Origin of the sequence: Nocardia yamanashiensis NBRC 100130, from assembly GCF_001613325.1 — a bacterium.
Taxonomy (GTDB): Bacteria; Actinomycetota; Actinomycetes; order Mycobacteriales; family Mycobacteriaceae; genus Nocardia; species Nocardia yamanashiensis.
This window is the reverse complement of the sequence record NZ_BDCD01000021.1, coordinates 1-57,671: the sequence shown is the minus strand read 5'-3', so window position 1 is coordinate 57,671 and position 57,671 is coordinate 1. Positions and strand designations below refer to the sequence as shown.

Below are 57,671 nucleotides of genomic sequence, written 5' to 3'. Positions count from 1 at the left end.
TCGCGCGATTCCGGCACCAGCAGCGGAGCCGCCAGCACCAGCACGGCCATGACCGGCAGGTTCACCAAAAATACGGAGCCCCACCAGAAGTGCTCCAGCATCCAGCCGCCGAGCAGCGGACCGAACGCCGCACCCGAGGCCGCCATGGCGCCCCACACCGAGATGGCGAGGGTGCGCTGGCGCGCGTTCTGGAACATCGACCGAATCAGGCCGAGGGTGGCGGGCATGAGCGTCGCACCCGCGACACCCTGCAGCACGCGGGCCGCGATGAGCATGGCCGGGCTGATCGCCCAGGCGGCCAGCGCCGAGGCCACCGCGAACCCGATCGCACCGATCAGCAACAGCTTCCGCCGCCCGATGCGATCGCCGAGCGTGCCCATGGTGACCAGCAGACCGGCCAGCACGAACGAGTACACGTCGATGATCCACAGCAGCTGCGGCGTGGTGGGCGCGAGATCGGCGGTGATGGACGGGACCGCCAGATCGAGCACGGTGGCGTCCACAGAAATAAGGAGAAGCGCGAGGGCGAGCACGCCGAGTCCGGCCCAATCCCGCGGCCGCGCCTTGGGTGCGGCGGCCGTTCCGAGGTGGAGGTGCTGGGCGGTGGGTGCGTGGGTGTCCGCCGGGGTCGTGGTTCCGGACCGGGCGGTGGGTTGGGTGGTCATCGACTTTCTCTCTCAGAGTTGAACCGTCCAGACGGTACAGTAACACAATTAACCGTCCGGACGGTACAGCTCACCGCTGGCGGTACAGTTCCGAGATGTGACGACGACCCGGGAGAAGATCCTCGACGCGCTCGAGAACCTGCTGCTCGACAAAGGCATGTCCCAGGTGACGCTGGAGAACGTGGCCGCCAAGGCCGGGGTGTCGAAGGGCGGCCTGCTCTATCACTTCAAGAGCAAGGACGCGCTGCTGGCGGGACTGCTGCGCCGGGTCGGCGAACGCGCCGACGATCAGGTGAAAACCGCCCAGGAACAAGGGCGTTCGGTGGCCGAGTGGTATCTCCAGGCCCCGCATCCGGACGACAATGCCGACGCCGTCGAACTCGCGCTGTATCGCTCGATGCTCGCGGCCATGCGCACCATCGACGGCTCGCAGGACACCGGGCATGCGGAAACCGATCGCGCCTTCACCGAAATCCTGGCGTCCTGGCGCGCGCCGCTGGACCGCGAGATCCCGGACCCGGTCCAGGCCGAGATCGTGCAATTGGTCGGCGACGGCGTCTACCTGCGCGCCCTGATCGGCCTGCCGCCCATCGACCCGGAGTTGTACAAGCAGGTCGTCGCGCGCCTGCTCGCCCGCGACTCCTGACGCCCCCGGAAAACAACGAGCGCCTGAACGGGCTGGTCAAGCTAAACTCGGCGGCGTGTTGCCAGCCGCCGCCGACTCTGTCGGTCCGCCGACCGGCTCGGTGGGGGAACCGATCGCAGATCCCGCGCCGGTGCCGTTCCGTCCATTGCAGTTCCGCGAACTGCTGGACCTGCCGTTCGGGTTGATCCAGACGCGGCTCAAGACGCTGCTGGCCTTGGCCGGTGTCGCCGCCACGGTGGCCGCGTTGCTCACCATCGGCGTGGCCGTGCTGGTCGCCGCCGCCACCGATGAGTCCGATGCCGGAACCTTCTGGGGCGCGCTGCTCGGCGGGCTGTTGTGCGCCTGGGCCATGCGGATGTTCGTGCGCGGCGTGACGGTGCCGGTCGTGCTGGCCGCGGTGCACGGTCAACCGCCGCTCACCTGGCGCGCGGCGCTGAATCGGCTTGCCGCGCAGGCGGGTCCGCTGTTCGCCTATTCGATCGTGTTCACCCTGGTCGCCCTCGGCGTGCTCGCACTCGGCACCCCGCTGATCGTCACCTTCCCGATGGCCGTCATCTGGCTGGCCTGGTTGCGCGGACGGCGCTTCACCACCGTGGTCGTCATCTTCGAGGAATCGGCCGCCTACCGTCCGGCCGCCGCCCGCGCGAAACTGCTTGCCGCCGGGTCGGAATGGCAGACCGTCGGCATCTGGCTCTATCACCGCTTCCTGCTCGCGCTGGTGATCGCGCTCCCGATCTTCACGCTGTGGGGTTTCCTGTCCGGCATCTTCGGCACCCATCGCTGGTCGGTCACCGTCGTATTGATCTGCCTGGCCATGTGCGTGCTCGCGTTCGGCGAAGTGGTCGAGTCGGCGACCCGGGTGGTCAGCTATGTCGACCGCCGCTGCCGCCGCGAGGGCTGGGATATCGCCGTACCGGTGGAGGGCGCCCGGTGACCGAACCGACCACTCCCCCCGGCCAGTTCGCCGCCCCGACGCCCCCGCCGCCCACGCTCGGCCCCGCCGCCGCGCATCTGGCCGCCGCCGAGGCCGCCGCCCAGCGCGCCGAATTCGGTGTCGCGCTGCGGGAACGCTATCGGGCCGTCTCGCGCGGACTCGAGCAGCGCGGCGTACTCGAGGTGGAGCCGGGCCGGACGGCGCAGGAGACCGCCCGCGCCGCGACCACCGCCATGCCCGCCGAGGCGGTCGAATTGCCGCCGGTGGCACACAGTTTCGACGAGATCGTCTACGGCGGCCGCCCCGCCACCGAGGCCGAGTACCGGCGCTTGGAGCACGCCGACCGGTTCTCGATCGCGCCGCCGCCGAAGTCCGAACCGGTCGAGGTCGGCGCGGAGAAACGCAAAGCCCGCAAGCGCCGCCCAGCCCGCAAGGGCAAAGGCGACCGCGAGCCTGTCGAATGGCCCGCGCTGCTGCGGGATTGGCGTTTCTGGGCCGCCATCCTCGGCGCGCTGCTGCTGTTCCTGTTCATCTACGCGCTCATGCATGTGAGCGCCCCGGACGTCCCCGACAAGCCGACAACGCCGCCGCCCAAACCGGAGACCCCGGACCAGCCCGATATCAACCCGGATTTCGGCGAGGGCGACGACTCCATCTTCGAAAGCCTGCCCGGCTGGCTGGCTTTCGGCGGCACCCAGTGGCTGCTGGTCTGGGTGATCGTCATCTGCTGGCGCGGCCGGCGGCGCGGCGCGGTGGTCGGCGAACCCCGTCCGGTGGAGGCGCCCGCCAACGAACTGCTGACCGGGCAGGCCGGGCTGTATCGCAAATCCCGCGATCACGATCATGTGGCGGCGAAACTGCGGGCGGCCGCGCTGCGCCGCCTGCGGCCCGCGCTGCACGTGACCGCGGACGCCCCACCGGAACTGGTGGTCGCCGCCATCGCCGGTCGCACCGGCGCGGACCCCGGTTCGGTCCGCGCCGCCCTCTACGACCCGGTCGCCGACCGGGCCACGCTGGAACTCGTGGCCGCACAACTCGAATGGATCGAAGCGGAGGTCTTGTGACCCAGTCTCAGCCCCTGGACAAGCTGAACACCGAAAAGCTGGACACCAACCACTCCCCCACCACCCAGCAGGCGCAACAGGCGCTGCTGGCGTTGCGCGGCGAGATCGGCAAGGCGGTCGTCGGCAACGACCACGCCGTCATGTACCTGGTGCTGGCGCTGCTGTGCCGCGGGCATGTGCTGCTGGAAGGCGTTCCGGGCGTGGCCAAGACGCTGCTGGTGCGCGCGCTGGCCGAGGCCCTGGATCTGGAGCACGCGCGCATCCAGTTCACCCCGGACCTGATGCCCGGCGATGTGACCGGTTCGCAGATCTACGATCCGCATTCGGCCGAGTTCACCTTCCGGCGCGGCCCGGTGTTCACCAATCTGCTGCTGGCCGACGAGATCAACCGCACGCCCCCGAAGACCCAGTCCTCGCTGCTGGAATCCATGGAGGAGCGGCAGGTTTCGGTGGACGGCGTGCCGCAGCCGCTGCCGGATCCGTTCGTGGTGATCGCCACCCAGAATCCGATCGAGCAGGAGGGCACCTATCCGCTGCCGGAGGCGCAGCTGGACCGGTTCCTGTTCAAGGTCGATATCCAATTGCCCGGCCGCGACGACGAATTCCGCATTCTGCAACGCCATGCCGCCGGTTTCGATCCGCGCGATCTGGCCGGGGCCGGCCTGCGCCCGGTGGCGAACGCCGCGCATCTGGCCGTCGCCCGTGCCGCCGTCGCCCAGGTGACGCTGAGCCCGGAAGTGCTGGCCTACATCGTGGATCTGTGCCGCGCCACCCGCACCTCCCCCGCCGTCGCGCACGGCGCGTCCACCCGCGGCGCGACCGCGCTGATGGCCGCCGCGCGCGCCTTCGCCTGGTTGAACGGGCGCGGCTACGTCACCCCCGACGATGTGAAAGCCGTTGCGACGGCGGTGCTCCGGCATCGGCTGCACCTCAAGCCCGAGCACGAGGTGGAGGGCGTGACCGCCGAGGGCGTGATGGCGTCGCTGCTGCTGTCCGTCCCCGTTCCGGTCTAGACCGTGGTCGTCACCGGCCGGCTGGCGCTCACCGCCGCCGTCGTGGCCCTGCTCGTCACCCTGGTGCTGCCGTCCTGGATCGGGGTGGCGGCGGGGACGGCCCTGCTGGCGCTGCTGGTACTGGTCGATCTGGCGGCGATGGGATCGCCCGCCGCCCTGGAGTTCTCGCGCGAACCGATCACCACCGTGCGTTCGGGCCGCAGCATCGAAGTGGAACTGGTCGCGGTCAATACCGGCACGCGGGGCCTGCGCGGGCGGCTGTGGGATGACTGGCCCGCCAGCGCGCACGCCGATCGACGCGCCCATCGGCTGCGGCTGCCGCCCAACAGCAAGATCCGGCTGCACACCGAGCTCACCCCCGCCTATCGCGGCGACCGGGTGGCGGGACCGGTGACGGTGCGGCTGTTCGGCCCGCTGGGCATGGCGGGCCGTCAGGTGCGCCGGGACGTTCCCGCCCGGCTGCGCGCGCTGCCGCCGTTCCGCAGCGAGAAACTGCTGGCATCCAAGGTCAAGCAGTTGCAGCATCTGGAGGGCCGCAACACCACCATCCTGCGCGGGCAGGGCACCGAATTCGATTCCTTCCGTGAGTATGTGGCCGGGGACGATGTCCGCACCATCGACTGGCGGGCCACCGCGCGCGCCAAGGACGTGCTGGTGCGCACCTGGCGGCCGGAACGCAATCGGCACGTGGTCATGCTGATGGATACCGGCCGGGTGAGCGCGGGCCGGGTCGGCGACGGCACCCGCCTGGACGCCACCATCGAAGCGGCGCTGCTGCTCGGCGGGCTGGCGGCGGCGGGCGGCGATTCGGTGGATCTGCTGGCCTACGACCGCCGGGTCCGCACCGAGGTGCGCGGTATCGGCGGAAAACGCCTGCAGCTCAAGCTCATGCACGCGCTGGCCGGGATCACCCCGGAACTGGTGGACACCGACTATCGCGGCCTGCTGCGCGCCACCTTGCAACGCGCCCGCCGCCGCAGCCTGGTGGTCTGGTTCACGCACCTGGATGCCGCGATCGTGACCGAAGGTCTGATGCCGGTCCTCCCGGTGCTCACCGACCGGCACCGCGTGCTGGTCGTCTCGGTCACCGATCCGGAGGTGGCGGCCGCCGCCTCCCGGCGCTCCGGGCTCGACGACCTCTACAACGCCGCCGCGGCGGAGAACATCATCGCCGAGCACGCGGTGGCCCGGGAAACCTTGCGCCGCATCGGCGTCCGCGTGATCGCGGCCGCTCCGGACCAGCTGCCGGGCGCACTCGCCGACGAGTACCTGGAGCTCAAGCAAACCGGGGCGCTCTGAGCCAGCGCTCGCCTTCGGGTCCGAGAATCAGGCCACGCGCTGGGGGAATTGAATAGGTGGGGCCGGGAGGTATTGCGGGACCGGGAGGGCCCGGCGCTGCCGTTCGGCGAGCACCGCGCCCAGGATGTGCAGGGGCGGATAGCCGTTCGGCGGCGGTACCCGCAGGCGCGCGCAGACGGTGAGGACCAGGGTGCGGCCCAGGTGGTCCTGGGCTGCGGGGGTCAGGGTGGGAAAGCGAATCAGGTAGCGGCGCACGGCGAGTGCGAGATCGTCGGGCAGGCCGGAGAGATCCAGCGAGCGCGCCCAGCCCGCCAGCCACGGCGGCGGCGCGGCGAGCGCGGCGAACGGAATGCGGCTGCGCTCGTGCACGACGACCGTGCCCGCGAGCGCGTCACCCACGCGGCGGGCGTTCGGGGAGCACAGCGAGGTGACGATGGCGACCAGTCCGGTGCCCAGCAGCCAGAAGTCGACGAGCCCGGACAGCGCGCGGGTGATGGCATGCCGGAAATCCACCGGCCCGCCGTCCGAGCGCACCACGCGCAGGCCGAACGCCATCTTGCCGAGCGACCTTCCGCTGGACAGGGTTTCGAAGATGGCCGGATATCCGATCAGCGCGAAAGCCACGCACACCACCCCGGCCGCGCTCCGCCAGGCATCGTCCGCGCCCCACCATTCCAGTAGTCCCTGGGTGAGCAGCACCAGCAGGAACCCGCCGATCAACTGCGTCAGCGCGTCGAGCAGGAACGCCGCGCCCCGGGTCGGGATGCGCGCGATCGGCAGCTCGACGGCGACGGCCTCGCCGGTGGTGAAAAGCGCCATGCTGGTTCGTCCCGTGAACTTGTCGGATTACCTGGCTAGCATTCTTTCAGCTGTAGCGCAGGAGGGCACCCTATGGATCTGGACGCGTACACGTTCGTGCACAAACCGGCCTGGGACCGACTCCAGCTGCTGGCGACCCGGCGTAAGCGCCTGTCCGGCGCGGAGGCCGACGAACTGGTGCGGCTGTATCGCCTCGCCTCGCAACAGCTGGCCGGTTTGCAGGCACGGTCGGCGGATCCGGATCTGATCGCGGGACTGTCGGTGGTGCTGACCCGGGCGCGCGGCCGGGTACTGGGCGCGCGGGTGGACACGGCCGCCGAGATCGGCCGGTTCTTCACCGTGCGGTTCCCGGCGGCGCTGTATCGCTCGTGGCCGTGGTGGGTGTCGGTGGCGGCGGTGTTCCTGCTCACATCGACGGCGATGGGCTGGTGGGTGGCCGTATCCGAGTCGGCGCGCAGGAAGCTGGGCATCGATGCCGACAACACCGCGCTGACCCGGCCCGGCGGCGAGTTCGAGAACTACTACTCCGAACATCCGCACGACGCGTTCGCCGCCAAGGTGTGGACCAACAATGCCGGGGTGGCCGCGGCCGCCCTCTTCACCGGCGTGCTCATCCTGCCCGCGCTCTACGTGCTGTTCATGAACGCGGTGAGCGTGGGCGTCAGCGGCGGGCTGATGGCCGAGGCCGGACGCCTGGACGCCTTCTTCGGTTTCATCCTGCCGCACGGAATGCTGGAGCTGACCGCCATTTTCGTGGCCGGCGGCGCGGGCCTGAAGCTGGGCTGGACGCTGATCGATCCGGGCCGCGAATCCCGGCCGCAGGCCATGGCCCGGCAGGGACGGGCGACCGCGGTGATCGCATTGGGCCTGGTGCTGGTGCTGCTGGTGTCGGGTTTCATCGAGGGCTTCGTGACGCCCAGCGGATTGCCGACGGCGGTGCGGATCGGGATCGGCGCGCTCGCCGAGATCGCTTTCCTGGCCTATGTGTTCGGTCACGGCCGGCGCGTGGTGCTGGATCAGGAGGCCGAGGCGGCCGGGGAAGCGGTGGAGCACATGCCGAGTTACTCGGCGCAGGGACACCCGGAAGTGGTTGCGGTAGGGGCGACTTCGTAGTCACCGGCAACCCGGGATTTGATTTCCACTGGCCGCAGCGAGTCCGGCTCAGCTGCGGCCAGCGTTGCCGACGACTCTACACAATCGTTATGGCTACGCAACCTCCGACTTGCCACCCGGGCGTATAACGCGACCAGGCGAAACACGCCGTCCCCGTGGGCAACACGCCACGATCGCTAATTGTCGGCATCCGCTTTGCGGGCGGTCTGCGGAAGCTCCGAAAACCTTCCGCCCGGCAGTATTCGAGCGCCCGTTTCGACCCCTTGCACGGAACTCGTCCAGACCCCTGCCGGACGGTTTGCCGAAAACTCGCGAGATTGCCGTCCATGATCGGTTCAACCCGCGTTCAACTGGCGTTTCACCCCAGCTGGCGACCTTTGCCTAGCGGTCGCCGACAGTCAAACAAACTCGAAGTTTGTTTAACCTAGATTTGCCTAAACTCGCATCAGGCATAACTGGATGAAAATCGGGCGCATACCCCACCCGATACCTTCCGGCAATCAATTTTCACCCCGCCGAGACCACTTCCGGGACCTTCGGCAACCGCCTTCCCGGCAGGTTCGGCAGCGCCCCTGAGATCCTCGTCACAAAAGGTTTCACCTGCGGTTTCGCATCGGAAATCACTTGGCGCGCAGTCCCACTCAGCGGACCCGCCCGGCCGGGCCCTCGGAACGTCCCCGGAAACGACAGAAGACCCGGTCCGAACGGACCGGGTCTTCTGTCTGGTGGGCGAAGGGGGACTTGAACCCCCACGTCCTTACGGACACTGGCACCTGAAGCCAGCGCGTCTGCCATTCCGCCACTCGCCCGAGCGACTTAAGAAACGTATCACGGGGTATCCACCAAAACGAAATCGCCTGGTTATCGACGGTGCGAGCAGTGGATCGCACCCCGGGAACCCGGAGCGGTCTTCAAGAGTTACAGGTGTGGACGATCGTGGATATCATGCAATCACCGTGTCCCTACGGCGACACGCCACGTTCGCGTGTCGGTGTTCCGGGGGCACACTGAGCACAACACCGCGCGATCCACGGCGTCACACCACCACCACGACACGACGCACGCTCACATAGGGAGCGTCGAGACCCGAGAGGAGGGGCGATGGGTATCGTTTCGCGATTCGAACGTCGCCTCCAGGGTGCCGTGGGTGACGTCTTCGCCCGGGTGTTCGGCGGCAGTGTGGTCGCCGCGGAGGTCGAAGCGGCCTTGCAGCGCGAAGCCGCCGACCACATCGAAGATCTCGGCGGCGGTCATCTCCTGGCCCCGAACAGCTATGTGATCACGGTCAACGAGTCGGATCTGGGCAAGCTCGTCCAGGGTGACGGACAGGCTGATCACGACCTCGCCATCCGCGCTTTCGCCAAACATCTACAGGACTACATCCGCGACCAAGGGTGGCAGACCTACGGCGAAGTGCACGTGGAGTTCGAGGCATCACCTACGCTGCACACCGGACAGTTCAGGACACGCGGTCGCGTCGACCCCGACGCAGCCGGCAGGGCAAGCCCGGCACGCAGACCTGAACGCCCACAACGAACCGACCCGCAACCAGGAGCTGGCCCCATGACGCAGAACTCAGGCTACGACCCAAGCCGTGAGCCCGCGGAGTCCGATCCCCGAAACCGCGGGTACGCGCCGCCGCCGGCGAGCCGTGGACAGCAGCAGGGCTACGACCAGTACGGCCGTGGCGGCTCGCAGTACCCGGAGCAGGGCGGCTACGGCGGCTCGGAGCAACAGGGCTACAGCGACTACCAGAACGGCTACGACTACAACCAGCAGGGCGGCGCCGGTTACGGCGGCGGCCAGCCGGGTGGTTACGCCGATCAGGGCTACGGGCAGCAGGGCGGCTACGGCGACCAGCAGGCGTACGGGCAGCAGCCCGGGTACGGCCAGCAGGGTTACGAGCAGCAGCCTGGCTACGGTCAGCCCGGGTACGACCAGGGCTACGCCGACCAGCAGGGCTACGGCCAGCAGGGTTACGCCGATCAGCAGGGCTACGCCGACCCGGGTTACGGACAGCAGCCGGGCTACGGCCAGCAGCAGCCCGGGTACGACCAGGGTTACGGCGATCAGCAGGGCTACGGCCAGCAGGGCGGCTACGGCGGCCAGTACCCCGAGCAGGGCGGTTACGCCGACGATCAGGGGTACGGACAGCAGCCGGGTTACGGCCAGCAGGGCGGCGGCTACGCGCCCGCGCGCGGCGGCTCCAGCTACTCGGCCACCCTGCAGCTGGACGACGGCTCGGGCCGCACCTACCAGTTGCGCGAAGGTTCCAACATCATCGGTCGCGGTCAGGACGCACACTTCCGCCTGCCCGATACCGGAGTTTCCCGGCGGCACATCGAAGTTCGCTGGGACGGCCAGACCGCGATGCTCTCGGACCTCGGTTCGACCAATGGCACGCTGGTCAACGGGTCGCCCGTCCAGGATTGGCAGCTGGCCGACGGGGATGTCATCCGCGCCGGGCATTCCGAGATCCTGATCCGGATCGTCTGATCCCGTAAGCTCGCGATGCAGGTCACGATATGGCTGACATTTCCTCGGTCGTATCGTGATCGCAACCGGTCGTCGGCCCTATGATGCTGCCAACACTCGCGGCGGAAACCCGAGCACAACACCGGTTGGGGGTCGGCGAGCCGTACCTACGACACGGTCCAACAGGAGGTGGAGCACCGTGCAGGGATTGATCCTGCAACTGACGCGCGCGGGGTTCCTGCTGCTGCTGTGGCTGTTCGTGTGGGCGGTGCTCCGTACCTTGCGCAGCGATATCTACGCGGCTTCCGGTCTCCGGGTCGCGCCGCGGGCCGCAGGCGGTTCCGCGGTGCTCCCGTCTTTCCGCCGGGGCCAGAAGGGCGCCAAATATCTCGTGGTGACTCAGGGTTCACTCGCCGGCACTCGCATCTCACTCGGCTCGCAGCCGGTGCTGATCGGGCGCGCGGACGACTCCACACTGGTCCTCACCGACGACTACGCATCCACCCGCCACGCGCGCCTGTCGCCGCGCGGGGAGGACTGGTACGTCGAGGATCTCGGTTCCACCAATGGGACCTACCTCGACCGGTCGAAGGTCACCACCCCGGTCCGAGTCCCGCTCGGTACCCCTGTCCGTGTCGGTAAGACAGTGATCGAGCTGCGATCGTGACACTTGTTCTCCGCTACGCAGCGCGTAGCGACCGCGGTCTCGTCCGAGCCAACAACGAGGACTCCGTCTACGCCGGTGCGCGGCTGCTCGCGCTCGCGGACGGCATGGGCGGCCACGCCGCCGGTGAAGTCGCCTCGCAGTTGATGATCGCGGCGCTGGCCCATCTCGACGACGACGAACCGGGCGACGATCTGCTCGGCAAGCTGGATCGCGCTGTCCACGAAGGCAATGCGTCCATCGCCGACCAGGTCGAGGAAGAGCCGGAACTGGACGGCATGGGCACCACGCTCACCGCCATCCTGTTCGCGGGCCGCAAACTCGGCCTGGCGCATATCGGCGACTCCCGCGCCTACATGCTCCGCAACGGCGAGCTCACCCAGATCACCCGCGACGACACCTTCGTGCAGTCGCTGGTCGACGAGGGGCGGATCACGCCGGAGCAGGCCCACACCCATCCGCAACGCTCGCTCATCATGCGCGCGCTCACCGGCAACGAGATCGAGCCGACCCTGGTCGTGCGCGAAGCCCGGGCCGGGGACCGCTATCTGCTGTGCTCGGACGGCCTGTCCGATGTGGTGAGCGACGAGACCATCGCCAACACCCTGCGCGAGGGCAGCACCGACGAGTCGGCGGACCGGCTCATCGAATTGGCTTTGCGCAGTGGCGGTCCCGACAATGTCACCGTCGTCGTCGCCGACGTCATCGATCTGGATTACGGGCAGTCGCATCCGATCGTGGCGGGCGCGGCCTCCGGCCAGGACGAGGACACGCCGCCGCCGAACACCGCAGCCGGCCGGGCCGCCGCCATGCGCCCGCCGCGCGCCGCACCGCGCAGACAGGTGCAGCCGGCCGAGCCCGAACCGCCCAAGAAGAGTCACAAGGTGCGCTGGATCGCACTCTCGGTGGCGCTGCTGGTGGCCATCGGCGCGGGATTGACGGTCGGCTACAACATGATTCGCAGCAACTACTACGTGGGCGCCGAGAGCGGCAAAGTGGTGATCCTGCGCGGCCTGCCCGGTTCGGTACTGGGCTATTCGATCCGCGATGTGGACCAGATCGGCTGCGTCACCAAGACCGGTGAACTCACCCTGGTCGCGCCCGGCACCTCCTTCCCGGGCGGATGCGCCGAACTCAAACTCACCGATCTGCGCCCCAGCGGCCGCGATTCGGTGGACAAGGGCCTGCCGCCGGGCTCGCGCGAGGAAGCCGTCAAGCAGATGCGCGCGCTCGCCGAGAAGGAACTGCTGCCGGTGTGCGACAAGCAGGCCGGCCAGCAGCCGACCAACCCCACCGGCACCACCGGCACCACCGGCACGGGTCAGCAGCCCACCGCCACCACCACGCCGGCGGCCCCGACCAGCACCGCGCCCGACGCGAACACGCCCGCGCCCGGGGGTGAAAAGCCGCTGTCTCCGGCCAAGTCCGATCAGCCCACCCCGCCGGTCACCACCACGACCGCACCGCAGACCCCGGGGCAGAACTGCAGGTGGACGGACTGATGTCCGCCCCGCCACCGCCGTCCGCTGGGGCTTTTCCCAGTCCCCCGGGCGGATTCGCTCCCGCGCCACCGCCGTCCACCCGGCGGAACGTGGAACTGCTGCTGCTGGGTTTGGCGGCGCTGATCACCACGGTGTCGCTGGTGCTGGTGGAGGCCAGCCAGGAACAGTCCATCACCTGGGACATCGCCAAACTCGGGGCGGCCTATCTGGCGCTGTTCGGGGTGGCGCACCTGGCGGTGCGGCGCTTCGCACCCTTCGCGGACCCGCTCCTACTACCGATCGTGGCGCTGCTCAACGGACTGGGGCTGGTGCTGATCCATCGCCTGGACCTGGCCGAGAAGCAGGATGCGATCTTCGCTTCCAAGCCCATCCCCTCCCCCGATGCCAATCAGCAGGTGCTGTGGACGGGGTTGGGGATGGTGGTTTTCATGGGCCTGTTGATCGTGCTGCGCGATTACCGCACCCTGGCCCGCTACGCCTACACGCTCGGACTCGTCGGTCTGGTGGCACTGGCCGTGCCCGCGTTGCTGCCCAGCGGCTTCTCCGAGGTGAACGGCGCCAAGATCTGGATCCGGTTGCCGGGCTTCAGCGTTCAGCCCGGCGAGTTCGCGAAGATCCTGCTGATCATATTTTTCGCCGGGGTGCTGGTCGCCAAGCGTGACCTGTTCACCGCCGCCGGCAAGCACGTCTTCGGGATGGAACTGCCGCGCGCCCGCGATATGGGCCCGATCCTGGCGGTCTGGGTGGTGTGCGTCGGCGTGCTGGTGCTGGAGAAGGACCTCGGCACCTCGCTGCTGATCTTCGCCACCGTGCTGGTCATGCTGTATATCGCGACCGAGCGGGTGGGCTGGGTGGCCATCGGCCTGGTGCTGCTGGGCATCGGATTCGTGTTCGCGTACCAGATGTTCGGGCACGTGCGGGTGCGCGTGGAGACCTGGCTGCACCCCTTCGACGACTTCAACAACACCGGTTACCAGATCTCGCAGTCGCTGTTCGGTTTGGCGACAGGCGGATTGGCGGGAACCGGACTCGGCAGCGGCCGGCCCTCGCAGGTGCCGTTCGCCAAGACCGACTTCATTATCACCACCATCGGCGAGGAGCTGGGCCTGATCGGGCTGGCCGCGGTGCTGATGCTGTTCACCATCTTCATCGTGCGCGGGCTGCGCACCGCGCTGGCCATTCGCGACAGCTTCGGCAAGCTGCTGGCCGCGGGCCTGGCCTTCACCATCGCCATCCAGTTGTTCGTGGTGGTCGGCGGCGTCACCAAGCTGATCCCGCTGACCGGCCTCACCACTCCCTTCGTCTCCTACGGTGGTTCCTCGCTGCTGGCCAACTACGCGCTGCTGGCCCTGTTGATCAAGATTTCGGACGCGGCCCGCGCGCCCATTCCGGCCCGGAAGCGAGTGGCGGAGCCGATCGCCGACGCGCCGACCGAAATGGTGCGCCGGCCCAAGGGGGGAGTCGCGTGAACACGCCGCTGCGCCGCGTCGCCATGGCCGTCATGGTGATGGTCGTCGCCCTACTGGCCAATGCCACCTACGTGCAGGTCTACAAGGCCGACGAACTGCGCAGCGACTCCCGCAACCGCCGGGTGCTGCTGGACGAGTACGCCCGCCAGCGCGGCCAGATCTCCGCGCAGGGCACCGTGCTCGCGAGTTCCGTCGAGACCGACGACCGCTACAAGTACCTGCGCACCTACCCGACCGATCCCTTCGCCTACGCGAACGTGACCGGCTTCTACTCGATGAACTACGGCAGCAACGGGATCGAGCGAGCCGAGGACTCGGTGCTCAACGGCTCCGACAATCAGCTGTTCGGGCGCCGGCTCATCGACATGATCTCCGGCCGGGATCCGCGCGGCGGCAATGTGATCACCACCATCAACCCGGTCATGCAGAAGGTCGCCTACGAGCAGCTCACGGCGAAGGGCTACACCGGTTCGGTGGTGGCCATCGAGCCGAGCACCGGGCGCATCCTGACCATGGTGTCCACGCCGTCCTACGATCCGAACCTGCTGGCCAGCCATGACGCCGCCACCGAGAAGCAGGCGTACACCTCGCTGGCCAACGATCCGAACGAGCCGATGATGAATCGCGCGGTGTCGCGGACCTATCCGCCCGGCTCGACCTTCAAGGTGGTGGTGACCGCCGCGGCGCTGTCCAACGGCATCGCCAAGCCGGACGACCAGCTCACCGCCGCCTCGCGAATCACCTTGCCGGGCACCGAGACCACGCTCGAGAACTACAACGGCAGCCACTGCGGGCCGGGCGACGGGCCGACCGCATCGCTCACCGAGGCGTTCAAGTACTCGTGTAACACCGCTTTCGTGGACCTCGGTATCAAGGTGGGGGCGGCGAAACTCAAGGACGAGGCGGCCGCGTTCGGCATCGGCGAGCATCCCTCCATTCCGATTCCCTGGGCCAACAGCACGGTCGGCACCATCGGCGACAACGCTGCCCTGGGGCAGAGCAGCATCGGGCAGCGGGATGTGGCCATCACGCCGCTGGACAACGCGGTCATCGCGGCCACCGTCGCCAATGGCGGGGTGCGCATGCAGCCGCACCTGGTCGATCAGCTGACGGCCCCCGATCTGAGCACGCTCGAGACCGTCAAGCCGATGTCGGTCGGGCAGGCGGTCAGTGCCCAGGTCGCGTCCCAGCTGACCGCGCTGATGATCGAATCGGAGAAGAACACGCAGGGCGGCACGGCGCCGCGCTCCTACCAGATCGCGTCGAAAACCGGGACCGCCGAACATGGTTCGGACCCGCGCAACACCCCGCCGCACGCCTGGTACATCGCCTTCGCGCCGGCACAGAACCCGAAGATCGCGATCGCGGTCATCGTCGAGAACGGCGGTGACCGGGCGCTGGCCGCCACCGGTGGCTCGGTGGCCGCGCCGGTCGCGCGCGCGGTGCTCGATGCCGGACTGGGGGGCTGAACGACATGAAGGTGCAAGGTAGACGGGGACTCGAATGCTGAACAACGGTGCGATGATCGCGGACCGGTACCGGCTGCAGCGGCTGATCGCCACCGGCGGCATGGGTCAGGTCTGGGAAGCGCTCGACACCCGGCTCGATCGCAGGGTCGCGGTGAAGGTGCTCAAGGCGGAGTTCTCCGCGGATCCGACCTTCCGGCATCGGTTCCGGACCGAGGCGCGGACGACGGCGCAGCTCAATCACCCCGGTATCGCGGGGATCTACGACTACGGCGAGACCCTGGACCCGTCCGGCGGCGAAACCGCCTATCTGGTCATGGAATTGGTGCAGGGCGAACCGCTGAACGCGGTGCTGAACCGATTGAACCGGCTCTCGGTCATGCAGGGCCTGGACATGCTGGAGCAGACCGGGCGCGCGCTGCAGGTGGCGCACGCCGCGGGCGTGGTGCACCGGGATGTGAAGCCCGGCAATATTCTCGTGACGCCGACCGGTCAGGTGAAGATCACCGACTTCGGCATCGCCAAGGCGGTGGACGCCTCCCCGGTGACCAAGACCGGCATGGTGATGGGCACCGCCCAGTACATCGCGCCCGAGCAGGCCACCGGTGAGGACGCGACCGCGGCGTCGGACGTGTACTCGCTGGGAGTGGTGGGCTACGAGGCGCTTTCGGGCGCGCGGCCGTTCACCGGCGACGGCGCGCTGACCGTCGCCATGAAGCATGTGCGCGACACCCCGCCGCCGCTGCCCGCGGATCTGCCGCCGAACGTGCGCGAGCTGATCGAGATCACCATGGCCAAGGATCCGGCCCAGCGCTACAGCAACGGCGGCGAATTCGCCGACGCGGTGGCCGCGGTGCGCTCGGGCCGCCGGCCGACCCCGCCCGGCGGGATTCCGGCGGTGCCGCCCACCGGCGCCACCCGGGTGCTGCCGCCCGGACCCACCATGATCATTCCGGGGATGCGGTCCGATCAGGCCACCACGCGCTATCCCACCCCTCCGCAGCCCATGCGGCAGCCCGGCCCGCCGCCGCAGTCCACCGGCGAGGGCCAGACGGTGCTGCTGTCCGGCGCGCAGCAACCGGTCGGTCCGGCCACCATCGCCCCGCTCGCCGGGGACGAGGGCGGCGGCCGGTTCACCAATAACCAGAAGGCCGTCGCGGGTCTCGGCGTGGGCGCGCTGATCCTCGGCGCCGCGGCCGCGTTCGTGCTGCTGTCCAGCAATACCTCCGACACGCCGACGCCCACCAAGTCCAGCGCCGTCGTGGTGCCGCCGGTGGTGCCGTCCACCACGACCACCGTGCCGCCCACCACCACCCGCGAGAAGCCGGTGGTGCCGACCTACGAGCCGCCGGTCACCACCTACGAACCGCCGCCGACCACGGTGCCGCCCACCACCGAGCCGCCGACCACGGTCCCCAAGACCACGACCAAGGCGCCGACCACCACGAAACCGGTCGAACCGACCACAACGGCCGGGGCGGGTTCGACCACCAAACCGAAGCCGCCCACAATCGAACTGCCCACCGGATTCCCGTTCCCGGGGGGCAACGGAATACGTGGTCAGAGCAACAACTCACTGCCCCTGCCCGAGCAAGGACTGCCATGACGACCCCGAAGAATCTCTCCTCCCGCTATGAGCTGGGCGAGATCATCGGGTTCGGCGGTATGTCCGAGGTGCACCGGGCGCGAGATCTGCGGCTCGGCCGGGACGTGGCGATCAAGGTGCTGCGCGCCGACCTGGCCCGCGACCCCACGTTCTATCTGCGCTTCAAGCGCGAGGCGCAGAACGCGGCGGCGCTGAACCATCCGGCCATCGTGGCCGTCTACGACACCGGCGAGGCCGAGGTCGACGGCGGACCGCTGCCGTACATCGTGATGGAGTACGTGGACGGCGACACGCTGCGCGATATCGTGCGCGGCAAGGGGCCGCTGGCGCCCCGCCGGGCCATGGAGATCATCGCCGATGTGTGTGCGGCGCTGGACTTCTCGCACCGCAACGGCATCGTGCACCGGGATATGAAGCCCGCCAACATCATGATCAATCGCGCGGGCGCGGTGAAGGTGATGGACTTCGGCATCGCGCGGGCCATCGCCGACAGCTCGAATCCGATGACCCAGACCGCCGCCGTCATCGGCACCGCCCAGTACCTCTCCCCCGAGCAGGCGCGCGGCGAGCAGGTGGACGCGCGCTCGGACGTGTACTCGGTCGGCTGCGTGCTCTACGAAATCCTCACCGGCGAACCGCCTTTCACCGGTGATTCGCCGGTCGCGGTCGCCTATCAGCACGTCCGGGAGGATCCGCGGCTGCCGTCGCACGTGCATCCGGGCGTGCCGCGCGAACTCGATTCGGTCGTGCTCAAGGCCATGAGCAAGAACCCGGCCAACCGGTATCAGACGGCGGCGGAGATGCGCGCCGACCTGATCCGGGTGCTGGGCGGGCAGAAGCCCACCGCGCCCATCGTGATGAGCGATCAGGATCGCAACGACTTCCTCGACGACGATCTGCCGCCGCCGCGCAGCTACCGCACCGTCGAGCGCCGCGACGACACCACCGAACAGGAGATCGTCGAACCCGGGCGCTCCCGCCGCACCGCGCTCATCGCGGGCGGGGCGGCGGCCGCGGTGGCCTTGATCGCCGCCCTGCTGTGGGTGCTGGTCGGACCCGGCGCGAGCCCCGACCAGGTGACGGTGCCGGAACTGTCAAACAAGAACTCGGCGCTGGCGCAACGGGATCTGGAGAAGGCCGGCTTCAGCGTGGCTATCCAGGAGAAACCGGACAGCAAAGTGGCGGCGGGCAATGTGATCGCCACCCAGCCGCTCGGCGGCTCACGCATCGACAAGGGCTCGACCGTCACCCTGCAGGTGTCCACCGGGCCCGCGCAGGTCGTGGTGCCGCGCCTGGCCGGGCTCAGCCAGCAGCAGGCCGAGCAGAAACTGAATTCCATCGGGCTGCAGATGAATCCGGATGTGAAGCGGGAAGCCTCCAGCGCCGAGGACAAGGACAAGGTCACCAGCCAGATTCCGGGCGAAGGTCAGAAGACCGACTCCGGCGGGCAGGTCACCGTCACCCTGGGCTCCGGGCCGGAGAAGGTCCGGGTGCCGGATGTGGTGGGGCAGAACATCGATGTGGCGCAACCGAATCTGGCCGACAGCGCCGGGTTCAAGGTGAACATCCAGGAAGTGCCGAACTCGCAGGCCAAGGGCACGGTCATCGCCACCAACCCGGCGGCGGGGACCATGGCGGACAAGGGTTCCACGGTGACCGTGCAGGTCTCCACCGGGGATCAGATCACCATGCCGAGCCTGATCGGGCTGACGCCGTCGCAGGCCGCGGACGCGCTCCGGCAGAAGGGCTGGAACGGGCAGATCACGCAGGGGCAGCAGAGCACGCTGAACACCGGCGAGGTCGGGCGGATCGTGAGCCAGCAGCCGACGGCGGGATCGTCCATCGGGAAGACGCAGACGGTGACGATCACGACCGGGGTGCTCTCGCTCGGCCCGCCGTGATCGGTCATACGTAAACGTGAAGGCCGCGTTCCCCACCGGGAGCGCGGCTTTCGTCGTTTCAGAGCTTCAGATGCCGGTTCATCGACATGGCCTCGTCGGCGAGGTCGGGTAGTTCCACGACCTCGACGCCGTGGTCCCGGAGTTTCTCCACGCCCACGCAATTGACCACGAAGGTGCCGGGTTCGCGCCAGGCGATGACCACGCGGCGGATGCCGGCCTGCAGGATGCGATCGGTGCAGGGCGTCCGGTCCGTGCTGCCGCGCACCGAACACGGTTCGAGGGTGCTGTAGATGGTGGCGTGGCGCAGCCGCGGATCGCCGGGTTCGAGCTTGTTCAGCGCCGATTCCTCGGCGTGCACCTTGTCATCGGTCTCCCGCGACCAGCCGTGGATGATCTCCACGCCATCCACGCCGACGATCACCGCGCCCACCGAGAAGGCGGTCTCACTCGGCGGGCACAGGCGCGCCAAGCCGATGGCGTGCCGCATCCAGCCACGGTCCGAACGCAATTCGTCAGACATCCGACTCCTCCTTCGGCAGATAGCGCAGCAGTGCGATGTCACCGATCCGGCTGACGTCGGCCAGGTGCATCCGATGGTTGGGGCCGCCGGGGAAGGCGCCGGGGCCGAGGAAGCGCGGGGCGGCCGGATCGCCGACCACCAAAGGGGCTACGGCCATTCGTATTTCGTCGGCCAGCCCGCCGGCGAGGAAAGCGGTGTGGATGGATCCGCCGCCCTCCACCATGAGCTGTCCGATATCGCGTTTGCCGAGGTCGTCGAGCAGCGCCCCGAAATCGATTGCCGCGCCCAGGGATACGACGTCCGCCAGGCCGACCAGGGCGTCGCCGAGCTTGGAGGCGCCGGAATCGGTGGTATAGACCAGTCTTTCGCCGCCGCTGTGCCAGAACTTCAGCCTGGTGTCGAGATCCCCGCGCGCCGTGACGATCACCCGCAGCGGATACGCGGGTTTACCGTCCGCGACTCGCCGCAAGCGCCGATCCGCGCTGTTGACCAGCAGCCGCGGATTGTCCCGGCGCAGGGTCTCCGCACCGATGAGGACGGCGTCGGACTCGGCGCGCAGGGCGTCCACGCGATCGAAATCCGCCGCGTTGGAGAGCAGCAAGCGGTCCGGGGACGCATCGTCGATATAGCCGTCGACGCTGACCGCCACCGACAGCAGCACGTGCGGACGCGCCGATCCGCTCATACCAGTGCCGCTACCTCCGCCTCGAGCGTCCGCACCAGGCCCTCGTCGGGCCGCTGCCCGCACACGCCCAGCCAGTTCGCGAGCATGCGGTGCCCGCCCTGGGTGAGCACCGATTCGGGATGGAACTGCACGCCGTGGATGGGCAGCGTGCGATGCCGCAGCGCCATCACGATGCCGGATTCGGTGCGGCCCAGCACTTCCAGCTCCGGCGGCATGGTCTCCTCGACCACGGTCAGCGAGTGGTACCGGGTGGCGGTGAACGGATCCGGCAGCCCCGCCAGCACGCCCGCGCCGATATGGAAGACGTCGCTGGTCTTGCCGTGCAGCAGTTCGGGCGCGCGGGTCACGGTGGCGCCGAACGCCTCTCCGATGGCCTGATGTCCCAGGCACACCCCGAGCAGGGGGGTCTCGTGCCGGGCGGCGGCGTGCACCAGATCGATGCTGCGGCCCGCGCGATCCGGCGAACCCGGACCGGGGCTGATCAGCACGCCGTCGAAGTCCTGGACGACCTGATCCACATCCGCGAGCTGTGCGTCGTCATTGCGCCAGACCACGGCTTCGGCTCCGAGCTGCCCGAGGTACTGGACCAGGTTGAACACGAAGCTGTCGTAGTTGTCGACGACGAGTACACGCATACGTCGAGAGTAGTTGGCTCCCCCGCCTCCCCGGAACTTCGGCGGGCAGTTTGCCGAGCGTCGCCGATCACGCGTCCGTACCGACGTCGTGTGCCGAAGCCAATTCGAGGGTCCCCGACGAGTTACCCGCGGCGGCGCGAGATCAGTCGTCACGAACGCTACGAGTGACCTGGGATAACCTTTACGCAGACTGCACGCCGAAACCGAGGACATAATGCCCAAGTCGAAGGTCCGGAAAAAGACCGATTACACGATCAACCCGGCCAGCCGCACGCCTGTACGCGTGAAGGCGGCCGGTCCGTCGCCGGTTTGGTACGTCACCATCATGCTGGGCTTCATGCTCGCGGGGCTGGCCTGGCTACTGGTCTACTACCTGGCCGCGGAGCACATCACCTGGATGAACGATCTGGGCGCGTGGAACTTCCTGATCGGATTCGGCCTGATGGTCGTGGGTCTGATCATGACCATGCGCTGGCGGTGAGTGCCTTACATCATTGTTATTCATACACACCTGTGGATGACCTTGTGGACAACTCGAGGAGAGAGTGGGGACAGTGACATCGACCGACTCCCGGCTCGCGTGGTCCACACCTCCCGCCGCCCTGATCGCCTGCGCGGTCGGCGGTGTGGTGCTGGCCGTGGCCGCCGTGCTGTCCAATGACAGCGCCGGAAAAGTACTGATCGGCCTGGCCGCGCTGGGTCTGCTGGCCCTGGCCGGGATGGGATTCCGGCAGCGACCGCGGCTCGCCGTCGAACCCGGCACGCCCGCCCCGCTGGTGATCGGCGGCCTGTCCGGGCCGCGCCGCTACACCGCCCAGCAGGTGCTGCGCGCCCGCGTGGTCTATTACCGCCGGCTCGGCCGCAAGATGCCCATGCTGGAACTGGATGTGAACCACGACGGGGACGAGAAGCTCATCGTCTTCGGCCGCTGGGATCTGGGCGAGCGCCCCGAGGAAGTCCTCGACACGCTCCGCGCCCACATCGGTTAGTTCACCAGCACGTTCGGGGCCGCCAGCACGATCACCAGCACCTCGAGCACGGCCACCGCGGCGACCGTCGCCCAGCCGATGATCGAAGCCGTGCGCAGGTCGCGCGCCTTCAGCCAGCCCGGCAGATAGAGAATCCCGGCGCTCGCGACGGTGCCCGCCAGCAGGCCGCCGAGATGTCCCCAGATGGAGATGCCCGGCACCGAGAAGGTGATCACCAGGTTTATCAACAGCAGAACCAGGATCTGGGTGAGGTTCTGCCGCGTCCGCAGCATGACGATGGCCACCGCGCCGAACAGGCCGTAGATCGCGCCCGACGCGCCGGCCGAGGCCGTCAGCGCGGATGAGAACAGCACGGTCGCGGCCGAACCGCCCAGCAGCGACACCAGATACACGGCCAGGAAGCGCACCCGGCCCAGCGCGATCTCGCAGTAGGGGCCGAGCACGTACAGCGCGAACATGTTCACGGCCAGGTGGATGATGCCGTAGTGCAGGAAGCCGGCGCCGAGCGCGCGCCACCACTCCCCCTCGATCAGGCCCGGGATCAGCACCCAGTCGAAGAACAACCGGGAGTTCTGGTTGTCCATGACGCTCTTGGCCTGGATCGCCGTCGCGGCGAAGACCAGCACATTGATCGCGATCAGCGCCCAGGTGACGTACGGCTGCGGGCGCTGCTGCCCGACCGCCATCCCCGCCGCGTTGCGCACCGGCCGCACGTCGTTGCGGCCCTGTTGATAACACTCCACACAGTGCTGCCCGACGGCCGCGGGGGTCAGGCATTCCGGGCAGGCCGGGCGCCCGCACCTAGTGCAGGCCAGACCGGTCGGCCGGTCCGGATGTCTGAAGCAGGTCGGTGCGGGCTGGTACGGATTCATGTGAATTCTCTTCGGGTCGGGCCGGATTCAGGAGATGGTGATCCCGGAGATCACGACCTCGTCCTTCGGGCGATCGTTGCGATCGACGGCGGTCGCCCCGATCTCGTCCACCACCTTGCGGGAATCCGGGTCGATGACCTCACCGAAAATGGTGTGCTTGCGATTCAGCGTCGGCTGCGGGGCCAGCGTGATGAAGAACTGCGAACCATTGGTCGCCGGCCCGGCGTTCGCCATGGCCAGCAGGTACGGCCGATCGAACCGCAGCTCCGGATGGAACTCGTCCTTGAACTCGTACCCCGGCCCGCCGCGCCCGGTCCCGGTCGGATCGCCGCCCTGAATGACGAATCCCTCGATCACCCGATGAAAGGTGCTGCCGTCGTAGAACGGCCCCGAATCGGTGCCCGACGCGTTCGGCTTCGTGTACGGCGCGGAGCCGTCCGCCAGACCCAGGAAGTTCCGGACCGTGCGGGGAGCGTGGTTACCGAAGAGCGAGATCTTGATGTCACCGTGGTTGGTGTGCAGCGTGGCCACGGCGGTCTGATTCGGTGAGGTCACGCGCACCAGCCTAGGTCCTGCCCAGCGGCCGCCTGCCACGGCAGGCCGACCGGTGGCCGTCACCCGGACTCGCAACCGGCCCGTTCCCGGGGACGTCGAGCGCGCCCCACTTCCACGTGCCGCGTCGGCTGGCCCCTCTTTCCTAGGGGTTTGGGGGCGTAGCCCCCAAGACCCAGCGTCAGCGTGTGACTTCTTGCCCGAATTCGGGCACAGAAGTTGTCGAAACGGCTCGGACAAGGCAGGCTCGACCGAGTGAATGACGGGGTTCCGGTCGATCTGGTCCGCCATGTCGCGGCCTCCACGGGATTACCCAGTGCGGTCGCGGCCCGGGTGGTCGCCGATATCGTCGGATACTTCGACGAGACCGCCGAGCAGTTCGTGCGCCGCAGACATGCCGAACTACAGGGACGTCAGCTCCGCAATGCCGAAATCTGGCAGCGGATCGCCGACGAACTCGCGCAACGCCCGGTAGCCGCCCCCGACTTCACCGAACGACAACTGCGACGCATCGTCTACGGGTGAGGAGTCCGTCCCGCAATGTGTGGAATCGTCGGATACATCGGGCATCGGGAAGCTGTTCCGGTCCTATTGGAGGGCCTGCACCGGCTCGAGTACCGCGGCTACGACTCCGCGGGCCTGGCCGTCCCGCACCGCGGCCGGCTGCGCATCACCAAAACCCAGGGCCGCGTCCAGGACCTGCGCAATCGCGTCGACGCCGAGGGCGCCCGCCTGCGCGGCAATGTCGGCATCGCGCACACCCGCTGGGCCACCCACGGTGAACCCAGCGACGCCAACGCCCACCCGCACACCGACGGCTCCGGCCGGATCGCCGTGGTGCACAACGGCATCGTGGAGAACGCCGAACAACTCCGGGCGGAACTCACCGCCGCCGGGGTGGAATTCCTCTCCGACACCGACACCGAGGCCATCGCGCATCTGATCGCCGCCGCCCTCGACGACGCCGAATCCCTGGAAGACGCCGTGCGCACCGCGCTGTACCGCGTCCAGGGCACCTACGGCCTGCTGGTGCTGGACGCCCGCCGCCCGGACGAACTGGTGGTGGCCCGCAACGGCTCCCCCATCGTGCTCGGCGTCGGCGACGGCGAGATGTTCGTGGCCTCCGACGTGGCCGCGCTGGTGCACCACACCCAGCGCGTGGTGTTCCTCGACGACGGCGAGCTCGCCACCGTGCGCGCGGGCGAATTCCGCACCAGCACACTGGGACTCGAGGCGCGCCGCACCGACAAGATCCCCACCACCATCGATATGGCGGCCGAGGACTACGCGCTCGGCGGCTACCCGGACTTCATGGCCAAGGAGATGGCCGAGCAGTCCGAGGCGGTGCGCCGGGCCCTGCGCGGCCGGCTGGACGAGCGTTTCGCCACCGCCGTGCTGGGCGGGCTCAATATGGACGCCCGCGAACTGCGCGGCATCACCAAGGTGGTCTTCCTGGGCTGCGGTTCGGCCTACTACGCCGGTCAGCTGGGCGCGCAGCTGATCGAGGAACTGGCCCGCATCCCCGCCACCGCCGAACCGGCCTCGGAATTCCGCTACCGCAATCCGGTGGTCGATCCGGATGCCCTGTACATCGCCATCAGCCAGTCCGGCGAGACCCTGGATACCCTTGCGGCCGTTCAGGAATTGCAGCGCAAGGGCGGCCGGGTGATCGGCGCGGTGAACGTGGTCGGCAGCGCCATCGCGCGCGAGTGCGGGGCGGGCGTGTTCCTGCACGCCGGACCGGAGGTCTCGGTGGCCTCGACCAAGGCGCTCACCAATATGACCGTGTCGTTCGCCATGCTGGCGCTGCTGCTGGGCCGGGTACGCGACCTGTCGGCGGCTTCGGGCGAGCGCATCGTGAACGGCCTGCGCGCGCTGCCCGGCGCCATCGAGGCGGTGCTCGCCGACGAGCGGCACATCGCCGACGTGGCGGCCCGATATGCCAAGGCGCGCAGCATGTTCTTCATCGGCCGGGTCCGCATGTGGCCGGTGGCGCGCGAGGGCGCGCAGAAGCTGAAGGAGATCTCCTACATTCACGCCGAGGCGTATCAGGGTTCGGAGCTGAAGCACGGTCCGCTCGCGCTGATCGACCCGGAGATGCCGAGCGTGGTGCTGGTGCCGGACGACGAACTGCTGCCCAAGAACATCACCACCATCGAGCAGATCAAGGCGCGCGGCGGGCCGGTCATCGCGGTCACCAATGCCGATATCCCGGATGGCTTGGCGGACGCGGTGATTCGCGTGCCCAAGGTGGGGACCGAGCTCGACCCGATCATCCTGACGATTCCGCTGCAGCTGCTGGCGTATCACACCGCGATCGCCCTGGGCCGCGATGTGGACAAGCCCCGCAATCTCGCCAAGAGCGTCACCGTCGAATAGTCGCGTTGATGCGCGAATTCCATTGCTGTGCCACAGTGGTCGGATGGAGCTGGGGACGTTTCGGAAATGGACAATCGCGGCGGCTCTAGTGGCGGCGGTGGGTGGCGTGGTGGCGATTTTCGTGAGTCGCCGACCCCAGCCACCCGCCCCGGCCGCGGAACCGCCGCGCCTGGGTTACTCGCGCAACGGTTCCGCACCGAGCTTGTCAGCGGCTCACTGATGGGGTCCGGGGGTCTAGCCCCCGAACTTCCCCGTCAGCGACTGACGGAACGCTTGTACTGACGCACCGCGAGCGGTACGAACACGACCAGGATGCCCACGACCCACATGAGGGTCGTGGCCACCGGATGCCGCATGGACCAGGTATCCGCGGGCGGGAAGGCCGGGCTGGTATTGCCGAACAATTGGCGGCACGCCTCGGTCAAGGCCGATACCGGATTCCACTCCGCGAACAGCTTCAAAGGCGCGGGCAGCTTGTCCAGCGGCACGAAGGTGTTCGCCAGGAAGGTCAGCGGGAAGATCACCATGAAGGTCGCGTTGTTGAAGACCTCGGGCGCCCGCACCATCAATCCGAAGACCGCCATGATCCACGAGATCGCGTAGGCGAACAGCAGGAGCAGCAGGTACGCCAGCACCGCGTCCAGGAACGACCCGCGAATCCGCCACCCCACCAGCAGCCCCGCCAGCGACATCACGACCAGGCTGACCACATTGATCACGACGTCGGCCGCGGTCCGCCCGATCAGCACGGCGGCCGGTTCCATGGGTAGCGACCGGAACCGGTCGATGATCCCCTTCTGCATATCCTCGGCCAGGCTGAGCCCGGTGAAGGTGCCGCCGAAGACCACGGTCTGCGCGAAGATGCCCGGCAGCAGGAACTCCCGGTAGCCGCCCTCCAGCCCCGGCACGTCGATGGCGGTACCGAACACGTACGCGAACAGCAGCACGAACATGATCGGCGAGAGCGTGGTGAAGATCAGCACGTCGGGTACGCGCTTGATCTTGATGACATTGCGTTTGGTGATGGTCAGGCTGTCGTTGACCAACATGACCGCGCGCTGGGTGAGCGACGGTTTGGTGGCGATGGCCATGGTCGCACTCATCGGTTCTGCCCCTCCTTCGCCAATTCGCCCTTCCCGGAACCGTTCACCAGCTCCTCGGCCTCGTGCCCGGTCAGCGACAGGAACACATCGTCGAGCGAGGGCCGGCGCAGGCCGACATCGTGAATGGCCACTTCGTGTTTGGTGAGCTGCCCGATGGCATCCACCAGCGCCTGCGATCCGTCGTTGACCGGCACGATGATCCGGCGCAGGCCCGGCTCCAGCCGGATCTCGCCCTGCGCCAGCCCCTCCAGGGCCTGCCGCGCCACCGGCAGCGAATCCACATGGTCCACAACGAGTTCGATGCGGTCGCCGCCGACCATGGCCTTGAGTTCGTCGGAGGTGCCCTCGGCGATGACCTTGCCGTGGTCGATGACGGCGATGGAGTCGGCCAGCCGGTCGGCCTCCTCCAGGTACTGGGTGGTGAGCAGCAGCGTGGTGCCGCCCGCGACCAGTTCCTCGATGACGTCCCAGAGATCCAGGCGCGCACGGGGATCCAGGCCGGTGGTGGGTTCGTCCAGGAACAGCACCGGCGGATTGGCGACCAGCGCGCCGGCCAGGTCGAGCCGGCGGCGCATACCGCCGGAGTAGCCCTTGACCGGGCGGTCCGCGGCATCGGAGAGCCGGAAGCGTTCCAGCAGCTCGCGGGCGCGTTCCTTACTGCGCGCCACCCCCATGTGGTACAGCCGCCCGACCATCTCCAAATTCTCGAAGCCGGTGAGGTATTCGTCGACCGCGGCGTACTGGCCGGAGGTGCCGATGCGGGAGCGCAGCAGCTGCGGATCCTTCAGGACGTCCACGCCCGCGACGGTGGCGCGGCCGGAGTCCGGGATGAGCAGGGTGGTGAGGACCCGCACGGTGGTGGTCTTACCCGCACCGTTGGGGCCGAGCAGGGCGGTGACGGTTCCTTCCGGAACGGTGAGATCGAGTCCGTCGAGTGCGACCAGACGGCCGTACTTCTTGACCAGACCCTCGGCGACTATTGCGTCGGGCATGACTCTCCTAGGGGCTTTGAACTGCGGAAATACTGCCGAACAAGACCGGACATCATGGGCCAGTATTGCCCAATTCGGGCAAAAAAGTCATGGGGTTTCCGCGAAGCGCGCACAGGCTTTCCGGTCACGCCCCGATCCTCGCACCGGGGTACGACACTTTTTCCGCTAAAAAATCTTGGAACGCCATGCCCCGATGGCCACACAAAAGGTCTTCGTCGCGTAGGATCGATTTCGTCGGCCCCTCCCCCCCGGGCCGACCTACGCGGGCCTCGGCTAACTCCCCCCCTTCGCCGAGGCCCGCCCCCATATCTAGACCAGGGGGCGAATCACATTGCGGCGCAACACATGCCCGTGCAGCCGGTTGATCCCCTTCACCCGCACGGTCGCCAGATGCCGCAGCTCGAATTCCGGATCCCCGGCGATGGCCTCGGCCGCGCCGTCGTCCACCAGCACCGTGCCCGGACGCGCCACACCGGTGAGCCGCGCGGCCACGTTCACCACCGACCCGTACAGGTCCCCGAACCGCTGCAGCACCTCGCCGTAGGCCAGTCCGACCCGCAGTTCCTGGGTGACGCCGTGCGAGGCGGTGGCGGCCTCCTGCACCGCCAGCGCGATGCGCGCGCCGTCCTCGGCGGTATGGGCCGCGAACATGACTTCGTCGCCGACGTTCTTGATGACCCAGCCGCCATTGGCCACGATGGCATTGCTGGTGGCCGTCTCGAACGCCTCCAGCAGGGCGGACAATTCGTCCGGCTCCAGGTGCCGGGTGAGACGGGTGTAGCCGACCATATCCGCGAATCCGATGGCCATCACCCGGATGGTGTCGCCCGCGACCGCGCCCTCGTCCAGCGACCGCGCCAGCGCCGCGTCCAGGTGCCGCCGCCACGCATACCGTTGCAGCGCTTCGAATTCGCCGATGACCGCCTCGGTGGCGTCCCGGGCCACCTGCTCGGGGTCGGCGCCCGGATTCGCGCGGGTGATGGTGGCGATGCGATCCAGGATCTCCTCGGCCACCAGATCCACCTGCCACTCCGCCAGCCGCGCCATGGACCGGCCCAGCGTGCGCGCGGCGGTGGTCTGCCGATGCATATCGGCGGAAGCCAGTACGTGCAATTTGCTGAACGTCTTGGCGGCCTCGATATCGGAGTCGCTGTATTCCAGCGCGTCGTCATCCGGATCGGCCGGGAAACCCAGCGACACCCACAGCCGGCGCGTCATGGAATTCGGCATACCGGTGAGCTCCGATACTTCCCGCCGGTTGTACTTGCGCGAACCACCGAGCAGGAACGGCTCCACCACGGACTGAACGAGTTTCGAGATCTCAGTGGACGCCATGATCGCCACCTTACGGGCAGATCCTGAGGGAAATCGGCGTGATGTTCCGTGTCACAGCCGAAAGAAGTGGAGCCTAGGGGAATCGAACCCCTAACCCCTGCCTTGCAAAGGCAGTGCTCTGCCAATTGAGCTAAGGCCCCTGATCCGGGAGAACCCGGAAGCGGAGAATCAGCGGGTGGTGACCTCGTGCCAGAGGTCGGCGTCGCTGCGCTGGCGAAGTTTGCTGATTCCGAAGATCACCGCGGCGACGAGGCCGATCGTGAGGAGAAATTTCATGAATCCCACCCTACTGTGATGTTCGGGAGTGGGCCTAGGAGGACTTGAACCTCCGACCTCTTCGTTATCAGCGAAGCGCTCTAACCGCCTGAGCTATAGGCCCTCATCGTCGGCTCGAGAGTTTCTCTCGGGCCGCGCAGAAGATTACCGCACCCGCACCACGATAACCAAAACGGCAGGTCAGCGGCCTGGTCCGGAAAAGGAAGGAGGGGTTTGCGGACACCGTCCGCAAACCCCTCTCCTACCGGCCGGAGGTTAGTCCGGGTCGGCCAAAGTCACCTGGATGCCGCCGACCAGGTCGGTGCACTGGTTGTAGACGAAGACGCCGACGGTCGACAGCGCGGTCAGCAGAACCACGTTGATCAGGCCGATGACACCGGCGTAGCCGAACACCGTGCCGGCATCGATGAGCGCAGAGGACGAGCTGTCCGAAACCATGTCCGTGAACGTGGAATTCAGCCGCTCCCACACGCCCATGCCCTCCAGCACGAGGTACAGCAGGCCGACCGCGAGCATCCACACGAAGAACATGGCGACGCTGATCACCAGCGACACCTTCAGCGTGGACCACGGATCGATATGGCGCAGTTGGACTGTCGCGCGCAGCGGCTCACCCGAAGCGGCGGCCTGGGCCACCGCGGCGGGCGCCGACGGCGACACCGGACCGGCCACCGGAATGGGCTCCGGCGGCGGCAGCGGATGCCGGATCTCGGACAGGTCGGGCAGGTCCTTCACCAGTTCAGGGCGCGCGATGCTGCGGGTCGGTCCGTCGATGCCGACGGACTTCACCATCGCGGCCTCCTTGCGCGCCGCCTTGGCCGCCAGGTCGGCGGTCGTACGCGCATTGGAGACACCGGCGTTCAGGCCGACGCCACCGGGCCGGCCGGTGGTCGGGGCCTGGCCGGGCCGGTACAGGTTGGACTGCGGTTCCCGCTGCGGCAGCTGGGACCAGCCACCGTCCTGGTACGGCGAAGCCGGTGCGGGCTCGGCCGTCTCGGACGCGGACACCTCGGTCTGATCGTTCAGCGGGGCCTGACCGAATTCACCGGCCTGGTCCGGCATTTCGGGCGATTGCGGCGCACCGCCCTCGCCGGCACCCGGCCGCGGAATAGGGCGCGGCGGAATCGGAGACGGGGCGATTCTCTCGGTCACGCCATTGGCATGACCGCGCTGGTCATTCGGCTGATTCGTGGTCAATGGTGAATCCTTCGATTCCTTGTGCCGCCGCTGCTGTGGTGAAACTACTGCTTCGCCGAACCGCTGGTGTCATCTTCGGCAACCTGGTCGGGCTCGTCCGCGTTACGCGCGATCGCGAGCAACGTATCGCCTTCTCCCAGGTTCATCAATCGCACGCCCTTGGTTTGGCGTCCCGCTTTGCGAACCTGATTCGCCGCGGTGCGAATGACACCGCCGCCGGAGGTGATCGCGTACAGCTCATCCTCGTCGTTGACGATGAGCGCACCGACCAGACTGCCACGTTTCTCGTCGTACTGAATGGTCAATACGCCCTTGCCGCCGCGGCCCTGCGCCGTGTACTCGTCGATGGCCGTGCGCTTGGAGTACCCGCCCGCCGTCGCGACAAGCAGATAGATGCCCTCTTCGTCGCGAACCACATTGAGCGACAACAGTTCGTCGTCGGCATTGAACCGCATGCCCTGCACGCCGGAGGTGGCGCGGCCCATGGGACGCAGCACCTCGTCATTGGCCGAGAAGCGGATGGACTGGCCGTGCGCCGAGACCAGCAGCAGGTCGTCCTCCGCCGAACACAGTGCCGCGCCGACCAATTCGTCACCATCGCGCAGATTCACCGCGACGATGCCGCCGGAGCGGTTGGAGTCGAAATCGGTCAGCTTGGACTTCTTGACCAGGCCCTTGCGGGTGGCCAGCACCAGGTACGGCGCGTCCTCGTAGGACTTGAGCTGGATGACCTGGGCGATCTTCTCGTCCGGCTGGAAGGCGAGCAGGTTGGCCACGTGCTGGCCGCGCGCGGTGCGCATGGCCTCGGGCAGCTCGTACGCCTTGGCCCGGTAGACGCGGCCGAGGTTGGTGAAGAAGAGCAGCCAGTCGTGGGTGGAGGTGATGAAGAAGTGCGACACGATGTCGTCCTGCTTCAGCCCCGCGCCCTGCACGCCCTTGCCGCCGCGCTTCTGCGACCGGTACAGATCGGTCTTGGTGCGCTTGGCGTAGCCGGTCTCGGTGATGGTGACGACCACGTCCTCGCGGGCGATCAGGTCCTCGTCCTGCACGTCGCCGTCGGCCGCGATGATCTTGGTGCGGCGGTCGTCGCCGTACTTGTCGACGATCTCCTGCAATTCGTCACGGACGATAGCGCGCTGACGTTCCGGCCGGGCCAGAATGTCCTTCAGGTCCGCGATCTCGGCCTCGATCTTGGCCAATTCGTCGAGGATCTTCTGCCGCTCCAGGGCGGACAGCCGGCGCAGCTGCATATCGAGAATGGCGGTGGCCTGGATCTCGTCGATATCCAGCAACTGCATCAGGCCGGTGCGCGCGGTCTCGGTATCGGCCGAACGGCGGATCAGGGCGATGACCTGGTCCAGCATGTCCAGGGCCTTGACCAGACCGCGCAGGATGTGGGCCCGCTCCTCGGCCTTGCGCAGCAGGTACTTGGTGCGCCGGACGATCACTTCGAGCTGGTGGGTCACATACAGCCGGATCATCTGGTCCAGGCGCAGCGTGCGCGGCACCCCGTCGACGATCGAGAGCATGTTGCAGCCGAAGGAGGTCTGCAGCTGGGTGTGCTTGTACAGGTTGTTCAGCACGACCTTGGCGATGGCGTCGCGCTTGACCGTCACCACGATGCGCAGGCCGACACGGTCGGAGGACTCGTCGTGGATGTCGGAGACGCCCGCGATCTTGCCGTCCTTCACCTGCTCGGCGATGGCATTGACGAAGTTGTCGGTATTGACCTGGTACGGCAGCTCGGTGATGACGATGGTGGTGCGGCCGCGGCTGTCTTCCTCGATCTCCACCACGCCGCGCATGCGCACCGAACCGCGGCCGGTGGTGTACGCGTCGTGGATGCCCTGGGTGCCGACGATCAGGCCGGCGGTCGGGAAGTCCGGACCCTTCACCCGCTCCATGCACGCCGCGAGGGTGGACTCCTCGTCCGCCTCGTGGTTGTCGAGCGCCCAGTAGATGGCCTCGGCCAGCTCGGTCAGGTTGTGCGGCGGGATGTTCGTGGCCATACCGACGGCGATGCCGTTGGAGCCGTTCATCAGCAGCGCGGGCACCCGGGCCGGCAGCACGACCGGTTCCTGGGTCTTGCCGTCATAGTTGGGGATGAAATCGACCGTCTCGTGGTCGATTTCGCGCAGCATCTCCATGGCCAGCGGCGTCAGGCGGCACTCGGTGTAACGCATGGCGGCCGCGCCGTCATTGCCGCGCGAACCGAAGTTGCCCTGGCCGTCGACCAGCGGGTACCGCAGCGCCCACGGCTGCGCCATACGCACCAAGGTGTCGTAGATGGCGGTGTCGCCGTGCGGGTGGTAGTTACCCATGGTGTCGGCGACCGGGCGCGCGGACTTCACGTAGCCGCGGTCGGGCCGGTACCCGTTGTCGTACATGGCGTAGAGGATCCGGCGGTGCACCGGCTTGAGGCCGTCGCGCACCTCGGGCAGGGCTCGTCCGACGATCACGCTCATGGCGTAGTCGATGTACGAGTTCTGCATCTCCTGCTGGATATCGACCGGCTCGATGCGGTCGCCACCCGACGGGGGAAGTTCGATCTCAGTCATGAATTGGTCTCCGTGGGAAGTCTTTTGGCGGGTCCTCGGGGGCGGGTCGGCCTCCGGGTGCTGCGGGTTCCGGGCTTATTCCGGGGCTCGGGGCGGAGCCCCCGGAATCTCTCGGGGGTTCGGGGGCGAAGCCCCTGAGAGTCCCGAGAGTTGGTCGACCCACTACACGTCGAGGAACCGCACGTCCTTGGCGTTCCGGGTGATGAAGCTGCGGCGCGCCTCGACGTCCTCACCCATCAGGATGGAGAACAGCTCGTCCGCCGCGGCGGCGTCATCGAGAGTGACCAGGCGAAGCACGCGGACGCTCGGGTCCATCGTGGTCTCCCACAGCTCCTTCGGGTTCATCTCACCGAGACCCTTGTAGCGCTGGATGCCGTCGTCCTTGTTGATCTTCTTGCCGGCCGCCAGGCCGCGCTCCAGCAGCCCGTCGCGCTCGCGGTCGGAGTACGCGAACTCCGGATCGGACCGCTGCCACTTGAGCTTGTACAGCGGCGGCATGGCGAGGTACACGTGCCCGTGCTCGACCAGCGGCCGCATGAAGCGGAACAGCAGGGTGAGCAGCAGCGTCGAGATGTGCTGGCCGTCCACGTCGGCGTCGGCCATCAGCACGATCTTGTGATACCGCAGCTTGGCGATATCGAACTCGTCGTGGATGCCGGTGCCGAAAGCCGTGATGATGGACTGGACTTCGGTGTTCTTCAGCACGCGGTCGATGCGCGCCTTCTCGACATTGATGATCTTGCCGCGCAGCGGCAGGATCGCCTGGTACATCGAGTCGCGGCCGGACTTGGCCGAACCACCGGCGGAGTCGCCCTCCACGATGTAGATCTCGGACTTGCTCGGATCCTTGGACCGGCAGTCGGCGAGCTTGCCGGGCAGGCCGCCCAGATCGGTAGCGCTCTTGCGCCGCACCAGCTCTCGCGCCTTACGCGCGGCCACTCGCGCCTGAGCGGACGAAACCGCCTTCTGCACAATGGTCTTCGCGTCGGCCGGGTTGGCCTCGAACCAGTGCGTCAGGTGCTCGTTGCAGGTGCGCTGCACGAAGCCCTTCACATCGGTATTGCCGAGCTTGGTCTTGGTCTGACCCTCGAACTGCGGGTCGGCGACCTTCACCGAGACGATGGCGGCCAGGCCCTCACGGATGTCGTCACCCGTCAGGTTGCCTTCCTTCTCCTTGAGGAGCTTCTTGTCCTTCGCGTACTTGTTCACCACCGTGGTGAGCGCGGCGCGGAAGCCCTCTTCGTGGGTGCCGCCCTCGTGGGTGTTGATGGTGTTGGCGAAGGTGTGCACGGACTCGGAGTAACCCGAGTTCCACTGCATGGCCACCTCGAGCTCGTGCCCGGTGCCCTTGCCGGTGAAGCCCACGATCGAATTGTGGATCGGGGTCTTGGTCCGGTTGATGTGCTTGACGTAGTCCTCGAGACCGCCCGGGTAGTGGTAGGTCCGGGTCTTCACCTTCGGCTCGGCGGCCGGGGCGTTCTCGTCGAGATGCTTGGGCGCCTCGGCGGTATCGCTCACCACCTCGTCGGTGATGTCGCCTTCGCTCACCCGCTGATCGGTCAGGGTGATGGTGAGTCCCTTGTTCAGGAACGCCATCTCCTGCAGGCGGCGCGCGACCGTCTCGAAGTTGTAGGTGGTGGTCTCGAAGATCTCCGGGTCGGCCCAGAAGCGGATGGTGGTACCGGTCCGCTTGGTGGGCTCGCCCTGGACGAGCTTGCCGGGCTTGGCGTCCTTGTACTCCTGGGTCCAGTGGTAGCCCGCGTGGTCCACCTCGGCCTCGAGGCGGGTGGAGAGCGCGTTCACCACGGAGATGCCGACGCCGTGCAGACCGCCTGACACCGCGTAGGAGTCGGAGTCGAACTTGCCGCCGGCGTGCAGCTGGGTCATGACCACCTCGATGGTGGGGATGCCCTGGGCGTGCATGCCGGTGGGGATACCGCGACCGTCGTCGACGACCTCGACGCCGCCGTCGGCGAGCAGGGTCACGTCGACCCGCGAGGCGTAGCCGGCCATCGCCTCGTCGACGGAGTTGTCGACGACCTCCCAGACCAGGTGGTGCAAGCCCCGCTCACCGGTGGAACCGATGTACATACCGGGACGCTTGCGCACCGCCTCGAGGCCCTCGAGCACGGTAATGGAGGAGGCGTCGTAATTGCCTGACTTCGACTGGGTCGCGCCGTCTTCGTTGGAGTCCATGGCAGCCACTGGTCGGTAGCTCTCCTTACTTGCTGATCCTCCGGGCATCGGGGCGGACGGCACACGTGGAGCCCCTCGGGAGTGTCTGCTCGAGAGTTACGGAGCCCACGGGCGACCTGTCGCTGAACGCGCCGGGAGGTATCGCCGCTAGTTACTCCCCCATCCTACTGGTACGACCGACACAGAATGCACCTATGACACCCCTGAGTGCGACGTACGTGCGTGAAATCGACCATCAATAAGTCCCGTCATGGGGATGGGGGGTCCCGAGACCTTCAGCGGCCGTTCACGCCGGTGCCCGAAACCCGTTTGCGACGGGGTTCGCGCGAGCGAGCACGTTCCACGTGAAACAGCGGCTATCCGTAGGTGTCGCGCGGTCCGCGGCCCTTGATGTGCCGCTCACCCTTGCGCCAGCTGGGCGCGGTCGGGCCGTTGATGCGCAATTGCGTCACCACGCCGTTGCCGACGGCCGCCGCGATCTTCGCCAGGATCTGGGACTGGAACATGCGCAGCTGGGTCGCCCAGGCGGTCGATTCCGCCTGCACGCTCAGAATGCCGTTCTCCAGCGAGATGGGCTGGGCATGGGAGGCGATGTCCTCCCCCACCACCGCGGCCCAGCGGCCGAACACGGTGCCCTCGGCGACCTTGCCCGACCAGCCTCGGCCCTTGGCCAGCTTCATCGTCAGTGACGAAAGGGACTGGGGGTCGCGTTCATCCGGATGCGCGCCCGACCAACCGCTGCGCCGGCGCAGTGCGCGCACCCCGCCCTTGCGCGGCGAAGCCCGCCCCTGCCCCACCGACTTGCCCGCCGCGCGCGCCGCGGCCCGGGCCTCCTCGAGTGCGCGGCGCGCCAGATCGACACCGCGCAGTTCGGGCTCGCCGCCCGGACCGGTGGCGCCGGGCGTGGCGGGAGGACTGGAATCGTGCGGTTCCGGCTGGTCGGCCATTCACTACACCTTTCCTCGGACCTGCGCGATACCGAGGATTCTGCCCCATCCCACCGACAACCTCACGGAGGGAAGTCAGCTCGCGATACGGGAGGCGCGATGGTCGGCTTCCCCGGTGGTCTCGATGCGCAGCGGCGCGGCCTCCAGTTCGGCCGGCACGTCCTCCGGCACCGCCGCGGTGATCAGCACCTGTTCGGCCGCGGCCGCGACGGCGGCCAGCGCGGCCCGTCGCCGCCGGTCCAGTTCGGCGAACACATCGTCGAGGATCAGCACCGGATCGGTGCCCGCGGACCGCAGCAGTTCGAACGCCCCGAGCCGCAAAGCCAGTGCGAAGGACCAGGATTCGCCGTGACTGGAGAAGCCCTTGGCGGGCGCGGAACCCAGCATCAGCTCCAGGTCGTCCCGGTGCGGGCCGACCAGGCAGACCCCGCGCTCGAGTTCCTTGCGCCGGGCATTCCCCAACTCCTGCAACAGGATCGCCTCCAGTTGCTCGGCATCCTCAGCCTGTGGAGTACGCATGGGATCGAGGAATTCCGTTGGGAGCGTGCTGCTTCGATAGCCGATCGAAGCCGGTCGGGACTCCGGCGCGATCGATCCATAGGCCTGTGCAAGATGTGGATAAAGTTCGTGGACGAGCCGCAGCCGCTGCGCCAGCAGTACCGCGCCGTGCGCCGCGAGATGCCCGTCCCATACGTCCAGGGTGCTCAGCTCCGCGCCCCGCGACCCGGAACGCGCTTGCCGCCCGGCGGTTTTCAACAGGGCCGAGCGCTGCCGCAGCACCTTCTCGTAATCCGCGCGCACCCCGGCCAGCCGCGGCAGCTGCGCGGTGGCCAGCTCGTCCAGGAAGCGCCGCCGCTCCCCCGGATCCCCGCGCACCAGCGACAGATCCTCCGGCGCGAACAGCACGGTCTGCAGAATCCCCAGGATCTCCCGGGTCCGCCGCACCGGCGAACGATTGATCTGGGCACGATTGGCCGAGCCCTGATTGAGCTCCATGTCCACCCGGAGCTCACGCCCGGAGTTCACCACGGTGGCCCCGATACGGGCCTTGGGCGCACCGATGCGAATGAGCGGCGCGTCGGCCGACACCCGGTGTGAGCCGAGTGTGGACAAGTAGCCGATGGCCTCGATCAGGTTGGTCTTGCCATTGCCGTTCGACCCCAGAAAGACCGTTCTGCCTGGTGATAACTCCAGTTCCACGGCTTCCCAGGAGCGGAAATCCCGCAGCGACAGCGCGCGCACATGCATGTGGATCAGCCCATCGTGGCTGGGGAAAACTCGGTGACGAACTGGGGAGAACCGCGAAAAAAGCGTGAATCTCCCAGCCGTCCCGAGTTTTTCACAGGTTTGTCAACACTGTGCACAGCACTCGGTCGACTTCCGTCGGATCAGCCCGGCAGGCGAACCGGCATGAGCAGGTAGATGAAGCTGCTCGACAGCGCCGGGAAGGCGCCCGAGTCCAGCGGCTCCAGTTCTTCCTCCGGTGCCGGCACGAACACCGCCGGACGGCTCGGCGTGGTGAAACCGAAGGTCACCCGGTCCGAATGCAGCGCGGACAGGCCGTCCAGCAGGTAGCCCGGGTTGAAGGCGATGGTCAGCGCCTCGCCGCGGAAGTCGGCGGTCAGCCATTCCTCGGCGCGACCCGCGTCGTCCCCACCGGCCGAGAGCAGCACGCCCTCCTCGGAGAACTCCATGCGCACCTGGGCGCCGCGCTCGGCCACCAGGGCCACACGCTTGATGGCCTCGGTCAGCGCGCTCACGGTCAGCGTGGCGATGGAGGTGTGCTCCTTGGGGAGCAACTGGCGGAACTTGGGGAATTCGGCATCGAGCAGACGCGTGGTGGTGCGGCGGCCGCCGTTCACGATGCCCAGCAGGCCGTCGGACCCGGTGCCGAAGGCCAATTGCACCGGCTGATCGGACGCTCCGAGCGTTTTACCGGCCTCGGACAGGGTGCGGGCTGGAACCAGCACCGCGGTCTCCACATCGGCGCGACCGGGCTGCCATTCCAGCTCGCGCACCGCGAGGCGGAAGCGGTCGGTGGCCGCGAGCACGACCTTGGGACCTTCGATCTCGACCCGGATGCCGGTGAGCATGGGGAGCGTGTCGTCTCGACCGGCCGCGACGGCCACCTGGCCGACCGCCTGGGAGAACAGATCCACGCCGAGTTCACCGGTCTGGGGAGGAAGTTCGGGAAGCTGGGGATAGTCCTCGACCGGCATGGTCGGGAGGCTGAACTTGGCGCTGCCACAGGCGATCAGCACGCGGGTGCCGTCCACGGACACGTCCACCGGCTTGTTGGAGAGCGCCTTGGTGATATCGGCGAGCAGCCGCCCGGAGACCAGCACCTGGCCCGGTCCGGCGACCTCGGCGGCCACCCGCATCTGCGCGGAGACCTCGTAGTCGAAACCGGAGACCGTCAGGCCGTCCTCGTCGGCAACGAGGAGAACGCCGCCCAGGACGGGCACCGGGGGCCGAGAGGGCAGGCTGCGAGCCACCCAGGCCACGGATTCGGCGAAGTCCTCGCGAGCAACTCGAAACTTCATGCTTGCAAGCTCCATCGCCCGGTCTGTCCTCTCCAGTGTCGTTCGTGGTCGGTGCGTCTCGATCGGCCGCCCACGCAGTGTGGCATAGCCGACCGACACCAAACCGTACCCGCGCACGGCCGCATTGCCTACGGCGACCCACCACTGATCTCACCGAGGGGCGAGCCCCGATCCCTTCGCGAGATGTGCACGGAAGCGGAGCCCACTCCTTCTTGTCGAGGCCTCGTTCGGATGGGGAGGAGCTACCCGTCGATCCGTTCACTCCCAGACCGACTTTCCACACACCTGTTTTAGAAGAAGGATTTATAGAGAGAGAAATGAAGTAGTAGTAGGTCCTGTTAGTTCTGTGGACTTCGGCCGTTTCCGCAGGTGGGGGCGTGCGGCGGCGTGGGGATGTAGCTGGGGTGTCTCGAGGATGAACGGGGAGCGACTGTGGAGACAACACGGCTGTGCACATCTGTCCTCGAGCCATCCTCGAGTTGCTCCCCCGTTCTGCACCCGGTAGCCAACATCTGAGCGAAACCGGGGACAACTCGAGGATTCCTCGAGGACCTGACAAGGACTCCTCGAGGAATCCACAGGGACAACTCGGCATCTCCCCTGGTCAGCCCTCGAGGATGAAGCAACCTGTGGGAACTGTGCACTACCGGTTGTGCACCGCTGTTAGCGGCGACCTGTGAGCGAACCGGTGGACAACAGTGGGAATCCTCGAGGAGTCCACAAGCATTCCTCGAGGACTCCTCGAGGAATCCACAACCCGGAAAACGAAAGACCCCCACGTCAGGGGACGTGAGGGCCTGTGGACTGTGGATCAGCGCGAACGCTGTTTGATTCGGGCTGTTAGTTCTTGAACCTGGTCGTACACGCGCCGGCGCTCGGTCATCTCCTTGCGCACTTTCTTCTCGGCGTACATGACCGTCGTGTGGTCGCGGCCGAAGGCCTGACCGATCTTGGGTAGGGATAGGTCCGTGAGCTCACGGCACAGGTACATGGCGATCTGCCGGGCCTGCGCCAGCGGCCGGGCCTTGCCGGGACCGGTCAGTTCTTCGAGGGTGGTGTTGAAGTACTCCGCGGTCACGGCCATGATCGTGGCCGCCGTTATCTCCAAGGTGGCGGTGTCGGGCATCAGATCCCGCAGCACCACCTCGGCCAGCGACAGATCCAGCGGCTGCCCGTTCAGCGACGCGAACGCGGTCACCCGGATCAGCGCGCCCTCGAGTTCCCGGATATTGCGCTCCACCCGGCTGGCGATGAGTTCCAGCACGTCGTGCGGCACATCCAGGCGATCCATCCGCGCCTTCTTGCGCAGGATCGCGATGCGGGTCTCCAGCTCCGGCGGCTGCACATCGGTGATCAGGCCCCACTCGAACCGCGTCCGCAGCCGCTCCTCCAGGGTGGCCAGCTGCTTGGGTGGCCGGTCCGAGGACACCACGATCTGCTTGTTGGCGTTGTGCAGGGTGTTGAAGGTGTGGAAGAACTCCTCCTGGATGCCTTCCTTGCCCTCGATGAACTGGATGTCGTCCACCAGCAGGATGTCGGTCTCCCGGTAGCGGCGCTTGAACGCCACCTTCCGGTCGTCACGCAGCGAGTTGATGAAGTCGTTGGTGAATTCCTCGGTCGAGACGTACTTCACCCGCATGCCCGGGAACAGCCGCTGGGCGTAGTGCCCGGCCGCGTGCAGCAGGTGCGTCTTGCCCAAACCCGAAGCGCCCCAGACGAACAGCGGGTTGTAAGCCCGCGCGGGCGCTTCCGCGATGGCCACCGCGGCGGCGTGCGCGAAGCGGTTCGAGGCGCCGATGACGAAGGTCTCGAAGGTGTACTTGGCGTTCAGGCTGCCCGAGGAGGACGGCGCGGGCTCGCGTTCGCGTTCCGGCGACTTGTTGAAATACGTCGGCCAGTTGTTGCGGACGTTCACCACCGGTTCGTCGTCGTGCTCGTCGTCCACCGGCCGGCGCGTGGTCGGGCCCGACGGCAGCGGCGGTTCGTCGTCCGGTTCCGGGGAGAACAGCGACTCCTGGCCGGGCGGCATGGCCGGGGCGCGATGGCTCTCCCGCCGCCGCGGCGGTTGCTGCGGCTCGGGAACGGGCGCCGGCAACTCTTCGGCCATCGGCGGCTGCCCGTAATCCACCGGTGGATAAGCTTCGCGCTCCCCGTACTCGGCGGGGTACTCCTGTGGAGGGCTGTACTCCGGCTGTGGAATGTGGCGCGGGGCCTGATATTCCGGCGGGGTCTGGTAATACGCCTGCTGACGCTCCGGCTGCGGGGGTGCCGGCTGGTAGCCGAGCGGGGCGTGTTCGGGTTCCCGCGGCCGTTCCGGGCGAGATGTCATGCGGGCATGACGCGGTGCGTTGGGCGAGCGGTCGACCGGGGCGTTCTGCTGTGCGCGGATGCGCACGCCCAAGCCCTCGACCTGCAGGCCACGCCGTCCCAGCGAGCGCAGAATGGGCTCCCGGAGATCGCGTTCCACAACCTCCTGCGCCATCGTCCCGGGCACCGAGAGCAGGGCGAATCCCTGTGCGAAGGTGATCGGTTCGATAATCCCGAGCCAGGCCTTGTGCGCCTTGCTGACCGGCTGGATCTCCCCGTCCGCGGAGCCGCTCGCGAGTTCGGCGATCACCTCCGGCCAGACAGCGGTCAGCACATTCTGCTCGTCGTCCACGTACGTGGTCCTCCCCGGTGTAGGTCGATGCGGAGCAGACGATGAGCACTGCTCGGCTTCCCCCGGTCGCGGGCGTCGGCGAGGCACCGTCGGCCTTACGAATATGCCACTCCAGGGGTCTTTCCACACAATTATCCACAGATGTGGACAACCTGGGGATGCGCGTGGAATCGCGGCGTTTCCCCCGAATCAGGCTCGGACCTGCGGCGTCTCAGCTAATCGCTGGCAAAATTCTCGCGGTCTCCGTATTGCCCGGATCAGGACGGTACACGACACCCGCCCCGCGACACGAACGCCCAGGCCGCGGCACGCGGTACTACACTCGAAACGGTCGCGACGTCGCTGATCAGCGGCGTGACGGGGAGAGCCGACCCCGAGTTTGATTCTCGTTCACTGGGTAAGTACCCTTCTACAGTCACCCTATGGTGCGGTGGCGGCTGTTTGCTGCCCGAGCCGATCAGGGTATTGCGCCGGAGAATCCATCTGGATTCACCGAGAGCACCGTTTCACCGAACAGACTTCGGGCGTCACCAGGCGTCCACCACTATGAGGAGTGTTGACCGTGGCCAAGGGCAAGCGGACGTTCCAGCCGAACAACCGTCGTCGGGCGCGCGTCCACGGCTTCCGTCTCCGGATGCGCACCCGTGCGGGCCGCGCCATCGTGTCGGCGCGCCGTGGCAAGGGCCGCGCCAAGCTGACCGCCTGATTCGGTTCATCCGAATGCGGCGCGAGACGCCCGGCTCGCCGAGGCGTCCACAGCTCGGCTCGCCGCTCGGTTCCCGAAACCGATCCCTCATCCAACCGATCGTCACCGGACGCTCAGGTGCTGCCTGAGCCGTACCGGCTGCATCGGCGCACCGACTTCTCCCGGACGGTTCGCCAAGGCCGGCGGATCGGGAGACGGGATCTCGTTGTGCACGTACTGCTACACGATGATCAGCCGAACCTCGCGGCACCATCCGTACGGGTGGGAGGTCCGCGCTTCGGCTTGATCGTCAGCAAGGCGGTGGGTCCAGCGGTGGTTCGCCACCGGGTGGCCCGCCGCCTGCGTCATATCTGCGCAAGCTTGGCGAACGAACTGCCGGACGGCGCGGACATCGTGCTGCGCGCACTGCCCGGTGCGGCCGAAGCGCCCGCCCCCGAATTGGAGCGGCAGCTGCGGGCCGGACTGCGCAAACTCGGCGCCCTCACCGCCGAACCTCATACTTCCGGCAGCGAGTCGTGAACGCCTTCCGCGCGGCGGTCCGCTTGCCGGCCAAAGCTCTGATATTTCTCATCGAGCTGTATCGGACCTACATCTCCCCCACCCGCATGCCGGTGTGCCGTTTCACCCCTACTTGCAGTGAGTACGCGGTGACCGCCCTGCGCACCCGCGGACTGTTCGTCGGGCTCGGACTGGCGACCGTCCGTTTGGCGAAATGTGCGCCCTGGCACCCTGGTGGGTGGGACCCCGTACCGGAGCCGCGTCGTGTTCGCGAAGAACAGGCGCGCCGGGACGCGGCATCAGCTTTTGAAGGGTCATCGCCCGCGGTGACCGGCGATACGAACGACGGGAGTGCATAGAGCCGTGCTCGACTTCATCTATTACCCGGTGTCGGCCATTCTGTGGTTCTGGCATCGAGCGTTCGGGTTCGTGCTGGGCAAGGACAGTGGATTCGCCTGGGCCCTGGCCGTGGTGTTCCTGGTGTTCACGCTCCGGCTCGTGCTCTACAAGCCGTTCGTGAAGCAGGTCCGCACCACGAAGCAGATGCAGGAACTGCAGCCGCAGATCAAGGAACTGCAGAAGAAGTACAAGAACGATCGTCAGCAGATGACGGTCGAGATGCAGAAGCTGCAGAAGGAACACGGCTTCAACCCGCTCATGGGTTGCCTCCCGGTGCTGTTGCAGGTGCCGGTGTTCCTCGGTCTGTTCCATGTGCTGCGGTCGTTCAACCGCACCGGCACCGGCATCGGCCAGCTGGGCATGACCCCGTACGACAACGCGCACACGCCGAACTACATCTTCTCCGCGGCCGACGTCCAGTCCTTCCTGACCGCACGGCTTTTCGGCGCTCCGCTCTCGGCCTACATCACCGAGCCGGCCAGCGTGCTGAACTCCTTCGCCGAATACGGCGGCGTGCCGAGCAAGGTGGCCATCGCGGCCGTCTCGATTCCGCTCATGATCATCGCGGGCCTGGCGACCCACTTCAACGCGCGCGCCTCCGTGGCCCGGCAGTCGCCCGAGGCGCTGGCCAACCCGCAGGCCGCCATGATGAACAAGCTGGCGCTGTGGGTGTTCCCGCTCGGCGTGCTCGTCGGTGGTCCGTTCCTTCCCGTCGCCATCCTGATCTACTGGGTGTCCAACAACATCTGGACCTACGCGCAGCAGCATCTGGTGTTCGGTCGCATGGCGCAGGAAGAGGAAGAGAAGAAGGCGGCGGCGCTGGAGAAGCGCGCGGCCAATGCGCCCAAGCCGGGCGTGAAGCCGGTCGACGTCCGCAAGAAGCAGACCACCGATACCGCCCAGAGCGACAGCGCCGAGACCTCGAAGCAGGACGCCCCGCAGGCGTCGCAGAACGGGTCCAAGCAGACCGCCAAGAAGCAGCAGCGCCCGGGGAACCGGGGGCGCGCGAACCAGAAGCGGCGGCGCTGAGCACTTCCCGGCCTTGTGCCGACAACTCCAGATGAAGGACACAACAATGACAGTTGAAACCGACGGAGGGGATCCCACTGTGACGGCTGCGCCGGCGGCGACCGAGTCCGCGAAGGCGACCGAGTCCGCGAACGCGAACGAGGCCGAGGAAGCGCTCATCGAAGAGGGCGAGATCGCGGGCGACTACCTGGAGCAGTTGCTCGATGTGCTCGATTTCGACGGCGATATCGACCTCGATGTGGAAGGCGATCGGGCGATCGTCAGCATCGACGGCGGCAAGGATCTGTCCAAGCTGGTCGGCCGGCGCGGCGAGGTCCTGGACGCGCTCCAGGAACTGACCCGGCTCGCCGTGCAGCAGTCGACCGGCGTGCGCAGCCGCCTGATGCTCGATGTGGCGGGCTGGCGCGCCAAGCGTCGTTCCGAGCTGAGCGCGATCGGCGCCGAGGCGGCCAAGCGGGTGCTGGAAACCGGTGAGCGCGAAGCCCTCTCCCCCATGACCCCGTTCGAGCGCAAGATCGTGCACGATGCGGTGGCCGCGGTCGACGGCGTCGTCTCCGAGAGCGAAGGCGTGGAGCCGAGCCGCCGCGTGGTGGTTCTCCCCGAGTGAGATTCGGGCGGCGCGGGACACGCGCCCAGTTTTGAAGGCAGGGCCCCCGGGTCGAATCGACCGGGGGCCCTACGCTTATCCGAAGACGGTTCGAGAGCAGGGAAGGATGTTTCACGTGGAACCAGCCACCGAGGTGACCCCTCCGGAACTCGTCGAGCCGCCCGCCGTCGCCGCGGTCGTTTTCGGGGACCGGTTGGAGATGGCCCGGAAGTACTACGCCGCGCTCGCCAGCGCCGGCGTGGAGCGCGGGTTGATCGGTCCGCGTGAAGTCCCCCGGCTCTGGGATCGGCACATTCTCAACTGCGCGGTGATCGGCGATCTGATGGCCGAGGGTGTGCGCGTGGTCGACATCGGCAGCGGCGCGGGCCTCCCGGGTATCCCCCTCGCGATCGCCCGTCCCGACCTCCGAATCACTCTGGTGGAGCCGCTGCTTCGCCGCACCGTCTTCCTCGCCGAGTTCGTCCAGTCGGTCGGACTCGACAACATCACCGTCGTCCGCGGCCGCGCCGAGCAGCCCGGCGTGAAGAAGGAAGCGGGCGGCGCGGATGTCGTCACCTCCCGCGCGGTCGCTCCCCTGGCGAAGCTCGCCGGTTGGTCCATGCCCCTCGTCCGCGACCACGGACGGATGCTGGCGCTCAAGGGAATCAGTGCCGCCGAAGAGTTGGAGCGCGATCGCGACGAACTCACCAAGGCGGGCGCCGGCCATGCCGAGGTTCTCGAATGCGGTGTGGGAGTGCTGGAGACGCCCACCTATGTGATCAGTGCCGAGAAGCTCCCCCGCGGCGAGCGCAAGGGCAAGTCCAAGCGCCGCTGAGTGTCCGACCCGATGGCTGCCGACTATCCGTCACTGTGACGGCATGTAGCGCCCCGCCTCTCGGAGGCGGGGCGCTCTTGTGTCTTCGGGTGCCGGGAGGTCTCGTGGTTCCTGGGGGTTCGGGGGCGAAGCCGCTGAGGGCCCCGGGAGTGGGTGCGGAGCTATGTTTCCCGTGAAACATGACCAAGATCGCCCGAATCCCTTCGGTATTCGTTTCAGGGTGGTTGAATTCGCGTGTCGCACCGAGTTCCTCGCGGTTCAACTTCCGTATTGTGTCCCGTACTGGCAAGCTAGTGACCGTCGAGCGTGAGCGCAGACTTGCGATGCCCGGCACCGGCTCGAAATCGGCTGGCACTCAGCTGGGAACGGCTTCGGAATGGGTATCGATCTAGCACCTCGCACCTTCTCGGTAACCACGCAGCGTCGCGCGCTGCTGCCAGAGTGCGCGGATTTCCGCTCGACCACGTGTCTTTGAGTTCTCGCGGTTAGGAGCCTGTATGTCCAACGGTCCGGCGAATGTTTCACGGGAAACAACGTCCCGGGTGCCCGGCATGCTCGATGGCGGCAACTTCGATGTGGAGGAATTCAGCCGGACGCCGTTCGGGAACATCTCCCCCACCGAGACCCCGATCGCGGCCGAGGCGCAGCGCGCCAGCCAGGTCCTGCACCCGGGCACCGCGACCATCCCGCGCCCGAAGGAACAGCGCATCTTCACCATCGCCAATCAGAAGGGCGGCGTGGGCAAGACCACCACGACCGTGAACCTGGCGGCGGCACTGGCGATCCAGGGCATGCGGGTGCTCGTCATCGATCTGGACCCGCAGGGCAATGCCAGCACCGCGCTGGGCATCCCCCACCACTCCGGCATCCCGTCCAGCTACGAACTGCTCATCGGCGAATGCTCGGTCTCCGACGCCATCCAGCAGAGCCCGCACAATGAGCGGTTGCTGTGCATCCCGGCCACCATCGATCTGGCCGGCGCCGAGATCGAACTCGTCTCCATGGTCGCCCGCGAGGGCCGGTTGAAGACCGCCATCCAGGAAGCCAACCTGGCCGGGTACGACATCGACTACGTGATGATCGACTGCCCGCCGTCCCTCGGCCTGCTCACCGTCAATGCGATGGTGGCGGCCAAGGAAGTTCTCATCCCCATCCAGTGCGAGTACTACGCGCTCGAAGGCGTGGGTCAGCTGCTCCGCAATATCGGTCTGGTGCAGGCGCACCTGAACCCCGAATTGCATGTCTCCACCGTCGTTCTCACCATGTACGACGGCCGCACCAAGCTCGCCGATCAGGTGGCCGAGGAAGTCCGCGGCCACTTCGGCGAAGCGGTACTGCGCTCGGTCATCCCCCGCAGCGTCAAGGTTTCCGAGGCGCCGGGCTACGGCATGACGGTCCTCGATTACGATCCGGGTTCACGTGGCGCCATGAGCTATTTGGATGCGGGACGTGAGATCGCGGCTCGTGCGGCGAGTCGTACCGCGTCCGGGGAGTCCCCGGACGCACAATCCGGTGTGTAGTGCTGAAGTGTCGCAGTGAGAATTCTCGGGTGCGGTGGACAAGGAAAGGCGGGTCGGTAAGCCGATGAGTCAGGCGAAGAAGGGTGGACTGGGGCGCGGCCTCGCGGCGCTGATCCCGACCGGACCCGCGACCACACCCGGCGGGCTCGGCAGTGCCGCCGCCAATGTCGTCATCGGCATCGACCCGATCGGTCCGACGCCGCCGTCCGCTTTCCTGCATCGCGTCCCGGATCCGGTCGAGGAGACCGATGCGGGCGCGGTGTACAAGGAGATCCCGCCGGCGCAGATCGAGCCGAATCCGAAGCAGCCGCGCGACTACTTCGACGATGAGGCGCTCGCCGAACTGGTGCACTCCATCAAGGAATTCGGCTTGATGCAGCCGATCGTGGTGCGCCAGATCTCCGCGCTGCCGGAGCCGCGCTATCAGCTCATCATGGGCGAGCGGCGCTGGCGGGCCAGCAAGGAGGCGGGGCTGGAGGCCATCCCCGCCATCGTGCGCGAGACCGCCGACGACGCCATGCTGCGAGATGCCCTGTTGGAGAACATCCATCGGGTGCAGTTGAATCCGCTCGAAGAGGCGGCGGCGTATCAGCAGCTGCTCGAAGAGTTCGACGTGACGCACGAGGAATTGGCCACCCGAATCGGCCGCTCCCGACCGGTCATCACGAATATGATTCGGCTGCTGAAACTTCCGATTCCGGTGCAGCGCCGGGTCGCGGCCGGCGTGCTCTCCGCCGGGCACGCCCGGGCCGTGCTCGCCCTGGAAGCCGGACCCGAAGCGCAGGAAGCTCTCGCGGCGCGCATCATCGCCGAAGGGTTGTCGGTTCGCTCCACCGAGGAAGCCGTGAAGCTGGCCAACTCGAATCCCGATACCGCCGCTCCCCCGGCGCCCAAGCGCAAGCCGATCCAGATGCCCGGTCTCCAGGATGTGGCGGAGCGGTTGTCGGAGTCGTTCGACACCCGCGTCACGGTGAGCCTCGGCAAGCGCAAGGGCAAGATCACAGTCGAGTTCGGATCGATCGACGATCTGGAACGAATTGTGAGCCTGATGGAGCAATCCAAGCTCTGACCTGGAACCCCGGGACGAAACGTCACTGTGACAGTGGCTGATTTCCGGGGACTCTCAGGGGCATCGCCATCGCATCCCGCGGACGGGATTTCGGTGGCGTGCCCCCTACCCCAAACTGGAATGAGGCACGATCCCTTGATCGCTTATTCTTGCTGGCGAGCCGATGTAGAAACCGATGCGGCTTGAGTGTGGATGAATCGGAAAGCTGGAGGCTGAGCAGAGCGGTGTCGACCAGCGTGACCGCACTTTCCCTCGGCGGACTCGACAAGCTTCCCGGCCACGCACGGCGGTGCGTGTTCTGGGAGATCGATCCGGCGGTGGCGGCGGACTGTCAGGATTTCAGCGACCCGGTCTTCGAGAAGGAGGCCTGGTTGTCGACCGTCATGCTGGAGTGGGGCTCCTGCGGGCAGGTCGCCATGGTGGACGGTCAGTCCGCCGGCTGCGCCCTGTACTCGCCGCCGAGCGCCGTGCCGCGCGCGGGACTGTTCCCCACTTCCCCGGTGAGCCCGGATGCGGTCCTGCTGACCACGCTGCGGTCCGAATTCCAGTACCACGACACCGATGTAGCCATTCAGCTCATTCAGGCCGTGGTGAACGATCTGGTGCGGCGTGGCGTGCGGGCCATCGAGGCCTTCGGATTGCGCTGGGATCCGCCGACCGCGCAGATGCCCGATCGCGAACTAGGTTCCATGACCCTGATGCAGCGCATCGCCCCCACTCCCCTGCGCACCACCGCGAGCCTGTCGCCCAATGGCCCGTGCTCGCCGGAGAACTGCATGATCGACGCGGACTTCCTGGAGGAGGTCGGCTTCAAAGTGGTTGCCGCGCATCACCGCTTCCCGCGGCTGCGGCTGGAGCTCGATCACGACCATCTGTGGAAGGAAGACGTGGAGCGCGCGCTGGATCAGCTGCTCGCCGCGGCGGCCATGACCGCACCGGGCCGCGTCGCCACCTTCTGACCTACCGGCAAACGAAAACCCCGCCTGCCCGATTCGGGAGGCGGGGTTTTTCTGTGACTCGTGAAATTCGTTGTTTCCCGTGAAACCAAGCGCTGTCGGCAGCCGCCTCAGAGGCGATCGGCGGCGGCCAGTTCCTCGGCCAGCAGTTCGGCGAAAGTGTAGGTGCCGGTGGGCTGATCGTCCTGGCCGAGCAGGTACAGCCGCTTGACCGAGATCAGGATGGCTTCGGCGATGACATCGCGCATGCGCGGGTTGGTGAGCACCGAGGCGTCGTAATCGTTTGTCAGGTAACCGATATCGACCTGCACGGTCGGCATCTTGGTGAGCCGCAGCAGATCCCAGGTGCGGGCGTGCGTGCGGCAGTCCTGCAGGGAGGTGCGGGCCACGATCTCGCGCTGGATGAACCCGGCCAGCACCTGGCCGATCATCGAGGTGGAGCCGTGCGAATTGCCGAAGTGGAAACTGGCCACGCCGCTGGCGGATTGGCTGTTGTTGCCCGCGCAGCGCAGCGAGATCATCAGATCGGCGTCGAAGGTATTGGAGGTCTCGGCGCGCTCGGCATCGGAGGGGTTGGCGCCCCACGGCCGGGAGAGGAAGGTCTCCATTCCCGTTGCGGCCATGCGGCCTTCGAGGCGGCTGGCCAGATCCCAGAGGATCTCCGATTCGTAGACGTCACCGAATTCGGTGGGCACGGGCGCGCCCTTGTCCGGTCCGCCCAGGCCCGGATCGATGACGATGCGCTTGCCGGTGAGCTGCGGGCCGGCCCGGTGCACGACCTCTTCCTCGGCGATGCGATGCGGGTTGCCGCCGGTGACGCGCGCGCCCAGCAGATCCAGCGAGCGCAGCGTGTCGGGACCGCAGATGCCGTCCGCGGACAGCCCGATCTCGCGCTGGAAGGAGGTGAGCCCCTCGTGGGTGTGCGGCCCGAAGTACCCGTCCACCCGGCCCACGTAGAAGCCCAGATCCTGCAGGCGGCGCTGCAGGGTGGCGACGTCGTCGCCGTAGAGCGGGGCCGAGAGCTGATAGATGAGCGTCCGCGCGCCGAGCCGGTAGGAGGCTTCCTTGAGCGCCCGGTAGGTGGCCGGTCCGACCACGCCGTCGACCAGCAGGCCGCGATGCTGCTGGAAAGCGCGCACCGCGGAGTCGAGATCGTGGTCGAAGGAGGCGTCGGCGTCCTTCCAGTACTCCCCGTTAAGACCCGACGGGTCGGTATGGGGGTGCGTATGCAGGAACCCGAGGCTTGCGAGGGTGCTCCGAACCTCTGCTACGGCTGGACCTGTATCGCCGTGACGAAGTCGGTGCATGCGTGAGAGCCCTTTCCTTCCGCCAACCCGGGTACCCACTCATGCGCAGGTTCAATCACCTTCGCACGACCGGAGCGTCGGTCGATTGTCTCAGACCCGGACCGAATTTCGGCAACTGTCGAGTGCAGGAATCCTAGCGTGGCGCTGCGGTAGAAGGCCGGAGGAGGAACCTGTCGGCTCCCGCTCCGGCCTCCGTCAGCGCGCAAATCCTACCCAGTGTGGTCAGAGAACACCCTCGAGTTCGCGCAAGAGGGCCGCTTTGCCCTTTGCGCCGACGATCCGCTTGACTTCCCTGCCCCCTTGGAACAGGACCATAGTAGGCAACGACAAGATGCCGTACGTCTTCGAGGACTCCGGATTGGCGTCGGCGTCCACCTTGGCGATGGTGATCTTGTCCGAATTGCCGGCCGCGATCTCCTCCAGCACGGGGGCGACCATCTTGCACGGACCGCACCAGGCCGCCCAGAAATCGACCAGTACCGGCTTCTCGCTGAGCAGCACGTCGTCGGCGAACGTCTTGTCGGTCACCGTCACGGTCGCGGTGGTCTTGGCGTCGGACATGTCGTACTCCTTAGTTGTTCACTTCGACCGGCGCACCGGCGTGATCGAGGGTATTGCTGGTGATGTCGCCCTGCTCGGCGAGCCAGCGTTCGGCGTCGATGGCCGAGCGGCAGCCGGTGCCCGCGGCGGTGATGGCCTGGCGATAGGTGTGGTCGACCAGGTCGCCGGCGGCGAAGACGCCGGGCACCGAGGTGTAGGTGCTCTGGCCCTGGACCTTCACGTAGCCCTCGTCGTCCAGCTCGACCTGCCCCCGCACCAGTTCGCTGCGCGGATCGTGGCCGATGGCGACGAACAGGCCGGTGGCCGCGAGCTCCGAGGTCTCGCCGGTGCGGGTGTCGCGCAGCGTCAGGCTGGTGACGCTCGTATCGCCGTGCACCTCAACGACTTCCGCGTTCAGGATGAAACGGATCTTCTCGTTGTTCTTGGCGCGCTCCAGCATGATGCGGGAGGCGCGGAACTCCTCGCGGCGGTGGATGACGGTGACGCTGGCCGCGAACTTGGTGAGGAAGGTCGCCTCCTCCATGGCCGAGTCGCCGCCGCCGACCACCACGATGTCCTGGCCCTTGAAGAAGAAGCCGTCGCAGGTGGCGCAGGCGCTGACGCCGCGGCCGAGCAGCTTCTGCTCACCGGGGACGTTCAGGTAGCGGGCGGCCGAGCCCATGGCGAGGATCACGGCGTAGGCCTCGTGGGTTTCGCCGCCCACGGTGACCTTCTTGATGGTGCCCGAGAGGTCGAGGGCGTCCACGTCCTCGGTGCGGATGTCCGCGCCGAATCGCTTGGCCTGCTCGCGCATCTCCTCCATGAGATCGGGACCCATGATGCCCTCGCGGAAACCGGGGAAGTTCTCGACCTCGGTGGTGGTCATGAGCGCGCCGCCGAACTGGGTGCCCTCGAAGAGCAGCGGTTCCAGCTCCGCACGCGCCGCGTAGACGGCTGCCGTGTAGCCGGCGGGACCGGAACCGACGATGATCAGGTCGCGTACAGGCGTACTCAAGAGGCCCTCCGAGGCAGTTGTGAAACGAGCGTGTGGGTCAACAACAGCGTAAACGCTGACATTCCCCGCTCTTCGTGGTGTGGGTTCGGCGGGCCCGCTCAGCCGATGTCGGTGTTGGCCAGGAGCTGGGGGTTGGCCGGGGTGCAGGTGTTGCCGAGGACGGCGGCGGTTATCTGCGGGGGTTTGGGGCCGGCCAGCAGGACCAGGACGGCCTGGGTGCCGGCGTAGGTGACGCTGCGGGTGCCTAGGACGGCGCGGCCGAGGCCGGCGGCTTCGAGGCAGTCGTCGAGGGCGGTGCCGCTGGCGAGGGGGCCGGTTATCTCGTGGCGGCCCATGGCGGTCAGTACCTCTGTGCTGGAGAAGTCGGGAGCCAGGGCGGGTGCGGCGGCGCTTTGTTCGGTGGCGGGGGCGCTGGTGCGGTTCTGCATGGCGTCCACGGCGACCACTCCCCCGGCGATGACGGCGGCGGCCGCGGCGGCGGCGGTGACCCAGCGCAGGTTGCGGGAGAGGTTCTCGTGGCGGACCGGTTCGGTGTCGTCCGGTTCCTCGCCGTGGTCGAGGTCGGGGTGGTCCAGGTCGCGGGGGTCTAGGCGACCGGTGTCGAAGATGGCGGCGGTGACGGCGGGCATGGGGGCCGTGGACGGCGGGACCGGCTGCGGGGTCCGGTCGGGGTGGAGCTGATGCACGGTGGCGACTCGTTCGGCGGTGTCGGTGAAATCGGCGGTGGCGAGATCGTCGATCATTCGTTCCAGGCGCGCGGAAACGGCATCGGGCATGGGGTGGACGATGCGGCCGGCGCGGCCGAGTTCGTGCAGCCGGTCGTTCACGCGGTCGAGCGAACGCAGGTAACGCACGGCGGCCGGGTCGCGGCGGACCTGTGGCCACAGCTGTTCGGATTCCGCGGCCGGGATGAGTCCGGCGTGCAGTTCACCGAGCAGTTCGGTGGAGAACCGCGGCGCGGCTGTCCCTCCGGTCTTCTCGTCCATTGCCCCTCCAGGGCCAGATGTGGGAATTCGCAGACCTTCTCGAGTATTCGACGTACCGGTGTGAATACCGGTTCCCGCTATCTTGCTGGATTTCGCGCGAAATCAGGAGTTCTCGGAGCCGAGATGTTCGACGAGTCGCCGCCGCCCCCGCGCGCACCTGCTCTTCACCGTTCCCTCCGGAATGCCGAGCAGCGCAGCGGTATCCGCGACGGAGTAGTTCTCCAGCTCGACCAGGACCAGCACGGTGCGCTGTTCGGCGGGCAGCCGGAAGAGCGCGTCGTCGAGTAGCAGGGTGGCGTCGAGGGCGGCGAAATCGTCTCGGGGATAAGCGGGTTCGTACGGCGAATCGTCGAGCAGCGGTTCGGTGCGGCGGAGTTTGTTGCGCCGGATCCGGTCCACGCACGCATTGAGCACGATGCGATGCAGCCAGCTGCTGACCTCGGAGTCGCCGCGGAAGTTCCGCGCGCCGCGGTGCGCCGACAGCATGGCTTCCTGGAGGCAGTCGTCGGCGTCTTCGGGCGAATAGGAGGCGCGCAGCGCGGTCTGCCAGAGATGGTCGCGATGCCGCCGCAATAGCTCCGCGAACGCGTGCCGTTCGCCGTGGGCGTGCGCGGCGAGCAGATCGCGATCGGAGGTCTCGGTGACGGGCGGCCGGGACCGGACGGCGTTTTCCTGCGCTGACGACAAATGCGACCCCTAGTGCCGGTGAGCTCTTGCCAGGGAATACGCAAGATCGTATCGAAGATAACGATTCGGTAGCAATGGATCGGCCGGAAAAAGCGCAGCTAGCGCGGCATTTTCGGGCGAATCCGACACCGCGACCGGTCCGTTTTGCGGGCTTCGGACCGAACGATGAAACCGCGGCATTGCGGTGATCGGCGAGCGGCTCCGCGGGATGCTCACGCGGGCGCGTCAGCGGGTACTACGGTGCGGCTTCGAAACGCAGTTCGGAGATATTGGACTGGTACTGTCCCCCGTTTTGGCCGAGCGCGGTGATCCAGACGAGCACGTAGCGGGCCGGCTGATCGGCCTGCACCGCGATCTCGGTGACCCCGTTGCCGAGCGTCGCCGCCCCGATCAGCTGGGTCTGATCGAGGGTCGGCGAGGCGGTCGGCGCGGTGCGGATCTCGACCTGGGTGCCGGGCGTGGTCGAGTCGATGATCACCTTGGTGAGCTTGCTCGGGCTGCCCAGCGTGGCCACCACCCCGACGCCCTTCTTGAGCGCCGGGAACTGCTGGAAGTACTGGTCGGTGCGCCACAGCGTGGTCGGATTGTTGTCCAGCACCGCCCCGATCTGGCCGATATTGTCCGGCGTCCCCTCGGGCGAGAACACCATGGCCCCGGTCACCGGCACCGGCACGCCGCCGGTGGCCGCGGCGGCCGGAGCCTCGGACGAGCCGGGCACCGCGGGTGCGGCGCTGGCCGTGGTGAGCCCGATATTGCGCTGTTCGTTGAGCGGCTGATCGGAGGCGCCGGGCGCGAACACGCTCAGCAGCCACCAGATGATCACGCCGACCACCAGCGCCGCGAGCACGCCGAGGCCGACCAGGATCCACATCATCCGCTGCGACCGTTCCTTCTCGGCCGCAAGCAGTTCCGGATCGGCCAGGGATTCGTCCGGCGCGCTCGGCGGGCGCTGGCCCAGCCGCAACACCGGAATGAAATCGGTCTTCTGGTCGACCACGGACGCCTGTTCCAGCACGTGCTGAACGGTCGCCGCGGTGCGCACGCCCTTGTTGGATTCCAGCGACCGCACCGCGACCGCCGAGATCTCGAAGGGCACCTCGGGCCGAATGGTCCTGGGCTCCACCGGAGTTCCGTCCGGGCCGAAATCGGCCAGCGGCAGCCCGCCGACGGTGGCGGCCGAACCGGTCACGCCGCCACTGCGAATGGGCCAGTGCGCGGTGATGAGCGCGTACAGCATGGCGCCCAGGCCGCGCACGTCCGATTGCGCGTCGGAGTCCGACAGCGTGCCCGGGAACGCCAGCACGGCGTCACCGGTGGCGCTGATCCGCACCCGGTCCGGATGGTCGATGGACAGCGATCCGCCGCCGCGGTGCGCCATTTCGGCCGCCGCCGCGAGCGCGCGAATGGCCCGCGCGGCTCCTATCGGCGACGGCACGGTATCGGCCATCTCCTTGAGCGAGCGGCCCGGCGTCCATTCCGCGACCACGATGCCGCCGGAGGATCCGCGCACCACGTCCAGCACGCGCGCCAGGCCGGGCGAGTTGATCCGCCCGAGCCGCAGCGTGCGGGACAGGATGGCCTGCGGCCCATCGTGTCCGGAGTTGTCGGCGTCCTTCTGGTCGGCGTCGACGAAGGTGAGCGCGACCTCGCGGTCGAGTTTGACGTCGAGGGCCTGCCAGAAGCGCAGTCCGCGCGCCCCGCCGTGCCCGGCCAGCAGCCGGTAGCGGCCGCCGGCGACGGACGCGCCGGGAATCAGCTTGGGCCCGCGCTGGACTCGCTTGGTCGGCGACTCCACCCGCATGGGCGGCATCTGGGGCGATATCGCCTCGTAGACGCCGGTTTCGGGGCCGGATTCGGGTTCGTCCTCCGGTAGGTTCTCCGGTTCGGAATCCACGAATTCGGCCTTGGCGCCCGGCTTTCCGCTCTGCTGCGCCGCGGTCGGGGGCACATCGGTGGACAGCCCGCCGCCCGCGTTCGCAGTAGAGTCGGCGGCCGGGACACCGCCCGCCGCGTCGTCGCTCACCCTCGCTCCTCCTTCGCCCTGGTATGCCGAGGTTCGCCGGGCCGGAACATCCTGTGACATGCGGACGGCATCGTCCTGCGCCTTTCTGACGTCGCTACCCGAGCTCGCGCGGGAATCGTCCGGCTCGGTCCGAGTTGTGGGCTCGTCCGGGCCGGTTCCGGCAGTTGCGCTTCTCTGCCGAACAGGGTACGGGAGTTCGCCCGTACCGGTGATGTCAACCGCATCGGGTCGGATGACGGGCAGCACCATGGTCTGCGCGTCGAGGTACGGATCGAAGCGGTAGTAGTACGGTGCGGCGCGCAGATCGGGCCGCGCCAGCACGGTGGTCTCGTGCATGTCCTCGACGACGCTGCCCTCGAGCCCGAGATCGGGTGCGGGCGGGGTGATGCCGAGGCGGCGGGAGACGGCGACGGTGATGGCCACGATCTCCGGGATGCCGGCCAGCCGCATGAGGCCGAAGGCGACGCCGAACATGACGATCGCGGTGAGGCCGACCCGGACCATGGAGCCGACGCCGCCGAAGGAATCCGAAAGCCGGTGCAGGCCCAGGATCTTGTCCACGATCAGCATGACCGCGCCGCCGGCCAGCGAGGCGCCGACCACCCGGCTGACGGTGCGGCCGACATTGGTCATGCGCAGATCGCCGAGGCTGCGATGCAGCAGCCAGCCGCCGATCACCGCGCCCGCCACGAAGCCGAGTCCGTTGGCCGCGCCCAGGGCGACGACCACCTGATCATCGGCGAAGAAGACCGGCGTCAGCAGCGACAGCACGATCTTGACGCCGGTGATGCCGAGGATGATCCAGGTCGGCGTCCACGCCTGCTCACGCGCGTAGAAGACCCGCAGGTGAATCAGCACCAGCGCGTAGGGGATCAGCGTGAACGCCGATCCGGACACCGCTTCGCCGAGCCGGTGCGCGTCGTTCTGGCCGAAGCGGCCGTAGGACAGCAGCGCGGCGCCGATCTGCGGTCCCGCCAAGGTCAGGAAGGTGACGATGGGTACCAGCGCGATCATGGTGAGGCGGGTCGCGGTGCCGAGATCGTCCACCACGGCCGGTGTGTCGTCGGCGGCGGCATTGCGGGACAGCCGCGGCATGATGGCCGTCAGCAGCGTCACGCCGATCACGCCGTACGGGAATTGCAGCAGCAGCCAGGCGAATTGATAGATGGCCGGGCCGGCGGTGTCGACGCTGGAGGACACGTGCGTGCTGACCATCCAGCCGACCTGGCTGATCCCCACGTACAGCAGGATGGCCGCGCCCATGCCCGCGAACTGCTTGAGCCGGTCGTCCACACCCCACAGCGGGCGCAGGTCGATGCCTTCGCGGCGGATGGCGGGCAGCAGGCAGGCCACCTGGACCACCACGCCCAGCGTGACGCCCACGCCGAGGAGCAGCAGTTTCGGCTCGCCCATCCGGACGGGATCGAGGGTGATCTCGCCGGGGGTGATCCAGTAGAGGAACAGCACCACCAGCACCACGACGTTGTTCCAAACCGGCGCCCAGGCACCGGGTTTGAACACCTGATGGGTGTTGAGGATGGCCATGATCAGCGCCGACATGCCGTACAGCAGGATCGCGGGCAGCAGCAGATACGACAGTGCCGTGGTGAGGCCGGAACTCACCTTGCCGCTGTCGGAGACGAGCAGCGAGGTCAGGATCGGCGCGATGGCGAGGGCGATGAGCGTGCCGATGCCGAGCACCGTGAACGCCACGGTGCACAGCCGCCGGACGAAGGCCGCCCCGCCGTCGGGGTCCTCTTTCTCCGCACGCACCAGGGTCGGCACCACGATGGCCGTGAGCACCGCGCCGAGCAGTAGTTCGGAGATCATGGCGGGCAGGGTGCTGGCGACGGTGAAGGCCGAGGCGATGGCCGGGCCGAGCACGGTCAGCAGCATGAGCTGTTTGCCGAAGCCGGTGATGCGGCTGATCAGGGTCGCGATGGCCATGGAGCCGGAGTCGCGCACCAGCCGCGCGTTGGAGTTCTCGGCCTTGGCGCTTTCGGGCAGCTGTCCGGTCGTGGTCGCGCCCGGCACCTTGCGCGGCAGCGATTGCGCTTGCCGCTGCACCGGATTCGAGGCGGGGCCGGCGGCGTAGCGTTGCGGGCCGGAAGCCGGACCGCCGGCCCGGCGTCCTTGCTGTCCCGAGGTGGGCCCACCCCGATAGCGGGGTTGCGCGCCGGAGGCGGGCCCGTCGGGATACCGCGGCTGTGCGCCGGAGGCCGGTCCGCTCGGGTAGCGCGGCGCACCGGGTTCGTCGGCGTAGCCGCGCGGATTCGATCGCGGCCCGCCGTACTGCGGATTCGATTGCGGCGGCGTCGAATACCGCCCCGCGTCGTAGCCCTGATCCTGATCGGACGGCGCGCCGTGTCCCCAGTGGTAGCGCTCCTCGGGCGCGATCCGGCCGTCCGGTCCGGGTCGCGCGGGCGCGGCTCGCGGCGGCT

Annotated in this window: 50 protein-coding genes and 3 tRNA genes (1 of these 53 running past the window's edge); 26 read left to right on the top strand and 27 right to left on the bottom strand. The window is 67.7% G+C overall.

The genetic code is table 11. The annotated features are described in order from the left end of the window. Positions 1–665: the 5' portion of an MFS transporter gene (locus NY1_RS24590; RefSeq protein ID WP_084535296.1), read on the bottom strand. 931 nt of this gene lie to the left of the window's left edge; only the first 665 of its 1,596 coding nucleotides appear in the window; its start codon is at positions 663–665; its stop codon lies beyond the left edge, outside the window. 97 nt (positions 666–762) lie between these two features. On the opposite strand from NY1_RS24590, the gene NY1_RS24585 reads away from it, so the two are divergent. The 5 genes from NY1_RS24585 to NY1_RS24565 are packed head-to-tail and all read left to right on the top strand — an operon-like array spanning position 763 to position 5,621. After that, the gene (locus tag NY1_RS24585; RefSeq protein ID WP_067717906.1) at positions 763–1,311 is read left to right on the top strand and encodes a TetR/AcrR family transcriptional regulator; all 549 of its coding nucleotides are present in this window, start codon (positions 763–765) and stop codon (positions 1,309–1,311) included. Between the two features lie 55 nt (positions 1,312–1,366). Next, the gene (locus NY1_RS44710) at positions 1,367–2,245 is read left to right on the top strand and encodes a hypothetical protein (RefSeq protein ID WP_233434462.1); all 879 of its coding nucleotides are present in this window, start codon (positions 1,367–1,369) and stop codon (positions 2,243–2,245) included. Further along, entirely contained in the window at positions 2,242–3,309 is a 1,068-nt protein-coding gene (locus NY1_RS24575) for a DUF4129 domain-containing protein (protein ID WP_067717904.1), read from the top strand. Before NY1_RS44710 ends, NY1_RS24575 begins: the two co-directional genes overlap by 4 nt. Before the next feature lie 38 nt (positions 3,310–3,347). Further along, complete coding sequence (locus NY1_RS24570) at positions 3,348–4,322, top strand: AAA family ATPase (protein WP_267888444.1); 975 nt, start codon at positions 3,348–3,350, stop codon at positions 4,320–4,322. A 3-nt stretch (positions 4,323–4,325) separates the two neighbouring features. Further along, complete coding sequence (locus NY1_RS24565; protein WP_067717901.1) at positions 4,326–5,621, top strand: DUF58 domain-containing protein; 1,296 nt, start codon at positions 4,326–4,328, stop codon at positions 5,619–5,621. Positions 5,622–5,648: 27 nt separating this feature from the next. Here NY1_RS24565 and NY1_RS24560 read toward each other — a convergent pair whose 3' ends face one another. Continuing rightward, positions 5,649–6,440 (bottom strand): RDD family protein, encoded by a 792-nt coding sequence (locus NY1_RS24560; protein ID WP_067717898.1) that lies wholly within the window; start codon positions 6,438–6,440, stop codon positions 5,649–5,651. Between the two features lie 72 nt (positions 6,441–6,512). Between NY1_RS24560 and NY1_RS24555 the strand changes: the two genes are divergently transcribed. Then, positions 6,513–7,553, top strand: a complete 1,041-nt coding sequence (locus tag NY1_RS24555; protein WP_084535294.1) for a stage II sporulation protein M — start codon at positions 6,513–6,515, stop codon at positions 7,551–7,553. Between the two features lie 723 nt (positions 7,554–8,276). On the opposite strand, the gene NY1_RS24550 is transcribed toward NY1_RS24555, so the two are convergent. Continuing rightward, positions 8,277–8,362: transfer RNA gene (locus NY1_RS24550), tRNA-Leu, on the bottom strand. A 292-nt stretch (positions 8,363–8,654) separates the two neighbouring features. On the opposite strand from NY1_RS24550, the gene NY1_RS24545 reads away from it, so the two are divergent. From NY1_RS24545 to pknB, 7 genes are all read left to right on the top strand, one after another. After that, positions 8,655–10,049 carry an FHA domain-containing protein gene (locus NY1_RS24545; RefSeq protein ID WP_067717895.1) on the top strand — a complete coding sequence of 465 codons (1,395 nt, stop codon included), beginning with the start codon at positions 8,655–8,657 and terminating at the stop codon, positions 10,047–10,049. Positions 10,050–10,227: 178 nt separating this feature from the next. Then, positions 10,228–10,695, top strand: a complete 468-nt coding sequence (locus tag NY1_RS24540; RefSeq protein ID WP_040802230.1) for an FHA domain-containing protein FhaB/FipA — start codon at positions 10,228–10,230, stop codon at positions 10,693–10,695. Further along, positions 10,692–12,194 carry a PP2C family protein-serine/threonine phosphatase gene (locus NY1_RS24535; RefSeq protein ID WP_067717892.1) on the top strand — a complete coding sequence of 501 codons (1,503 nt, stop codon included), beginning with the start codon at positions 10,692–10,694 and terminating at the stop codon, positions 12,192–12,194. The genes NY1_RS24540 and NY1_RS24535 overlap by 4 nt, the downstream gene beginning before the upstream one ends. Further along, positions 12,194–13,663 (top strand): FtsW/RodA/SpoVE family cell cycle protein, encoded by a 1,470-nt coding sequence (locus NY1_RS24530; protein ID WP_067718329.1) that lies wholly within the window; start codon positions 12,194–12,196, stop codon positions 13,661–13,663. Before NY1_RS24535 ends, NY1_RS24530 begins: the two co-directional genes overlap by 1 nt. Further along, positions 13,660–15,132 carry a peptidoglycan D,D-transpeptidase FtsI family protein gene (locus NY1_RS24525; protein ID WP_067717889.1) on the top strand — a complete coding sequence of 491 codons (1,473 nt, stop codon included), beginning with the start codon at positions 13,660–13,662 and terminating at the stop codon, positions 15,130–15,132. Before NY1_RS24530 ends, NY1_RS24525 begins: the two co-directional genes overlap by 4 nt. A 34-nt stretch (positions 15,133–15,166) precedes the next feature. After that, on the top strand, positions 15,167–16,735 hold the full coding sequence (locus NY1_RS24520; RefSeq protein WP_067717886.1) for a protein kinase domain-containing protein: 1,569 nt from the start codon (positions 15,167–15,169) through the stop codon (positions 16,733–16,735). Then, positions 16,732–18,636 carry a Stk1 family PASTA domain-containing Ser/Thr kinase gene (gene pknB, locus NY1_RS24515; RefSeq protein ID WP_067717884.1) on the top strand — a complete coding sequence of 635 codons (1,905 nt, stop codon included), beginning with the start codon at positions 16,732–16,734 and terminating at the stop codon, positions 18,634–18,636. Before NY1_RS24520 ends, pknB begins: the two co-directional genes overlap by 4 nt. Positions 18,637–18,694: 58 nt before the next feature. Here pknB and NY1_RS24510 read toward each other — a convergent pair whose 3' ends face one another. Genes NY1_RS24510 through NY1_RS24500 form a run of 3 tightly spaced genes read right to left on the bottom strand, consistent with a single transcriptional unit; the run spans position 18,695 to position 20,476 of the window. Continuing rightward, positions 18,695–19,156 carry a cytidine/deoxycytidylate deaminase family protein gene (locus NY1_RS24510; RefSeq protein ID WP_067717881.1) on the bottom strand — a complete coding sequence of 154 codons (462 nt, stop codon included), beginning with the start codon at positions 19,154–19,156 and terminating at the stop codon, positions 18,695–18,697. Next, positions 19,149–19,841, bottom strand: a complete 693-nt coding sequence (locus NY1_RS24505; protein ID WP_067717878.1) for a RibD family protein — start codon at positions 19,839–19,841, stop codon at positions 19,149–19,151. The genes NY1_RS24510 and NY1_RS24505 overlap by 8 nt, the downstream gene beginning before the upstream one ends. Next, positions 19,838–20,476 carry an aminodeoxychorismate/anthranilate synthase component II gene (locus tag NY1_RS24500; RefSeq protein WP_067717875.1) on the bottom strand — a complete coding sequence of 213 codons (639 nt, stop codon included), beginning with the start codon at positions 20,474–20,476 and terminating at the stop codon, positions 19,838–19,840. Before NY1_RS24500 ends, NY1_RS24505 begins: the two co-directional genes overlap by 4 nt. 214 nt (positions 20,477–20,690) lie before the next feature. On the opposite strand from NY1_RS24500, the gene crgA reads away from it, so the two are divergent. Beyond that, positions 20,691–20,957, top strand: coding sequence for a cell division protein CrgA (gene crgA, locus NY1_RS24495; RefSeq protein ID WP_067717872.1), 267 nt, complete (start codon positions 20,691–20,693; stop codon positions 20,955–20,957). Between the two features lie 73 nt (positions 20,958–21,030). After that, entirely contained in the window at positions 21,031–21,465 is a 435-nt protein-coding gene (locus NY1_RS24490; RefSeq protein WP_067717870.1) for a PH domain-containing protein, read from the top strand. Here NY1_RS24490 and NY1_RS24485 read toward each other — a convergent pair. Then, positions 21,462–22,337, bottom strand: a complete 876-nt coding sequence (locus tag NY1_RS24485) for a rhomboid family intramembrane serine protease (protein WP_067717867.1) — start codon at positions 22,335–22,337, stop codon at positions 21,462–21,464. The two genes, NY1_RS24490 and NY1_RS24485, sit on opposite strands and share 4 nt — an antisense overlap. 27 nt (positions 22,338–22,364) lie before the next feature. Then, positions 22,365–22,892 (bottom strand): peptidylprolyl isomerase, encoded by a 528-nt coding sequence (locus NY1_RS24480; protein ID WP_067718326.1) that lies wholly within the window; start codon positions 22,890–22,892, stop codon positions 22,365–22,367. A gap of 252 nt (positions 22,893–23,144) precedes the next feature. Between NY1_RS24480 and NY1_RS24475 the strand changes: the two genes are divergently transcribed. Both NY1_RS24475 and glmS read left to right on the top strand, forming a co-directional pair. Further along, positions 23,145–23,414 (top strand): hypothetical protein, encoded by a 270-nt coding sequence (locus NY1_RS24475; protein ID WP_067717866.1) that lies wholly within the window; start codon positions 23,145–23,147, stop codon positions 23,412–23,414. 15 nt (positions 23,415–23,429) lie between these two features. Beyond that, a complete protein-coding gene (glmS, locus tag NY1_RS24470; RefSeq protein WP_067717863.1) occupies positions 23,430–25,268 on the top strand; it encodes a glutamine--fructose-6-phosphate transaminase (isomerizing) in 1,839 nt (612 codons plus the stop codon). A gap of 254 nt (positions 25,269–25,522) precedes the next feature. Here glmS and NY1_RS24465 read toward each other — a convergent pair whose 3' ends face one another. The 13 genes from NY1_RS24465 to dnaA all read right to left on the bottom strand — a co-directional run bounded on the left by NY1_RS24465 (position 25,523) and on the right by dnaA (position 41,074). After that, complete coding sequence (locus NY1_RS24465; RefSeq protein ID WP_067718324.1) at positions 25,523–26,359, bottom strand: ABC transporter permease; 837 nt, start codon at positions 26,357–26,359, stop codon at positions 25,523–25,525. Between the two features lie 8 nt (positions 26,360–26,367). After that, entirely contained in the window at positions 26,368–27,363 is a 996-nt protein-coding gene (locus NY1_RS24460) for an ATP-binding cassette domain-containing protein (protein ID WP_067717860.1), read from the bottom strand. Between the two features lie 309 nt (positions 27,364–27,672). Then, complete coding sequence (locus NY1_RS24450) at positions 27,673–28,701, bottom strand: adenylate/guanylate cyclase domain-containing protein (protein WP_169815395.1); 1,029 nt, start codon at positions 28,699–28,701, stop codon at positions 27,673–27,675. Positions 28,702–28,765: 64 nt separating this feature from the next. Next, positions 28,766–28,838: transfer RNA gene (locus tag NY1_RS24445), tRNA-Ala, on the bottom strand. Positions 28,839–28,866: 28 nt separating this feature from the next. Next, positions 28,867–28,974, bottom strand: a complete 108-nt coding sequence (locus tag NY1_RS44255; RefSeq protein WP_218028421.1) for a DLW-39 family protein — start codon at positions 28,972–28,974, stop codon at positions 28,867–28,869. A 29-nt stretch (positions 28,975–29,003) separates the two neighbouring features. After that, positions 29,004–29,077, bottom strand: a tRNA-Ile gene (locus NY1_RS24440). 152 nt (positions 29,078–29,229) lie between these two features. Further along, positions 29,230–30,171, bottom strand: coding sequence for a DUF3566 domain-containing protein (locus tag NY1_RS24435; protein WP_067717854.1), 942 nt, complete (start codon positions 30,169–30,171; stop codon positions 29,230–29,232). A 44-nt stretch (positions 30,172–30,215) separates the two neighbouring features. Beyond that, the gene (gyrA, locus tag NY1_RS24430; RefSeq protein ID WP_067717852.1) at positions 30,216–32,729 is read right to left on the bottom strand and encodes a DNA gyrase subunit A; all 2,514 of its coding nucleotides are present in this window, start codon (positions 32,727–32,729) and stop codon (positions 30,216–30,218) included. A 162-nt stretch (positions 32,730–32,891) separates the two neighbouring features. Next, positions 32,892–34,925 carry a DNA topoisomerase (ATP-hydrolyzing) subunit B gene (gyrB, locus tag NY1_RS24425; RefSeq protein WP_084535292.1) on the bottom strand — a complete coding sequence of 678 codons (2,034 nt, stop codon included), beginning with the start codon at positions 34,923–34,925 and terminating at the stop codon, positions 32,892–32,894. 356 nt (positions 34,926–35,281) lie between these two features. After that, a complete protein-coding gene (locus NY1_RS24420) occupies positions 35,282–35,872 on the bottom strand; it encodes a DUF721 family protein (RefSeq protein ID WP_067717845.1) in 591 nt (196 codons plus the stop codon). Positions 35,873–35,947: 75 nt separating this feature from the next. Then, entirely contained in the window at positions 35,948–37,120 is a 1,173-nt protein-coding gene (gene recF, locus NY1_RS24415) for a DNA replication/repair protein RecF (protein ID WP_067717842.1), read from the bottom strand. A gap of 140 nt (positions 37,121–37,260) precedes the next feature. Next, on the bottom strand, positions 37,261–38,430 hold the full coding sequence (dnaN, locus tag NY1_RS24410) for a DNA polymerase III subunit beta (RefSeq protein WP_067717838.1): 1,170 nt from the start codon (positions 38,428–38,430) through the stop codon (positions 37,261–37,263). 796 nt (positions 38,431–39,226) lie between these two features. Then, positions 39,227–41,074 carry a chromosomal replication initiator protein DnaA gene (dnaA, locus tag NY1_RS24405; protein WP_067717835.1) on the bottom strand — a complete coding sequence of 616 codons (1,848 nt, stop codon included), beginning with the start codon at positions 41,072–41,074 and terminating at the stop codon, positions 39,227–39,229. Positions 41,075–41,636: 562 nt separating this feature from the next. On the opposite strand from dnaA, the gene rpmH reads away from it, so the two are divergent. The 9 genes from rpmH (at position 41,637) to NY1_RS24365 (ending at position 48,675) form a co-directional block, all read left to right on the top strand. After that, on the top strand, positions 41,637–41,780 hold the full coding sequence (rpmH, locus tag NY1_RS24400) for a 50S ribosomal protein L34 (protein ID WP_033085250.1): 144 nt from the start codon (positions 41,637–41,639) through the stop codon (positions 41,778–41,780). Positions 41,781–41,897: 117 nt separating this feature from the next. Continuing rightward, positions 41,898–42,299, top strand: coding sequence for a ribonuclease P protein component (rnpA, locus tag NY1_RS24395; protein ID WP_084535291.1), 402 nt, complete (start codon positions 41,898–41,900; stop codon positions 42,297–42,299). Then, positions 42,296–42,637 (top strand): membrane protein insertion efficiency factor YidD, encoded by a 342-nt coding sequence (gene yidD, locus NY1_RS42170; RefSeq protein ID WP_084535290.1) that lies wholly within the window; start codon positions 42,296–42,298, stop codon positions 42,635–42,637. Before rnpA ends, yidD begins: the two co-directional genes overlap by 4 nt. Positions 42,638–42,641: 4 nt before the next feature. Continuing rightward, complete coding sequence (yidC, locus tag NY1_RS24390; RefSeq protein WP_067717832.1) at positions 42,642–43,706, top strand: membrane protein insertase YidC; 1,065 nt, start codon at positions 42,642–42,644, stop codon at positions 43,704–43,706. 31 nt (positions 43,707–43,737) lie between these two features. Beyond that, positions 43,738–44,313, top strand: a complete 576-nt coding sequence (locus NY1_RS24385; protein WP_408639284.1) for a Jag family protein — start codon at positions 43,738–43,740, stop codon at positions 44,311–44,313. Between the two features lie 106 nt (positions 44,314–44,419). Continuing rightward, the gene (rsmG, locus tag NY1_RS24380; RefSeq protein WP_067717827.1) at positions 44,420–45,127 is read left to right on the top strand and encodes a 16S rRNA (guanine(527)-N(7))-methyltransferase RsmG; all 708 of its coding nucleotides are present in this window, start codon (positions 44,420–44,422) and stop codon (positions 45,125–45,127) included. A 497-nt stretch (positions 45,128–45,624) separates the two neighbouring features. Then, positions 45,625–46,647, top strand: a complete 1,023-nt coding sequence (locus NY1_RS24375; protein ID WP_084535288.1) for a ParA family protein — start codon at positions 45,625–45,627, stop codon at positions 46,645–46,647. Positions 46,648–46,711: 64 nt separating this feature from the next. Next, the gene (locus tag NY1_RS24370; RefSeq protein ID WP_067717821.1) at positions 46,712–47,716 is read left to right on the top strand and encodes a ParB/RepB/Spo0J family partition protein; all 1,005 of its coding nucleotides are present in this window, start codon (positions 46,712–46,714) and stop codon (positions 47,714–47,716) included. A gap of 224 nt (positions 47,717–47,940) precedes the next feature. Next, positions 47,941–48,675 carry a hypothetical protein gene (locus NY1_RS24365; protein ID WP_067717819.1) on the top strand — a complete coding sequence of 245 codons (735 nt, stop codon included), beginning with the start codon at positions 47,941–47,943 and terminating at the stop codon, positions 48,673–48,675. A 107-nt stretch (positions 48,676–48,782) separates the two neighbouring features. Here the strand turns inward: NY1_RS24365 and NY1_RS24360 are convergent, their stop codons facing one another. The 6 genes from NY1_RS24360 to murJ form a co-directional block, all read right to left on the bottom strand. Beyond that, positions 48,783–49,979 carry an N-acetylmuramoyl-L-alanine amidase gene (locus NY1_RS24360; RefSeq protein ID WP_067717816.1) on the bottom strand — a complete coding sequence of 399 codons (1,197 nt, stop codon included), beginning with the start codon at positions 49,977–49,979 and terminating at the stop codon, positions 48,783–48,785. Positions 49,980–50,201: 222 nt separating this feature from the next. Next, entirely contained in the window at positions 50,202–50,540 is a 339-nt protein-coding gene (trxA, locus tag NY1_RS24355; RefSeq protein ID WP_067717813.1) for a thioredoxin, read from the bottom strand. Between the two features lie 10 nt (positions 50,541–50,550). Beyond that, on the bottom strand, positions 50,551–51,534 hold the full coding sequence (gene trxB / locus NY1_RS24350) for a thioredoxin-disulfide reductase (RefSeq protein ID WP_067717810.1): 984 nt from the start codon (positions 51,532–51,534) through the stop codon (positions 50,551–50,553). Between the two features lie 98 nt (positions 51,535–51,632). Further along, positions 51,633–52,520 (bottom strand): RsmA family anti-sigma factor, encoded by an 888-nt coding sequence (locus tag NY1_RS24345; RefSeq protein WP_067717808.1) that lies wholly within the window; start codon positions 52,518–52,520, stop codon positions 51,633–51,635. Between the two features lie 102 nt (positions 52,521–52,622). Then, the gene (gene sigM, locus NY1_RS24340; RefSeq protein ID WP_084535287.1) at positions 52,623–53,207 is read right to left on the bottom strand and encodes an RNA polymerase sigma factor SigM; all 585 of its coding nucleotides are present in this window, start codon (positions 53,205–53,207) and stop codon (positions 52,623–52,625) included. Between the two features lie 235 nt (positions 53,208–53,442). Continuing rightward, entirely contained in the window at positions 53,443–57,177 is a 3,735-nt protein-coding gene (gene murJ / locus NY1_RS24335) for a murein biosynthesis integral membrane protein MurJ (RefSeq protein ID WP_439956037.1), read from the bottom strand. Between the last annotated feature and the right edge of the window lie 494 nt (positions 57,178–57,671).

What these genes read in the sequence shown, in the direction of transcription:
- NY1_RS24385 (WP_408639284.1), top strand. Translation starts at nt 43,738, where the DNA reads ATGAAGGACACAACAATGACAGTTGAAACCGACGGAGGGGATCCCACT.
- gyrB (WP_084535292.1), bottom strand. Translation starts at nt 34,925, where the DNA reads ATGGACTCCAACGAAGACGGCGCGACCCAGTCGAAGTCAGGCAATTAC.
- NY1_RS24530 (WP_067718329.1), top strand. Translation starts at nt 12,194, where the DNA reads ATGTCCGCCCCGCCACCGCCGTCCGCTGGGGCTTTTCCCAGTCCCCCG.
- NY1_RS24560 (WP_067717898.1), bottom strand. Translation starts at nt 6,440, where the DNA reads ATGGCGCTTTTCACCACCGGCGAGGCCGTCGCCGTCGAGCTGCCGATC.
- crgA (WP_067717872.1), top strand. Translation starts at nt 20,691, where the DNA reads ATGCCCAAGTCGAAGGTCCGGAAAAAGACCGATTACACGATCAACCCG.
- glmS (WP_067717863.1), top strand. Translation starts at nt 23,430, where the DNA reads ATGTGTGGAATCGTCGGATACATCGGGCATCGGGAAGCTGTTCCGGTC.
- gyrA (WP_067717852.1), bottom strand. Translation starts at nt 32,729, where the DNA reads ATGACTGAGATCGAACTTCCCCCGTCGGGTGGCGACCGCATCGAGCCG.
- NY1_RS24505 (WP_067717878.1), bottom strand. Translation starts at nt 19,841, where the DNA reads ATGAGCGGATCGGCGCGTCCGCACGTGCTGCTGTCGGTGGCGGTCAGC.
- NY1_RS24485 (WP_067717867.1), bottom strand. Translation starts at nt 22,337, where the DNA reads ATGAATCCGTACCAGCCCGCACCGACCTGCTTCAGACATCCGGACCGG.
- recF (WP_067717842.1), bottom strand. Translation starts at nt 37,120, where the DNA reads ATGCATGTGCGCGCGCTGTCGCTGCGGGATTTCCGCTCCTGGGAAGCC.
- murJ (WP_439956037.1), bottom strand. Translation starts at nt 57,177, where the DNA reads ATGGCCATCGCGACCCTGATCAGCCGCATCACCGGCTTCGGCAAACAG.
- dnaN (WP_067717838.1), bottom strand. Translation starts at nt 38,430, where the DNA reads ATGGAGCTTGCAAGCATGAAGTTTCGAGTTGCTCGCGAGGACTTCGCC.
- NY1_RS44255 (WP_218028421.1), bottom strand. Translation starts at nt 28,974, where the DNA reads ATGAAATTTCTCCTCACGATCGGCCTCGTCGCCGCGGTGATCTTCGGA.
- NY1_RS24370 (WP_067717821.1), top strand. Translation starts at nt 46,712, where the DNA reads ATGAGTCAGGCGAAGAAGGGTGGACTGGGGCGCGGCCTCGCGGCGCTG.
- NY1_RS24345 (WP_067717808.1), bottom strand. Translation starts at nt 52,520, where the DNA reads ATGGACGAGAAGACCGGAGGGACAGCCGCGCCGCGGTTCTCCACCGAA.
- NY1_RS24510 (WP_067717881.1), bottom strand. Translation starts at nt 19,156, where the DNA reads ATGTCTGACGAATTGCGTTCGGACCGTGGCTGGATGCGGCACGCCATC.
- NY1_RS24375 (WP_084535288.1), top strand. Translation starts at nt 45,625, where the DNA reads ATGTCCAACGGTCCGGCGAATGTTTCACGGGAAACAACGTCCCGGGTG.
- NY1_RS24545 (WP_067717895.1), top strand. Translation starts at nt 8,655, where the DNA reads ATGGGTATCGTTTCGCGATTCGAACGTCGCCTCCAGGGTGCCGTGGGT.
- rsmG (WP_067717827.1), top strand. Translation starts at nt 44,420, where the DNA reads ATGTTTCACGTGGAACCAGCCACCGAGGTGACCCCTCCGGAACTCGTC.
- NY1_RS24460 (WP_067717860.1), bottom strand. Translation starts at nt 27,363, where the DNA reads ATGCCCGACGCAATAGTCGCCGAGGGTCTGGTCAAGAAGTACGGCCGT.
- NY1_RS24360 (WP_067717816.1), bottom strand. Translation starts at nt 49,979, where the DNA reads ATGCACCGACTTCGTCACGGCGATACAGGTCCAGCCGTAGCAGAGGTT.
- NY1_RS24500 (WP_067717875.1), bottom strand. Translation starts at nt 20,476, where the DNA reads ATGCGTGTACTCGTCGTCGACAACTACGACAGCTTCGTGTTCAACCTG.
- NY1_RS24555 (WP_084535294.1), top strand. Translation starts at nt 6,513, where the DNA reads ATGGATCTGGACGCGTACACGTTCGTGCACAAACCGGCCTGGGACCGA.
- pknB (WP_067717884.1), top strand. Translation starts at nt 16,732, where the DNA reads ATGACGACCCCGAAGAATCTCTCCTCCCGCTATGAGCTGGGCGAGATC.
- NY1_RS24520 (WP_067717886.1), top strand. Translation starts at nt 15,167, where the DNA reads ATGCTGAACAACGGTGCGATGATCGCGGACCGGTACCGGCTGCAGCGG.
- trxA (WP_067717813.1), bottom strand. Translation starts at nt 50,540, where the DNA reads ATGTCCGACGCCAAGACCACCGCGACCGTGACGGTGACCGACAAGACG.
- NY1_RS24420 (WP_067717845.1), bottom strand. Translation starts at nt 35,872, where the DNA reads ATGGCCGACCAGCCGGAACCGCACGATTCCAGTCCTCCCGCCACGCCC.
- NY1_RS24465 (WP_067718324.1), bottom strand. Translation starts at nt 26,359, where the DNA reads ATGGCCATCGCCACCAAACCGTCGCTCACCCAGCGCGCGGTCATGTTG.